A 57,671-nucleotide genomic window follows, 5' to 3' on the forward strand; every position below is an offset into this window, starting at 1 on the left:
GATGGGCCCAGATGAGGCCCTGCGAGGGGTGTGAGATCCAAAATGGCCGGAAAAACAATCTGTATCTTCGACCATTTTCGTCGAGAGTATCAATTACCTCAGAATTTTGGGGTTATTCAGACTCTCCTTAGTTCCAGACAGCCTCGTGAATAGATTGGAAGGCATGAGGCAGCCCTGTGTCGCCTTGCTGGCTTCACTGCTCCTGTTGTTTTAGAAAACAGTACTAGGAAAGGTGGAGTCGGCCTTTGCCAGGAAAGGGAATCAATGAATAGCTGTTTATCACTAATCGACCTTTGCGGAAGGTGGGATTCTTGTCTATAGAACAATAGATACTCAGGAGGAGTATGGTCGATAGTGTCAGGTTGTAAACCGTGAAGTTGCTTTCTAGCCGTGACTTCGTTCAACAAGGCTCTAAGCGCCATACGTCGTATATCCTATCTAACTTCCTATACCCACCCTTCAGTGAGGATGGAATCATGAGCACTGAAAAAAACAATGTTGCGCTACTCGACGAAGCCTACCGCTACTGGAACGACAACCGCGAAAAAGCCTTTGAGAAATGGATGGAGCTGATGGACGACAATGTCCACTTTAGATCTATGGCTGAAGGTGCTCCCGGTATGGAATTCACCAAAGCCTGTACTTCCAAAAGGGAATTACTCGACTATTTCGAGGTTCTGGCCAACGAATGGGAAATGCTTTACTACAAAGTAGATGAATTCGTTGCCCAGGACGACCGCATCGTCGCGATTGGCAACACCGGTTGGGTCAATCGCAGAACGAGGAAGCGGGTGGACACCCCCAAAGTCGATGTTATCCGGATGAAGAATTCGAAGATTGTGGAGTTTTTTGAGATTTATGACACGGCTAAGGTGCTTGGGGCGGCTCGGGAGTGAAGTTTATATGGTTGTTGACGGCGGAGTTGAACTTTTTCAACTTCACCGCTCTTGATAAGAAAGGAGTATAGGTATCCCCCGTATATAGGGGGATATTCGCAATTGCCCGTTTTTAGGCTAAAAGTCAGTTATGTATCATGATCCACTTTATATCCTGAGAAGATGCTTCTGTGTTACAGCTATCTTCTACCGCAAAGGAGACTCTTTTTTGGTTACTATGGGCTGTTAGTGCAACACTTAGAATCCCCTTGCCGGCTTCTGTGTTTAGAGAGGTGCACAGTCTATCAAGAGTGTTACAGCTAGCTTTGTTTGGAATTGCTTCATTTAGATAAACACATGCCAAATTTAAATAGTTCTGTGCTAATACCGTTTTTACAGTAACGTTCTCTATCTGAGTGGAGTTTGCCAATGGTGAGGAGAGCAGGCTATATGCCAATAAAATCTTAATGTATTTATTCATGAATTTTCACATGTGATTGTCAATAAATGTTCTATTGTAGTGATACATATCTATAAAGAGAGTGGAAGTCAGACGTTATAAAGGGAAAATCCTTCTCAAATTAGCCGCAGATTGTATCGGTTAACTAAGGCATCGAATCCATTAGCTTTCAATTATCATCGAGCAATTAAGATTCGAACCAAGCCAGTCATTTTAAGGGCTGCATAAAGTCTAATACAACCAGATTGAACTTTTTAATGATTCAAGTTTTGTCGTTGCATTAATCAATTGCTGGATTACTTACATAGCTCCCTTTTTTCGCCATAGAATGATTCCCTATTGTTCTTTGCTTTAGTTTCCTCGACGAGGATATATCCGAGAGGGGCGAGCTAATCTTTCGGATAAGGTCACTTGCCCAAAAAATCAACCTCAGTTCCTATGAGTTGTTTCGGGCAGTTCAAGTGGTCTGTGTCATGTAACAGTATTTTCAACCGGCGACCCATTCAAAAGAGACCCCCTAAAAAACTCCCCACCTTCAAATGGTTCAAAAATTTCGATTGTTTAAATCGAAAAAATTGAACCAATTCTCAGTCCGGTTCTCTAAAAGATTCTCATGTTTACTAACAAAAATACTAAGCGGCATGAGAAAACTATTAAGGTAATTGTAGGGAGTTATGCACGTGAAAATACGTGAAATCATAGTAGGCACAGGCATTGCCGTGACCTCTCAAATGGCGTTCGCTGAAATACCGGTAGGTTTGTTTAATCTTGCCGGAAAAGACAGTGGGCTCTGTTTTCAGAAAACCGAGGCAATGGGGGTGGTTCAACAGGCTTGTTCTGCCGAGTCGCTGTTGTGGAATTCGCAACAGAACCCTGATGGAAGTTACCGCCTGGTGACGAATGTCGGGGAGCAGGAATATTGCCTTAATGTTCCTGGTGCGAGTGGGGCAGACGTCAAGCTGGGCGACTGTTCGGTCACAAAGCCGTTGAATATAGCGCCATTGAGGGATGGTTATAGGATAACTGAAGTCGGGACCGGGCTCTGCCTGAATATCGCGGGCAACAGACTCACAGCAGGGGCGAAGCTGATTCAGTTCGGCTGTACAACAGGCGATAACGAGAAGCTCGACTTCAAACCGGCTGCCAAAACGTTGGTCGGGGAATGGAGTGATACCTTCGAGCTTGGCCTGGTGGCTATAGCATCAGCGATTCTGCCTAACGGGCAGTTGTTGTTCTGGTCTGGCTCTACGCCGATCAGTTTCCATGGCGACGACATTACCTACACTGGAACCTTCAACCCCAAAGGAGAAGACGATGGACTTTCTCATTATGTGGTGAAAGATACTTATGAGATGTTTTGTCCAGCTACGGTGATGGACCGGGATGGTTCCCTATTGATAATGGGGGGCGGAGGAGACCAGTCCAAACGAGACTATGTGGTTTCCTATGATGCAGAAGCTAACGAGTGGGTTAGGGAAAGCAATCTTGTGATACCGCGTTGGTATAACAGCGCTGTTATCCTGGGGGATGGTTCTGTATTTACTGTTGGTGGGGATGGAGATGGTGATCCCAAGCACTCCAACATGGAACAGATTGGTGAAATCTGGAATCCTATTACCCGGGAATTCAAACTCCTGACCGGAACAATGGATATCGGCGCACAAAACTCTCAATATTTTCAGAATATTGGGAACTCGGATTATGGCATAGCTCGTGCGCAATACTACCGCAAACTCGCTATCATGCACGACGGCAGTATTCTGGAATACGCGCCATATAAGAACTTCGTGCGCCACACTGTAGAAGGAGAGGGCAGCTCTACGTTGACTAACACCGGCCGCCAAGATGGACCGAAATACATTCAGGGAGCAACGAATGTCCAGTACAGTGCCGATAAGGTGTTGCTAATGGGCGGGAACGCTGCATTTGGTGTCGAAGACTATAGTGATGAAAAGGGCGAAATTGACACATTCCCCTCGCTTTACTCTGTCTATGAAATCGACCTGAAAACCGGTGTGTCTGTTCGCAAGGAGAACATGCATCATGGGAGGTATTATGCCAACTCGGTAGTGATGCCGGACGGTAATGTCTTCACTGTGGGCGGTTCCCGGGACAGTCACCTGTTCGATACCAGCGAAGCGGTATATACGCCGGAAATATACGACCCGGTGAAAGATGAATGGATGGACGTTGTGCAGCAGCAGGAACCAAGGAACTACCACTCAACTGCAGTCCTGCTTCCAGACGGAAGAATCTGGGTCGCTGGTGGTGGTGCCTGTGGCGATTGTGATTTCAACTACACCACAGCGGAAATTTACAGTCCACCATACCTGTTTAAAGGCGAACGCCCGGAAGTGTCCCTCGTCAACTCGGGGCCTGCTGGATATAACGGAAAAATTGGGTATAACAAAATTTTCGATATCCGCTCTGAACAGGCCATCAGCTCTGTATCACTAATCCGTTTGTCTGCGGTCACCCACTCTTCCAATACCGATCAACGACGTATCGAATTGGATATGAATGACTTGGGCAATGACTACTACCGACTGACCACACCATTAAACTCAAACATTGCGCCTCCGGGATACTATATGCTGTTCGCCCTTAACGAGAATGGCGTGCCCTCAGAAGCGAAAATGGTGAAGCTGGAAAATTGATTTGATGAGTTCCTGACGGAGCGAATCGTCAATATTGAATTCATTGAGAGATGAACCAAAAGGCCAGGGTTACTGGCCTTTAACATATTTTAAAGAGGGAACTATTTATGAAAGCATGGAAACCTGTTGATGAGCTTATCAACGAACTGAAGACAATTTCTGATATAGAATTAGGTGGTCCAGCATCGCCTGAAACGATCATGCAGGTAGAAAGGAAATTAGGCGGTAAATTACCAGTAGAGGTTGTGACTTTCCTCGGTAAATACGGCCAGGTTTTTCTAAACGATGAATCTATTTCAGGAATCTATGACAACGATGCAGAAGAAGAAAGTAACGGAACAATCGTTGGTGATACGGAAGAATGCAGAAAGTTTTTTGGGCTTCCAATAGGCTTCGCCGTTGTTGAATATCATTCGGGAGATTATTGTCTGTGCGTGTCTCTCACGGAAGAAGCTCAAGTCTCCAGTCCTGTTCTTGACTACAACGTCTTTCAACGTAAGTTTGAAGAACATCCTTTGTACGATAGCTTTCTGAAATATTTAATTTCTTATCTAACTCAAGCAGTAGAGATCAATATTGACTAAATTAGGGATGTTCTAACTAGCTAATGTGGAATGCATTATTCTTGCTATGAATTTTTGATTTTATCGTCCGTTGCCAGGCCGACTCAGGCCTCATGTAATACAGGGGGCATTAGGCGAGTGATGCTTTTCCATGCTAGCCGACCTTTCATAGCTTGCCTGTTAACCCTCGCATTAATAACATAGCCCAGATTGGGGTCTGGGCTATGTTGACCGTTTTTTAGCAAAGAAATTACTTCTGGTGAGGCGTTGTAAGTGAACAGTTTGAATTCACAAGATAAAGCAAATGAATGGATGCTACTTCAGAACCAGTTTGACAGTTACGAGAAATACTCGTTGATCATCAAGTTGGCGAATGTGGCAATACTGAGTGGCGCTTATCTGACTCAGCATATTAGTGTGTTTGTTATTGCTCTCCTGTTGGTAATGTGGCTTCAGGATGCGATATGGAAAACCTTCCAGTCCCGTATCGAAACCCGTCTGTTGCAGCTGGAAGCCGGGTTGCAAAACGAGAGTGACGCAAAGGCATACCAGTTTAACAGTGAATATCTAAAAACACGGCCCGGAACTGTTGGGCTCGTGATGGAGTATTTACGACAGGCAGCCAGGCCGACAATTGCGTTTCCACATGTTGTGCTTGTTCTGATGTCAGTTATTCAGTTAATCTGAAGTGATAAAAATAATGCGACTATATAATCGCACTGCACTGCCAAAACCGTTAAATTTAGAGGCACATAAATATTTATGTTGGTTGTAAAGTATTATGATCTATGGCTTTAATGCATGATGTTAATTGGCAAAGAGTGGAAGCGGGATACATATTTCCGACAATGAAATTAAGGCTGCTTTTACATAGGGATATACTAAATTTTACCTACAGGTATGCTTACATATAATACCTGCAGTCTAAGTTCTCGACATGCTATCAGTACTCAGGAATGTCACAGGTACATTACGTTTGGTTGTCAAATTGTTGGTCAATTGAAAATGTTTTGGCTATAACAAACTGAGGGAATCTAAGTTAGAAGGAGGAAAGGAATATGAAACTGACAAACTGGAATGTTGAATGGATGAATCACTGGTTTTCTCCAGACTCTCAGAATCCTGCATGGAGAAAAAGTGCCGAGATTAGGGGGGTAAGTGATATTAATGCGCTTGCTACCCGAGTGGCCAATGTGATCGAATCGATTGATCCAGATGTGCTGTGTATCCAAGAAGGCCCCTCTCGATATTCAGAAGCTGAGTTATTTATTAATGATTACTTGAATGGGGCATATGAAATATTCGGTCCCTCCGGTTCTGGTCAGCAAAAAATGTATGTTCTAGTCAAAAGAGGCGGAACTGTTCAGGCCGTAAATCGTGCCACTCAAAATCCCTTCGTTCCATTTGATGAGCCATGGGCTGTAGATATCAATGGTGATCAGCATTTGGATGAATATGAATTTACCCGAGAGCCTTTGGTAGTGGACGTGACGCTCACAGATGGGCGGGAAATTCGGGTTATTAACGTGCACTTGAAGTCAAAGTATGTACATAACGGTGAACGGCTATGGTCTGATTCAGCTCAGCGTCAGGAGTTTATAAGCAAGGCCTTATTGGCTCGTCGTCGTATTTCTGCTGAAGCAATGAGAGTTCGTGAATATCTAAATGTGTTATTAGAGCAAGATCAAAATCGCTCTATCGTAGTATGTGGCGACTTCAATGATGGTCCAGGTTCAGACTACTTTGAGCGCCATTTTTTAACGCACAACTTGGTTGCGATGCTCGCAGGAAATCCATTTAGGCCTCAATACATGATGAGACATGGTTTTATAGACAGAGTTCAAGCTGGCGATAATTACACGGTAATATTTGATGACTTCGTTGATCTAGTTGTAGATCGAAAAATTCTGCTCGATCATATCCTTGTATCGCCTGGGTTATTTTCTAGCCTGACAGATGGTGGTATTGAGCATGTGGCATTTAATGCCCAGGTCGATAACACGGCAGTCGACCGACAAAAATATCCGAGTGATCATCGTCCTCAATCCATTGAAATAGCATAGGTTCCTGAGAACTATATTATAGTTAGCTGAAATGAGTCTCAGACGAGGTACGGTAATAATTGAAAAAGAAGGGATTTCTGTACATTTTGGCTAATAGTACCTTTTCAGAAGGTGTCTATAAGATTGGTAAAACTACTCGGAGGCCAGAAATTAGAGCCTGGGAGCTTTATGAGAAATCGTCGGGGATACCAGAGCCATTTGATATTGTCCATCAGCGCTTAGTCAAAGATTGCCATGAAGCTGAAAGGTTAATTCATGAACGTCTAAAGGAATATCGAATAAACGAATACCGAGAATTTTTTAAGCTTTCACTTGTTGAAGCTAAGGCTAAAGTAAACCAGGTCGTGTATTTTATAAATGAGAATTTAGAGTACAACGAAAAAATAGCTAGTAATGAAAAGGTTACGATTATATGTCGTCAGTGTCGTAAGAAAAATAAATTGCCAAAGTATGCATTACAACTTTCCCTCAAGTGCGGTAACTGTAAACGCAAGCTTGTAGTTTAGGGGAGTATATAATGAATAATTTAACTTTGGTGGCGTTATGACCTAAAAATCTGTTGATGAAGGAAAATATACATTCTTACGTTGATGTAAAATATACTGAGCTAGTGAATAAATATTGCAAAAAGCTAACTTTGTAGAGTTCATTGGTATAGCTTGGTAGTTGGTATTAAGCCAAGGGGTAGCCCTATATGACGGTCACATTATGAGATAAGGCCTGTCCTGAGCACTTAAAGGACTAATGAGGTACAAATCTGTCTGCCATAAAATCAATCCGCAGCAATACTAAATCACCCTTCCTCCGATATTTCGATTACACTGCACTTATGTTTTGTCACCTTCGGAGTTTCCATGAGTCAGCCTGATAATCGTTCCTGGTTAAATGAATTGCCCCCCGCCTTTGAAGCCTATCGCAGCGGCCGTAAATTGGATGAAGTGGAATGTATTGTTCCTGATCTAAACGGTATGTCCCGCGGTAAGGCGATGCCGATGAACAAGTTTTCGCCTAGTAACCCGGTCTTTCTGCCGATTTCCATTTTTTATCAGACCATTACCGGTCAGGATGTTGAGATGGATATCAAGAACCAGTGGGCTGAGAGCGATATGGTTCTGGTGCCGGATATGTCAACGGCGATGGCGGTACCATGGGCGAAACAGGCCACTTTGCAGATTATTCATGATCTTTATGACCGCGATGGCAAGCCGATCTCCTGTGCGCCGCGGAATGTGCTGAAACATGTTATTGGCTTGTATCAGGAACAGGGTTGGAAACCCGTGGTTGCACCTGAGCTTGAGTTCTATCTGACTCAGCCGAATGTTGATCCCAATGAACCGATAGAACCTCCGGTTGGTCGTACAGGGCGTTCTGGTACTGCACTGCAGTCATACTCTATGTCGGCTATTGATGAATATGGTCCGGTGATCGATACCATATACGACTACGCCGAAGCTGCCGGTCTGCACATAGACTCTGTGATTCAGGAAGACGGGGCTGGTCAGGTAGAGTTCAACCTGACCCATGGTGATCCATTGCTATTGGCGGATCAGGTCTTTTACTTCAAGCGCATTATCAAGGAAGCGGCGCTCAATAACGGCATGTTTGCCACCTTTATGGCCAAACCCATGCGTGATCAGCCGGGGAGTGCAATGCATGTCCACCAGAGTGTGGTGGATCTCAATACCGGCAAGAATATCTTCTCTGATGAGCAGGGGAACGCCAGCGAACTGTTCCGTTACTTTATCGGCGGTACCCAGAAGCATCTGATTGAAGTCATGCCTTTCATTGCCCCGAATGTAAACTCATATCGACGCTTTGAGTCGGATACAAATTCCAGTGCCCCCACCAATATTTCCTGGGGCTACGATAACCGCGCCACAGGCTTAAGGGTTCCCAACTCCGAAGCGCAGGACCGTCGATTGGAAAATCGTGTTATCGGTGTTGATACCAACCCTTACCTGTCGATTGCTGCCAGTCTGGTCTGCGGATATCTGGGAATGATCAATAAAATCGAACCGGGCCCAGCCATAGAAGGAGAGCCGGACGAGAACCAGGATGATGCCCATTCATATATCCCGGCGACGTTCAATGAAGCCTTGCGTCTCTTTGGCAAAGCGAAAGAGATCCATAAGGCACTGGGTGAGGACTTCTGCCAGCTATACGCTGAGGTGAAAAAAGAGGAACTGCGACAGTTTCACCGGGAAATTTCGCCGTGGGAGCGTGAGCATTTGTTGTTGAATGTGTAAAACTCACGACTGAAAGTTTAAAGAATCGGTTCAAGCCTTGTGTGGGCGCTTTCAACCCTGCATGGGAGTGACTGGTAAGGCTTGAACCCTTGGAATTTATCTCTCTAAATGGATGAGTCGGCAGATTGGCTAACAGACTCCAAGATCGTAGCGGCCCGGAATCCATATTCAGTTTCAGGGAATTTGTAGGTGATGTATTTTAATACTGAATAGGCTGTTTGGACGTCCCCTAGTTTTTGAAAGCTTAGTGCTTTCAAGAAGAGAAGCTGAGATTTTTCTTCATCGTTGTAATCGTACATATGCATTGATCGTTCAACGATTTCTATGGTGTCTTCGTAGTCCCCATCGGAATAGTTATTACTGGCACGAATCATCGCGCCATCCTTCACCATCGATGAACATCCACTCAGACCCAAAAGAAGTGTCAGAAAAATAACTCCATAAATACGACGCATTCTATACCCTCTAATTAGCGTGAACAGGCCCTTATGTTCTCGTGAACTATTGCAATAAAAAATGGAGGCTGGAGTATAAGTGACAAGGATGCAAATTTCTTGCTTCTTCTATTTCCAGTCGATGCCAACAGTGCTGTAGGAGAAAAAGCAAGAAATATGGATATATACAACCTTATCTCCAAGTTCATGTCCTGTTTCAGTGAGGACATTGAAACCATGGGAGGCTCAATTGAGCAGGCGGAAGCGTCTTTATATCGCTATCGTGGACAAACTCACTACCTTGATACGGCGATAGCTATATCCCTATATCTCATTGAAAATGGACGAGACCAGGAAAGAGCATACGCCTGTTTAACCGATGCTATGTTCCATAAAGCCTATTGTGGTGGTATGGACTATAAAAAGATTCCCTTGATAAAGTCGTACCACTTTGTCTGTGAAGGATTGAGCCGCTTCCCTGATAGTCCGGACTTGGCTGCCATCAAATCCATGTTTCTCCTGAATATTGGTTCTTCAATGGAAGTTACCTCGTCTCAAGATCCCTCCTCTAACTGGAGAGAGCTCTTTGCTTTGGGAGTGTGCTACGCCCTTGAGCTGGAGCATGAGAAAGCGGAGAGCATATTATTGAGAGCCTTTTTCTATGCTCCGGAGTTAAAGAAGCCATTTATTATTAATCACATAGGAGTTGTGCTTGATTGTCTTGGGCAAGGCGAGCGTTCTGCTCAATATTACAAACATGCGATCGCTTTAGATCCTGATTTCGCCTGGCCTTTCTATAATCTGGGGTTACATGCTGAAGACGTAGGAGACGTTAGCTTGGCCAAGGAATACTCACAAGAGGCGCTAAGCAGGATGGACTTTGAGTATGCTAACGATTTGTATGATAGAACCAATGAATAGTGTACGAGATAACTTCTAAATAGAAAGAAAAAGGGCTTCGACAAGCTCGGCCCTATTGGTTAAGAGTTGGGAAAATGGCTTTGTTCCATATTGAACACTCTATATGACTCCCTGGCCAATTAAAGGTATAGGGGCATTCCCGTGCTAATATAGACACTGTTTATTGTGGTCGCCTGGTATGCCGGGAGGGTGTGAAGCATGAGTACAAATAACGTTATGAAACCCCATGGGATACAGGCGGCTTTTGCCCGGTATACGTCGGCTTTTCAGTCGCGCTTTTCCCGTTTGTCACTGCAGAACCGGATGATGGTATTCCTGGTGGTTCTGGTGTTGTTTCAATCAGTTGTGCTGAGTGGTTTTACCCTGCAGTTTGTTGCGAGAAACCTGGAAGAGCAAATGGGGCGGCGGGCGTTGCAGATGGCTCACACGGTATCGCAGATACCACAGGTGATTGAAGGATTGCAGAAACAGGATCTGTCCCTCGTTCAGCCGCTGGTGGAAAACATTCGGGAGAAGACCGATGCTGCCTTTATTGTGGTTGGGGATACCGAGGGGATTCGATATTCCCACCCTCTTGAAGATCGGTTGGGTAAACGGATGGTCGGCGGGGACAACGCCCCCGCGCTTGTCGAAGGTCAATCCTATGTGTCCAAGGCGGTAGGAAGCATGGGGCCATCCATGAGGGGCAAAGCGCCGGTGTTTGATGAGCAGGGGAATATCATCGGTCTGGTGTCAGTCGGGTATATGCTCAATCAGGTGGAGCAAACGGTTGGTCGCTATCAATCTGCCGTGGAAGTGGTCTCCCTTTTGACCATCGGGCTGGGGATTTGGGTGGCTATCGGTATCACCCGTTATGTAAAAAGCGCGATTCTGGGATTGGAGCCAGAAGAAATCGCACGCCTGTTACAGGAACGTGATGCCACCCTGGAATCTGTAAGGGAAGGAATCATCGCTATCAATGCCGATGGGGAGATCATGACAATCAACAAGGCTGCGATTGATACCATGGACCTGCCGCGCAGCCAGATCTGTAAAGGCCGGCCGATCAAGGATGTGCTGCCCCATGGCGAAATCGCCAATGTCCTGCAGACCGGGCTGCCACAGTATGACCAGGAAATTGTGAGGAACAACCGGGTGTTTATCGTCAACCGTATCCCGATCATTATCGGTGAACGAATTGCCGGGGTAGTGTCCAGCTTCCGGGCCAAAGACGAGATCGATAAACTCACCAACCAGATTCAGCACCTGGAAGAATACTCTGATCTGCTGCGTTGTCAGGCGCATGAATACTCCAACAAACTGAGTACTATTGCCGGATTGATCCAGATTGGTGCTCCGGACCGGGCAATTGAACTTATCAATCAGGAAACCAGTACCCATCAAAACCTGATTCAGTTCCTGGTTGAAGCGGTACCAGATCCAGTGCTTTCCGGTTGTCTGCTGGGCAAATTCAATCGCGCCAGAGAGTTGGGCTTAACTCTGGAAATTGACCGGGAAAGCCATATGGTGGATGTTCCTGAATCCATGTCTCGGGATGAACTTGTATCCGTTTTGGGGAATCTTCTGGATAACGCATTTGAAGCCACATTAAGACGCCCGGATACCCCACGTGAAGTGCGCTTGAGCATGACCGACTTAGGGAATGACCTGATCTTTGAAATTGAAGACAATGGATCCGGTATCAGCCCTGAGATTCGCGATGAGATATTCGTTAAAGGTGTCAGCCAGAAAAACATTGAAGGCCACGGCATAGGCCTCTATCTTGTTAAAACCATTTTGGACAATCTGAATGGCGATATTGTGGTCGAAGATGGTGAAATCGGGGCGCGGGTGACTGCCTACATCCCCAAGAATAAGGCCGGCCAGACCGAGCCTGCTTAAGAATTAGAAGTAGATATGTACAGGCTGAGCCTGCTTTCTGAACTATTGATACTACAGCCTGGGCCCGCTTTCTGAAGTATAGATAGTACAGCCTGAGCCCGCTTTCTGAAGTATAGATAGTACAGCCTGAGCCTGTATCAGACGTAGAGCCTGTAAAAAAGTATATCGATAAACAGCAATAGTTAATGAACCAAGACTCTGACATGACAAAACTGACGGTAGTAATCGCGGAGGACGACCCACAAAACGCTGAAATTCAGCGCCGTTTCCTGGAACGGTTGCCGGAATTTGAGGTGGTGGGTATCGCTCATCAATTGGATGAGGCCAAGGATCTGGTGGAGGTGATGAAGCCAGACTTGCTATTGCTTGATGTGCATTTTCCCGGCGGGAATGGATTGGAATTTCTGCGAGGACTCAGAGCTGACAATCAGGCAACTGATGTGATTCTGATTACAGCCTCCAAGGAGGCCTCTGCTGTGCAGGAAGCCCTGAGAGGAGGGGTCTTCGACTATATATTGAAGCCGTTGGTATTTGAACGTCTGAAAGAAGCATTGGACCGCTACAGTGATCATCACCGTAAAATTTTGGGACTCAGCAATGTTCAACAAGAGGATGTAGACCACCTGTTGCCGCGTAGTGGCGGGGTTAGCAAACCCCAGCGGTTGCCAAAAGGCATTGACCAGCTGACTTTGAAAAAAGTACGCGAAGTATTCGAACAATCACCTAAAGCTTCGTTCAGCGCTGAGCATGTGGGGGCGGAAGTCGGCGCGAGTAGGACGACGGCCCGACGATACCTGGAATACCTGGTTTCGACGAATGAATTGCAGGCGGATGTGGTATATGGCACCGTAGGTCGTCCAGAGCGAATGTATAGTCTTGTCAGCTAGGCTGTATAAATAAATCAGATCACCCCGGTGGCGATTACCACCCGGTTACGGCCACCACTTTTGGCTTTATACAGTGCTCCGTCTGCTTCAGTGTAAAGCTCGTTAAAGGTCGCGTTACAGCCGTGAGTCGCCATGCCAATAGAGGCGGACAGCTGGATATAGCTCCCTTCGAACTGAAGCGGATGCTGGAAAATTTCCTGGCGGGTTCTGTCAGCGATCTTTGAAGCGGTTTCCTGATCGGTATTGCTGAGAAAAATGGCGAATTCCTCCCCACCAATACGGCCGAGAATATCGTACTGACGAAGGCTGTTCCGGATAAGCTGTGCCACATATTGTAATGCGGCATCTCCCGCCTGGTGCCCATAGGTATCGTTGATAGCCTTGAAATGATCAAGATCCAACAGGGCCATTGTCATGGAGGTTCCTGTCCGTCGGCAGCGGCTGAGTTCGGAATCCACCGAGCTGACAAAGCTGCGCCGGTTGGCCACTTTGGTGAGCTCATCCGTCAGTGCGAGTCGATTCAGCTCTACTATCGAATTTTGTAGAGAGTGCTCCAGAGTTTTCTGTTTGGTGATATCTTTTGCCTGAACCAGCATTTCACCCAGTTCGTTGCACTGCTCTGAAAACAGGAACCAGCGCCCATCTATCATATCCACTTCAAATATGCGGAATGCTCGTGAACGCCTTAATTGATGGGCACTCTCGATAAAGTCTTCAATCGCCTTCTGGTCCAGGCGGACACCTTGCTGTAGGGAGTGGGCATGGCGTAAGAGGTCGGCAAAGCGTTTGCCGATAGCATCCTCCTGGCCGTAGCAGAACAATTCGGCAAACGGAGAGTTGCAATATGTGAGAACATCTTCGTGATTGAATACGGCATAGCCGTCCTGGCTTCGTTCAATAAAATCCCGCAATTGCTTTGGATTTGGTGAAGATAGCCTTGCCATATCACTGAGCCTGCTTCAGGGCCATGATGTCTTTAATACTAGGCTAATTAAGCCACAGGTCAAAACACTGAATAGATACTGAGGGTTTGTAAGCTGGGCTCAGTGCGATGAGCGCTAATTAGGTCATGAAGCGAGAATCCGTACCGGAATAAGTGGTCAGTTCAGAAGTTACTTTCGTATTAGGCTCAACACCCCCTAAGTCTGTTGAAAAGAATAATACCTGGAATGGGAAGGAGATCGAGCATGACCAAATCCATCATTATGGCAGTAAGCATCCTGTTTGCAGGAACCGTCTGGGCTGCCGGGAAGACGGTGGTATACAGCGTGAATGGGCAGGACTACGAAGGCTATTATGCGTATGCCGGACCTCAAGCGCCTCTGATCCTGCTTATGCATGATTGGGACGGCCTGACTGACTATGAAATGCAGCGTGCTGATATGCTGGCAAAACTGGGTTACAGCGTGTTTGCCGCGGACCTGTTTGGAGCCGGAGTGCGTCCGACAAAGGTTGAGGACCGGAGGCAGCATACCGGAGAGTTATACAAAGATAGAGCCAAAATGCGGGCATTAATGGAAGGTGCTCTGAGTGCAGCCAGGGGGCAGGGAGGGAACATCAACAATGCAGTGGCCATGGGCTATTGCTTTGGTGGCGCTGCTGTATTGGAGCTTGCTCGTTCGGGGCGGCCCATGAAAGGCTTCGCCACATTTCATGGGGGCCTGACAACGCCGGAGGGACAGGATTACAGCAAAACCTCTGCACCGGTGCTGATCATGCACGGCTCAGCGGATACAGCCATCACTATGGAAGACTTTGCTGCTTTGGCCATGGATCTGGAAAAAGCCGGAATAAAGCATGAGATGATTACCTATAGCGGAGCGCCTCATGCATTTACCGTGTATGGTTCAGATCGGTATCGAGCAGATGCCGATTTGAAATCCTGGAACCGTTTTACGGCGTTTCTAGTTGAAGTCACAAGATAATGCTCCATATTAAGCATTATCATAGGACGAGAAGCGCCAGTGATGGATGATTAACAAGCTACTGAAAAAGGAGTGAAATTATGGGCTTTGCACCTTCAACCATGCAGGTCACCAGTCCATCTTTTGAGAACCATGGAACCATTCCAAGCAAATTTACCGGGGAAGGCGAAGACGTTTCTCCTGAAATTCGCTGGAGTGGGGCTCCTGAGGGGACAAAGGGTTATGCCGTGATCTGCCATGACCCTGATGCACCGTTGGTGTCGGCCAATGGTACTTATGGTTTTGTTCATTGGGTGCTGTATAACATACCCGGTGATGTCAGCGCCCTTGAGGAGGCGGTGCAAAAATATACCCAGGGATCGAATAACTTTGGCAAGCATGGCTATGGTGGACCGATGCCGCCGAACGGTCATGGCACCCATCTATATTATTTCTGGGTTCTGGCACTGGACTCCGCGACGGTGCTCCCCGAAGGTTTAACCATGTGGCAATTGCTGAAAGAAGTGGAGCCCCATGTGTTGGGCATGAGCCGGTTGATTGGTTCGTATAAACGGGACTGATCAAAATTTATCGTCGGCGTTATAGATCAGGGAGTGTCCTGCACTCCCTGAGACTTTGAGAGCCTTCCTGAACCAATTTCCCTGTCTCAAACTGTCACAAACCGGTACCAATGCGGGTATCTCCCAGACTGTTTTTTTCCTAAACTCTTGCCACAGTCATCGTGGAGTTTTGTGCTTGAATGAAAACTACCTATGCCAGTTGTGATCAGGTATACCACCTGTTGTTAGTCGAGGATGATGAAGAGCTGTCCTCGTTGATACAGGATTACCTGCATAAAAATGGATTTGAGGTGACCTGCGTACGGGACGGCCGGGAGGCCGTCGGGGAAATCAGCCGGCTAAATCCGGATCTCGTGATACTGGACGTTATGCTCCCCGGGCTTTCTGGCATGGATGTATGCCGTCAGGCACGTACTTTTTATTCCGGTCTGATCCTGATGCTAACGGCGCTGGACGAAGATATGGACCAGATGCTTGGGCTGGAGCTGGGGGCTGATGACTATATTATTAAACCGGTGCAGCCGCGCTTGTTGCTGACCCGTATTCGTGCTCAGTTGCGTCGGGTCCAGTTGACCATGGAGACCACGGGACAGGTCCATACACCAACGGTTGGTGCCGGGCAAACCAGCAGTAAAACCGGGGTTATCAGCGTACCTCCGCTAACGATCGATTTACGTAATCGTTCAGTTCTTCTTGATGGATATCCTGTTGACCTGACCACCGCCGAGTTTGACCTGCTGCATCTGCTGGCCCAGTCACCTGGCGAAGTGGTGGATCGCGATACTATTCTCCAGACCTTGAGAGGGTTTGATTATGATGGATTGGACCGCTCTATCGATCGCCGGGTATCACGTTTGAGACAGAAACTGTTGACGGATTCCGAGGCGGCTGAATTGATCAAAACCGTCCGTGGCAAGGGCTATCAGTTGTGCGTGGGCTAGTCAATGATGTGTGGTCTAGTGTTGTCCGGAGACGGTGACTTTTCATGTTAAGAGCGTTTTTTCGCCTTCTTCTGTTTATTCTTGTGCCAATTGTTCTGGCAATCTACATGGAGTCTTACAACCCGGTTTACTGGGCTCAGAAACGGACTGCCACTTACTTCTTCACTTCCTTGATCAGGGGACATTTTTCCTGATAGAAGATCGCCTGGAGGAGATACCTGAATCCCTATGGATGGAGAAGACAGACGAATGGGGCCGGCATTTTGGCTACGAGTTGAAAATCGATACATTGGAGGAGGCGTCAGAGCGGTTCGGCCAGACAGAAAAGTTGCGTGGCGGCGAGTTTGTTTTTGCCAATGATGATGACAGCGGTTTTTTGATTCGTCGATTCAAAGACAGCGATTACGCCATCGTTCTTGCCCTGGAGGAAACCGATAGAGAGGAGACCTCCAGAGCGGCCAGTGGGACGCTGTTTCTACTGAAAGACTACTTTGCAAGGTTCCCTGAAGCGGAGTGGCCGGTGCAACTATCCAAGTTGCAGGCAGCATTTGATTTCCCGTTAGAGCTGACGACCCGGGAAGAACTGGCTACCAGTGAAGAGCATTCATTGGATCAGGAAAGACTGTCCGAAATCGATCGACTGGGATATACCTGGGTGGATATGGATAACGATTCGTCGATATTTTATGTGGCAATGGGGAACCCGCGAACGGTTCTGATTGCCGGCCCAACGTTTCCGACCTCGAATATACTGTTTATCCTGATTACCACGCTGGTGGTGACAATGTTGTTGGTCATTTCCCTGGCGTTGCTGTCATGGTTGTTTCCGTTGTGGCGGGATCTGAAAAAGCTGGATCTGACGGCACAGGAGTTTGGTACCGGTCATTTGGAAAGACGAGTTGATATTCGGAAGAGTTCAATTGTTTCCCGTCTGGCACTTTCCTTTAACAGCATGGCAAACAGCATTCAGAAGCTCATTCGTTCCCACCAGCAGTTAACCAATGCGGTGGCTCATGATCTGCGCACCCCCCTGGCACGTTTGCGCTTTGCTGTTGAAATGCTGGAGTCGGAAGAATGTACCGATGAGGAGCGGGTCCGTTATCGTAAAAGCGTCAACAACAGTATCGGTGTCCTGGAGGATCTCATTGATCACCTGTTGGTGTACTCCCGTTATAGCAGGCAGGCTGACATTAATCACTTCAGTCATACTGATCTGAGTGCCCTGATCAGGGAGGAAGTGGAAATGCGGGAAGAGGAGAATGGTGGGTTGAGATGTGAGTTCGTATGTGACGAATCCATGAAGCAACGCACTGTTTGGGCCGATCCACGGGCGGTGACCCGGGCACTGGATAACATGCTCAGTAATGCCTGTCGTTATGCCAGAGCCCGTATTCAGGTGTCGCTCCATCAGCGGGCTGGAAACTGTTACCTGAGGGTAGAGGATGATGGCCATGGCATTCCGGAGGCAGATCGCGAGCGGATATTGCAACCTTTTGCCCAACTGAACAATCCCGAAAGGGGCAGTAGCTCCGGGCACGGATTGGGATTGGCAATCGTCAGCCAGATCGCCCAATGGCATGGTGGTCGCCTCCGCATATTTGATTCCAGTCTGGGAGGAGCCGGGTTCGAGGTATCATGGCCGCTCAGCCCCTGAAAGCTGTCTTTTTCTGGTTTCGGAATACCTGGGAAACACAGTCTCCTGACCCCGGAGTACTTGAGAAACGTTTTTTACTGATATTGGAATACGTTTTCTGATATTGAATAAATTTCCAGGTATCGGAATAGGTTGCCCGATATTGGAAAAAGCCTCCTGAAATTGAACCGTGTTTCCTGCTATTGAAATAGGCTTTATGGCAGTAGAAAAAGTGTCACATTGCCGGTCGTTTTGTCCCCTTTCCGTCACAGATCGTTCCATTCCAGCCACATACTTTGCCTGTCTCTCGATCTAGCATTCTCGTGACAAGTGTTCATTTTGAAACTGCATGGAGTACAGAGGATGACAAGCAAAGCGTATGTGAGATTGGCCGGGTCCGTATTGGCAGCGTCTTTCCTGACGGCATCATTCGCCCACGGGGCTGACTACAGTGTGGGAGGACGATTGGGGACTCAGGGGATCGGTGCCAGTCTGACCCAAAAACAGGACTGGAGCCTGACCGACGGTGATCAATTGCAGCTCCGCTTTCTGGTGGTGGGATTGGATGTGAACGACATTGATGATTTGGAACTCAACGGAAGAGACTACAAGGGAGACATCAGTAGTTATTCTCTGCAGGGCGGAGTTGACTGGTATCCGTTCTCCGGGCGCTATACAGATAACTTCTTTTTCTCTACGGGATTAACCTATTTCGATAATGACATAAACGGCACGAGTAAAGACTATCTGAGTGCCAATATTGGTGGAACGTCGGTGACATCGGCCGATAGGGTGAAACTGAATGCTGACATTGAGCAGTCGTCTTTAGCGCCTTATCTGAGTATGGGGTGGGGGAACCGGATTCGGGAAGAGGGTGGATTGTCTTTCCAGGCTGAGCTTGGGTTTATGGCGCCCTTCAGCGATGCTGATGTAAAGCTGACTGCGACTGATCCGGGCAGCCGGTTATCGGCACAAAATCTGGAGCGCGAGAGACAGAGAATCGAAGACGACCTGGGTGATATCTACGGATTTTTATCAGTGGCGGTGACTTATCAGTTCTAGGGCTATTCGTTTCCAGGTGCTATTTGTTTCTAGGTTCTATCAGCTCCAGGTGCTATCAGTTCTAAATGCTACTGGTTCTAAGTGCTACCAGTTCTGATTCAAAGTAGCTTTAGCTTCTGGCAGTTCTGGTTTTTGTACGGAGATAAAAAAAAGGGCGTGACCTCAGGTCATGCCCTCAAAACCAACGCGGGGGTAACCGCATGGGACTTGGTATAAACGATAAGCTTATTCCTGCATGGAAGCGCCGTATCCAAGCGTTTTCTGGCGATATCTTTTCCACATGCCGCTGGCAATAGGTGCTACAAGAACAAAGGCGGTAATACTGAATATGGTCAGCGTGATCGGGCGTTCCCAGACAAAGCTGTAACTACCGTCGCTGATCAGCAAGGCCCTTCTCAGGTTATCCTCCAGCATGCCTCCGAGGATAAAGCCCAACAGCAATGGAGCCAGTGGGAAATCCAGCAGGCGGAAGATAATCGCCAGCACGGTAATGATTACCATGATCTGAATATCCGCACTATTGAATGACACCAGATAAACGCCGGTGATAGAGAATAGTAGGATCATGGGAACCAGAATCTGGCGGGGTACTGCAAGCAGCCGTGAAATATAGGGAATCAACGGCAAGTTCAGAATCAGCAGTACGATATTGCCCACGTACATGGAAATGATTACAGACCAGAATACTTCAGGGTTGTCCAGAAACAGCCTGGGACCTGGTTGAATGCCATAAGATATCAAGGCTCCCAGCATAATGGCGGTAGTCCCTGATCCGGGAATGCCCAGAGTCAGAAGAGGGACAAAAGAGCCGGAAGAAGCAGCGTTGTTGGCCGCTTCCGGAGCGGCAAGACCTTTCAGACTACCCATGCCGAACTTGAGTTTCTCTTTGGCTTTGGCCAGATTTCTTTCGAATCCATAGGCGAGAAATGCAGCGATTGTGGCACCTGCACCGGGAAGAACCCCCACAAAGAAGCCGAGCACGGAAGATCGGGCGATAACCGGGGCGACCTCCTTCACTTCTTCTTTAGTGAGCTTCATGCTGCCCAGATTGCTCATGGCATCCTCATCAGCTTCAGCGTTTTCATCCGGCTTCAGGATGGACATCAACGCCTCGGCTAAAGCGAAGGTCGCCATCGCCAGTAACAGGAAGCTGATACCGTCGACCAGATCCATACGACCGAAAGTAAAACGGTCGACACCGGAAGAGCGATCGGTACCGATGGTGGAAATCATTAAGCCGAGAACGGTCATCAGCAAGGCTTTCAGTATGTTGCCCTTACCTGAGAACGCAGCAACCGCGCTAAGGCCCAGGACCATCAGGGCAAAGTAGTCTGCCGACTGGAAACTCAGGGAAACCGACGCTAGTGCCGGTGCGGCGACCAGCAGGAATATGGCGGACACTGTTCCCCCGGTAAATGAAGCATAGGCGGCCAGGGCCAGGGCTTTACCTGCGTGTCCCTGCTGGGCCAAAGGGTAGCCGTCGAAGGCGGTGACCACGGTGCCGGAGCATCCGGGGGCATTGATCAATATGGAAGACGTGGAGCCGCCAAATATTGCGCCATAGTACACACCGGCCATCAGGATGATTCCGGAGGCCGGGTCGAGGCCATAAGTAATGGGGATCATCAGCGCAATGGCCGAAATCGGGCCGAGGCCCGGCAGCATTCCGATGAACGTCCCTACGAAACAGCCGATAAATACCATAAACAGGTTGATCGGCATGGTGGCAGTGGAGAGACCGGTAAGAATACCATCTAACATGATTTAACCTCCCAACAGGCTGAACAGCCTGCCCGGTGCCAGATAGATGTCCAGTAACTGGGTCAGACAGAACCAGGACACCCCGACAAATGGAATGGATACGCCGAACAGGATCTTGGGACGTCTTTCTCCCATGATCCGAAAACCGGCGATCAGGAATAATGCCGTACTGACAACGAATCCTATCCAGTCCAGGATCAGGCCATAGATCACCATGACGACCAGCAGGGCAAGGACAGGCTTCCAAGCCAACTGCTGCAGATTCAGTGGCTTTAACGTTGCTGCGGAACGCCAGGACGCCAGCACAAAGAAAAAGGATAGAACGGAGCCCAGTGCGCTCAGGACATAGGGCATGGAACGGGCATTGATCGGTTCGAACTCTTCTCCCGGCAGCAACGCGATGTCGGTGGCGTAGTAGCCGTAAGCTAGAGAGAAGACTAAAAACACAAGCCCGGCAATCTGATCTCTGGAGATGGTCATAGCTACCTCGGAGAGGATGTGTTCAGACAGGATGGTTGAGGTAATGAAGGCAGAGTCGGAGATGTCCGCGCTCTGCCTTGATCCTTATTGATTTATTGCAGGAATCCGAGTTCACGCATCAGCGTGCCCAGTTCTTCTTCCTGTTGTTCGAGGAAAGTGTAGAAATCCTCTGGAGCTTTGTAGTCGTTTACCCAGCCGTTACGTGCACGTACAGTTTCCCACTCATTGGTATCCTGAACTTTGGCCAGTACAGCGGCGTATTCGTTGACTTTATCTTTGGCAAGGCCGGGGGCGCCAAAGTAACCGCGCCAGTTGGCGAATACGGTACCGTTACCCAGTTCTTTCAGGGTAGGCACGTCTGGTGCCGCTTTCACCCGGCTAGGGGCTGTCGTCACCAGGATACGGACCTGGCCGGCACGGGCCATTTCCAGAGCTTCACCGAGGCCGGTGGAAAGCAGTTCTGTTTCGCCTCCCAGAAGAGCTGCCATGGCTTTACCGCCGGCATCGTAAGGGATGTAACGAATTTGGCGAGGGTCAATTCCTTCGGCCTTGGCTGCAGCGGCGGGAACCAAGTGGTCCAGGCTGCCTTTAGAAGAGCCGCCGGCAATCTTAACGGAGCGTGGATTCTTTTTCAGATCCGCAACCACGTCAGTCCAGGATTTGTATTTGGAATCATTGGTAACGATCAGAGCCTGATAGTCGGCGATGATGCCGGCAATCGGAGTAAGATCACGGAAAGACTGAGGGAATACTTTCGTCAGGGAACGGACAACAATCGGAGTGGAATTGACCATGATGGTGCCATCCTGTTGATCCGCCGTCTCGATCAGGTGTGCGATTGCTTTACCGCCGCCACCGCCGGACATATTTTCATAGGAAACCGTCTTTACCAGACCGGATTTGGTCAGGGCTTCTCCTGTGCCACGTGCAGTACCGTCCCAACCACCGCCAGCTCCGCCGGGAATCAGGATATGGAGTTCGTCAACTGCGAAAGCATTTACAGAAGAGGTGAGTGAAGCAACGCCGAGAACCAGGGCACCGGCAACAGACAGGGAATTACGAGAGAAGAATTTCAAATTCATTTTCAGTCTCCGCTTTTTTGTTTTTGTACTTATGTACGTGTATGGGATCTGACGAATAACGCCGTAGTGTCGACACTACGCCCAACAATTCGGAAACTGAATAATCTGTAACTAAAAGGTTTTAATGGCATTTAGCCTATTCTGTTCATACTGTTCACGAAAGCTCTCCTGTATAACTGGAGTCTACTGGTCGGAGGATTTTGGGGTATTGCCGATGCTAGCGCCTGTCGGAGCACGATGTGTTAGTGTGAATGAAGTCTATTTTGCTCTTTCTCATAACTTTTTGATTTCTCAAGTTCTTCCTGAAAGAACTGCTCCAAAGTCGACCATTTTCCTACAACACTGCCATTCTTAAGTCTGGCAGAGATATTTCCGGCTGAATCAAAAAAATACCCAACGTTTTCAGTAAAACTATAGGGCCTAACGGCAAAATACGTGTAATCATCAGACAGTCCGTATTGCCTTTTCAATCGTTCATTCGAATAACATATGTCCCTTGCCTGAAACTTCGAATGATCGATGAGGTTGGCTTGTCCTATTCTGCTCGCAATACCAAACAACTCCATACTGTAGATATGCGCGCCATTCATAGACAAAAGAAGATCGATGTAGTTTTCTGGTATAGCACATGTAACTTTATCAACTTCTGGAGATTTAATTTCCTTAAAAAAGGTAAATAGAAAATTCTTTTCACCAACCCATGGACGGGGATAAATCCTTATATAATCAGATTCACACTGTACTCCTTTATCGACAAAATCCACCATATGAAGAAACAGCGCCTCAGACACATTTCTAATTTGGTTAATCCATTCTCTAACTTCTGGCTCTAAATCCTCGAAGTTACCATGCTTCATAAAATCTGCTCGCTTCATATTCAAATTTCATCATACATATTTGCACATGCATCAATAGCATCATCAGACCAGAGTTCTTGTCGTTTGTTATTTGGGGTTGTGGCTCTTGCATAAAATATGTTGCAAGAAGGATGAATCCTTCTTTGATGTTTCAGTTGTTTCTACGAAAAGCGGAAAGTTAAATCCGCAAAATACCGCGAAATGTCAACTCACAGGTGTGGCTCCGAGTAAAGGTAAGCGCTTTAGCTGGTGGTATTGCAGTGAAAGACCAATGCAGTGTTTCAGCTCTTGAGTGGGAACAACCTGTCCCAAGTTGAACACAATGGCCCGATGACCGTCATATTCAAACAGGTCGCCATAAAGCTCGCGAAAGGTTTCTACCAGTCGGGTTTGGCAGTGGAAATAGACGGCATAGCGTTCGGGAGTGGCAGCTTTCCAGTCTATTCTCACTGTGCTGCCACCAGGGCAAAAATAGCTTGGCTCTCCCCATTTGAGGGTTTCAGTTACCTGATCTATCCCCAGTTCTCTGGCGGTTTCAAGAATCAGGGACCTTATCGATAGCAAAATACTGCGGACGTGGTCGGGGTAGTCCGCAAACTTTTTACGAACTTCCCTATCCTGAGGCGTTATGCCTGTCGAGGTCTCCTGATTCTTCATCACAACACCTGCGTTGTTATTGAGACAGGCTTTCGAAAGCCTGGGCAATATCCCCAAGGATGTCGTCAATGTGCTCAATACCCACACAGATGCGCAGCATTTCAGGACTGACACCTGCGGTTTTCTGCTCTTCTTCGTTCAACTGGCGGTGAGTGGTAGAGGCAGGGTGACAGGCCAGGGTTTTGGCGTCGCCGATATTGACCAGCCGCTTGATCATCTTGAGGGCATCGTAGAATTTGACACCTGCTTCGTATCCACCCTTGATACCAAACGTCAGCAGGGAGGATGGCCGTCCCTGGAAGTATTTTTGGGCAAGCTCGTAGTAACGGTCACCTTCCAACCCCGCAAACTTGACCCATTCAACCTGTGGGTGTTGTTGCAGATAGGAGGCAACAGCCAAAGCATTGTCACAATGGCGCTCCATTCTTAGAGGTAGGGTTTCAATTCCCTGTAACAGCATAAAGGCGCTCATGGGGGACAGAGAAGAACCGGTGTTGCGTAGGGGGACCGTACGTGCTCTTGCGATAAAGGCGGCTTCGCCACAATCCCGGGTGTAAACCACGCCATGGTAAGCCGGCTCAGGTTCGTTCAGTACGGGGAAACGGTCTTTGTGATCCGCCCAGGGAAACTTGCCTGAATCTACAATAATGCCGCCAAGAGTGGTGCCGTGCCCGCCCATATATTTGGTCAGGGAATGCACGACAATGTCGGCACCGTACTGAATCGGATTCAGCAGGGCCGGAGTTGCTACTGTGTTGTCCACAATGACAGGAACACCGTGACGATGGGCCATAGTGGCAATGGGTTCTATATCAACAATATTGCCGGCCGGATTACCGATGGATTCACAGAAGACGGCCTTGGTTTTGCTGTCGATCAGTTTTTCCAATGCCTCCGGGCTGTCCGATTCGGCAAAACGGACCTGGATTCCCTGCTTCGGCAGCATATGGGCAAACAGTGTATAGGTTCCGCCATATAACTGCGGAGTGGTAACAATATTGTCGCCGGCTTCGGCGATGGTCAGAATGGCATAGTTGATTGCTGCACTACCCGCAGACACCGCCAGGGCAGCTATACCGCCTTCGAGGGCAGCCACGCGTTTTTCAAGAACATCCCAGGTGGGGTTCATGATACGGGTGTAGATATTGCCGGGAACCGCCAGGTTGAACAGGTCTGCACCGTGCTGGGCATTGTCGAATTCGTAGGCTACGGTCTGGTAAATGGGAACGGCACAGGATTTGGTTGTGGGATCTGTTTCGTACCCTTCGTGAATACAGATAGTTTCTTTTTTCATTATGGTTCCTTGACGTTGTTGTTATGAATTAAGCAGTGCTCCGGTCGCCATTAATGACAGGATTCGTATACAATCGCCTGCTTGATTCAGCGTTATGGTGTCGTGCTCGTGCAATATAGAGTCGTGCTTGTGCAATGCATCAGCGATTGTGCTTGGTTACCGGGTGACTCGCAAGTCGTCAACGCTCGTTCAGTGAGAGAGCAGGGGAGAGGCAATGGATCCGATAATTTCCGTCAAGAATCTCAATAAAGTCTATTCCTCCGGGTTTCAGGCTTTAAAAGACGTCAGCGTTGATATTCATCGGGGTGAGATATTTGCCCTGCTGGGCCCGAATGGTGCCGGGAAGACAACGTTGATCAGCACGATATGCGGAATTACCAGCCCAACGTCCGGTCAGATTCAGGCCGATGGTGTGGATATCATCAGGGATTATCGAGTTGCCCGTAAGCTGATTGGTCTGGTTCCACAGGAGCTCACCACGGATGCGTTTGAAAGTGTCTGGGCAACGACCAACTTCAGCCGGGGATTGTTTGGTAAGGCCCCGGATCCGGCCTATATCGAGAAAATCCTGAAGTCCCTGTCACTGTGGGACAAGAAAGATAACCGCATCATGGAACTATCCGGGGGGATGAAGCGTCGTGTGTTGATAGCCAAGGCGCTGTCTCACGAGCCAAAAATCCTGTTCCTGGATGAACCCACGGCCGGAGTGGACGTTGAGCTGCGCCGGGAGATGTGGGAGCTGGTTCGCAAGCTTCGGGATGATGGGGTCACGATCATACTGACCACTCATTACATTGAGGAAGCCGAGGAAATGGCTGACCGTATTGGAGTGATCAGTAAGGGCCGGATTATTCTGGTGGAAGAAAAAGCGACGCTCATGGATCAGTTGGGGAAAAAGCAGCTAACACTTCATCTGCAACAGCCCATGAGGAGTATTCCTACCGAGTTATCCGGGTACGCCCTGGAGCTTCTGGGCGACGGACAGACCCTTGTTTACACCTTTGATGTGCATGCCAGTGAAACCGGTATCGGTGAAATTTTGCGCAAACTGAACGAGTTGGGCGTCGATTTTAAAGACTTGAAGTCCACCCAGAGTTCTCTTGAGGAAATTTTTGTGGGTCTGGTACGTTCTGCAGCGCAACAGAAAGAGGAAGTCACCGTATGAACGTATATGCGATACGGGCCATCTACAAATTTGAAATGGCCAGAACCTGGCGCACCCTGATGCAGAGTATTGCCTCGCCGGTCATTTCGACGTCGCTCTACTTTGTGGTGTTTGGCTCAGCCATAGGTTCCAAAATGATTTCTATCGATGGGATCAGCTATGGGGCATTCATCATTCCCGGCCTGATCATGCTGTCGCTGTTGACAGAAAGTATCTCCAACGCCTCCTTTGGAATATATATGCCGAAATTTACCGGGAGCATATATGAGATCCTGTCTGCGCCGGTATCCCCCATTGAGGTGGTTTTGGGATATGTGGGGGCGGCGGCCACCAAGTCGGTGATTCTGGGATTATTGATCCTGGCTACGGCCAGGCTATTTGTGGATTTTGAGGTGTTACACCCGCTGTGGATGTTCTCATTTCTGGTACTTACTGCCGTGACATTTAGTTTGTTTGGATTCATTATTGGTGTCTGGGCAGACGGATTTGAGAAACTCCAGATTATACCTATGATGGTGGTAACGCCCCTGACGTTTCTTGGTGGCAGTTTTTATTCCATTAACATGTTGCCGCCGGTCTGGCAGACCATTACTTTATTTAATCCGGTTGTATATCTGATCAGCGGCTTTCGCTGGAGTTTCTACGGTGTGGCGGATGTCCATGTGGGTGTCAGTGTCGGAATGACGTTTGTGTTCATGCTGCTCTGCCTGACGATTATCTGGTGGATTTTCAAAACCGGCTACAGGCTGAAAGACTGATCCGCTAATACGGGGGAGTGCCACCCCAATACCAGGGCTGCCCGGACTGGCATCAGAGTTACCGGGTCCTTTGGGTTAAATTTACTCCCAGCCTTGTATTCTGGCCCCATACAGCTATCTTTTTGAGAGTAAGCAACAGGGATAACGGTGTTGCATATGACGGAAACCAAACACTCGGGCGACTGGGACAATTGTGAGTCTGGAGATAGTCGCGCTGAGCACACTATTCTGATTGTTGATGATTCTCCGCTAAACCTGGATGTCGCGATGGCCTGTCTTGAAGGAAAGGGCTATCGGGTGGTTGCCGTGGAAAACGGTGTGGAAGCACTGGAGATTGTCGAAACCTTACACCCCTCCCTGATACTGCTTGATATCATGATGCCTGAAATGAGCGGTTTCGAGACCTGCCGCAGGCTGAAGAAGATCGATACTGTCAGGGATATACCTGTGGTCTTTATGACCGCATTGACTGACGTTAAGAGCAAAAAAGAAGGGTTTGAAGCCGGTGGTGTTGATTACGTCACCAAACCATTTCAGACCGAAGAACTGGCCGCCCGGGTTCATACCCACATTTCTCTCCAGACTGCCTATCGGGATCTCAAGGATAGCGAACAGCGCTATCGTCGTCTGATGGAAACCACGCCTGACGCCATTCTTGTGCAGGACGACAGTGGGATCGTTTACCTCAATACCGCGACAGTCAAACTGTTCGGTGTGCAGGAAAACCAGCAGTTGCTTGGTGCATCCCTGCTTGATTTTGTCGCGCGGGACAATCAGGAGATTGTTGAGCAGCAGCTCCGGCATGTCTGCCAGGATGATCAAAGCCAGGCTGTTCCACTGATTGTGGAGCTGTTTCGTGCCGATGACAGCGAAATGGACGTGGAGCTTCGCTGCATCCCCATCTCCTATCATGGCGCGACTTCCCGCATGTTTGTACTCCGGGATGTGACGGAAAAACGCCGGCAGGAAGCCATTATTGAATTCCAGGCTACCCATGATCCATTGACCGGGCTTCCTAACAGGAGCTTGTTTTATGGACGGGTAACCCAGGCGATCAATCATGCCCAGCGCAGTGGTGAAAAACTGGCGATCATGTTTATCGACCTGGATAAGTTCAAGCTGATTAACGACACTCTGGGACATAATGCCGGTGATGAATTACTGCGCATCATGTCCGCCCGCCTGAAGGAGTGCACCCGCGACTGCGATACGCTGGCGCGTATTGGTGGGGATGAATTTGTGTTGCTGGTGGATCAGGCCGGCAGTGAGGCAGCATTGACCCATCTGGCCAGCCGCCTTATCGAAGCGGTCTCCGTGCCTGTCAGCCTGCTGGGCTACACCCATGCAATCAGCTGTAGCGTTGGCATCAGTACCTATCCCGATGACGGTGATACGGTGGAGCTACTGTTGAAACGGGCTGATATTGCCATGTATCGGGCCAAAGACGCGGGCAGGAATGCATTCCAGTTCTTTACCTATCAAATGCAGGATCGGTTGAACGAGCGTCTGAAACTGGAAATATGCATCAAGCAGGCTTTGGAGAAGAAAGAGTTTTATCTTCATTACCAGCCACAGGTGGACTTACGTACCGGAAAGATCATGGGACTTGAAGCGTTGATCCGTTGGGAGTCCGCCGAGCTTGGGTTTGTTGAGCCTTCAGAGTTTATTCCGGCAGCGGAAGACAGTCGCCAGATCATCAAAATTGGTGAATGGGTGCTGCGGACCGTGTGCAGCGACCTGAAAAGCTGGAAGGAGCAGGGCATCTCTCTCGTGCCGGTGGCCATTAATATTTCAGCTCTACAATTTACCGGACAGAATTTCGTGAGGCTGATCAAAGATGTGATCAGCCAATATGATGTTGATGCCAAGTATCTGGAGCTTGAATTGACGGAAACCCTGTCTATGTCCGATCCGGAAGCCTCTGTGGCACTAATGCGCAGGCTCCGGGGTATCGGGGTTTCCATGGCCATCGATGATTTCGGGACCGGCTACTCAAATCTTTCCTATCTCAAGCGATTCCCGGTTAACAAATTAAAAATTGACCGGGCATTTGTCTCAGGTCTAACCAACAGTCCGGACGATCACTCCATTGTCATGGCGATTATCCGGATGGCTCAGGGATTGGGGCTAAAGACAATCGCTGAAGGTGTTGAGACAGCCGGGCAGTTATCTCTATTGGCAGAACAGTGTTGTGATGCCATTCAGGGGTATTATTTCAGCCGACCGATTTCGCTCAAGGATATAACCGCCATGCTGAAGGCCGGCGGTCGTCTCGATCTGACTGAGGTGGGACGCAGCCCTGAGAAGAATACTCTGCTGGTGATTGATGATGAGCCTAATGTCCTTGTCAGCATTAAAAGGACTCTGCGAGGAGAGCCGTATGAGATCCTGACGGCTGAAAAAACGACAGAGGCCTATGAAATACTGGCTCGCCATGAGGTTGGTGTAGTTTTGTCAGATCTGAAAATGCCCAATGAAAGTGGAGTGGAGTTTTTCAGTAAGATTAAGATGATGTATCCCCAGACGGTCAGGATTCTGTTGACGGGATACGGAACCATCGACAGTCTGGAAAATGCGATCAATCAGGGCGAAATATACCGCTACATGGCCAAGCCATGGGATTCCAATCAACTGACGGAAGTCATCTCGTCCGCCTTTACCCAGTATGAGAAGAATTCCCGGACCGATTGGACACAGGAACAGGTTTCTGAATATCCGATCTCAGTAGCCCAGGAGTAGACTTCGTCTGCTCCTGGTTGTAAACACTGTGGGGTATTGTCAGTTGCTTGCCACCAACGTGATTGTTGACGACTTGGATCTTCTTAGCCATCAACGCTTTGTGCTTTTACCCTGGGCATCCAGCAGGTCAGTTTTTGATGCAATTGCTGCGCATTAAAGGGCTTGGCCAGAAAATCATCCATACCGACATCAATGCAATGCTGGCGGTCATTTGCCATTGCATTTGCCGTCAAGGCAATGATGGGAAGCCGGTTGCTGCCCGGGCGTGCTCGTTCCTTGGTGCGTATGGCTATGGTGGTTTCATAGCCGTCCATTACCGGCATCTGGCAATCCATGAGGATTACGTCGAAGGTCTGCCGGTTTAGCTTGCTGAGTGCTTCTTTACCGTTTGTGGCTACCTCGGCGCTAATTTCCAGCGTTTTCAGTAATTCCAGAACATATTCCTGATTGGTGCTATTGTCTTCCACCAGAAGAACCCGTCCCGACAGTGGAGGGTGGATGCCTCCTTTAATCCGGTGATCCTTCGAGGCTAACCGCGGGCTTGGCGGTCGGGCTTTGCGGGCTGCCGGGTCTCTAGCCAACCATACTGTAAACCAGAAGGTAGAGCCGGCATTCATCTGACTTTCCACACCGATTTCGCCGCCCATCAGTTCCACCAGACTTTTCGATATGCTCAGGCCGAGTCCGGTACCGCCATAGGTTCTGGTTGTGGAACCATCCGCCTGGGAGAACGATTCAAAGATTTTCTCCTGTTTCTCCGGAGCGATACCGATGCCGGAGTCTTTGACGGATATTTCCAGCCTGACACCGTGGTCGTTCTGTTCAAGAATATCCACCTCGACCAGAATCGTGCCTTCCTTGGTGAACTTGATGGCATTGCCGACCAGGTTGGTCAGAATCTGGCGCAGCCGGTCGCTGTCACCGATCAATGTTTTGGGTAGATCGGGAGAAGCCCGGCAATTCAGCATGACATTCTTGGCCTGGGCTCTTGGGGAGAATATGTCGAGCAGATAGGAAAGTAGCTCATCAAAACTGAAAGGATGATTATCCAGCTCCAGCTTCCCGGCCTCAATTTTTGAGAAATCCAGAATGTCGTTAATGATGGTCAGCAGGGCTTCCCCTGAATTAACGATGGTGTCCAGATATTTGTGCTGCTTTTCTGACAGGCTGGTATCCGCCAGGATACTGGCCATCCCCAGAACACCATTTAACGGGGTGCGTATTTCATGGCTCATTCTGGCCAGGAATTCACTCTTGGCTTCGTTTGCCTGTTGGGCAAGTTCTTTTTCCTGCCTTGCTTCCTTAATGTGTTTCTTGATTTCCTTTTCCATAAACACAAAGGATTCCGCAAGACGACCAACCTCGTCACTGGATCTGTCGGCCAATGCCTGTACCGCATGGCTGGGCTGGTCATCCTGAATAAAGTCATGGGAGGGCAATTGCTTCGCGTATTCGGTCAGGAAGTCCAGTGGCCGTGAAATTCTCGAGACCCATAGGAATGCGATGAGGATGCTGCCGAGGAAAAACAGGGCGATAATCAGACTCTGGCTTTTCACCAGATTTTGCCCTGGCGCCGCAATTTCATGAACCGGCACCACGACGGTTTGGTACCAGTCAAAGGGTTTGAAATAGCTGACGTATGCGACCACCTGTCGATCATCCGTCGGCCGGGTCTGAATGGCAAACGGATCTTTATAACGATAGATGGCCTGCGATGGTGGATCTTTGATCGATACCTGATCTATCAGCGTTTTCAACAGTTGCTGTTGTTCCTGGTTCAGGCTGGAGGTGATCGAATTGCCTTTATCCAGCGTTGGCGGCGGTACCAGAATTTTTCCGTTGCCGTCGAATAGGAATGCATATCCCGTATTGGCGACGCTGATATCGGGGAAGGTTTTCCGGAGGCTGTCGATAATGGACTTCATCTCCTTGAGGCTTTGAGCCTCTACATACTCGAAGTCCACCATGGCAACAAGGGTCAACTCCCAATCTGCCAAGGGGAGAAAGTAGCCGATGTGGCGGCTCTCCCTGTCGCTGCCGGGTTTACGCCAGTTGAAGATCGCCTTGTCGCCATAGGAATCCAGGTTGTCGTCGCGCATGGCTTGATAGATAACCCGTCCCTTAAAATCCGTCAGTGAGGTAATCGTGGTTGACTCCACGTCAGGGTTGGGGTGGGCCACGATGCGGCCGTCTCGGTCAAAGACAAAGACCTCAACTTCTCCGAACTGGACTTTCCTCAACCAGTCGAGGGAGATGCCCAGGGCTTCCTGCCTGCTCAAGCGACCTGATTTGTACTGGTTAACATAGGCGTCAAAGGCGGATTTGGTGTATTGGGAGATGTTATGCAGGTCAGTCTGAAGACGGGAGAGGATATCTATCTTTTCTCCGGTGAGTCGGTCATAGCCGGCCCTGATGTTAAGCTCTACCAGTTTCAGTACGTTCTGTGCTGATGACTCTTCTGCCTGAAGCATTGCCCGCCCGACGTCCCGATGAGTGAAGTACAGGATGGACAGTGCGGCAATGGACATGATTAAGAGAATCAGTGAGATAATTCTCGATCTTAGCGAGTGAAATCTGAAACGACTGAAAAATTGGCTGGTGGAGCTGGCTGTTTTCAATGGGGCACCTCAATGGCCTTATATATTTCATCAGCTGCTGCCAACCACTCCGCATGCAAGTAAAGTCCGATTTTTTCTGCCGTTTTAAGATTGATTGAAATATTGGGCTCCTCTTCGTACAGCTGATTCAGATCCCTGGGCTTGGCTCCGTTAAAAACCTGGCCCAAATTTGATGCGAGAAACAAGCCGAGTGGCTTGTAATCCGGTTTGGACATGCTCATCAAAATGCCATATTTCACCTGCTCAGAACCCAGTTGCGAGAAGGTGGGGATATTGTGCTTGTTGGCAATTTCGACAATGTTGGTAATGCTTTGCTTATTCACGCCGCCCTGTTCTGTAATATAGAGCGCGTCAGAGTTACGTGCCAGATAGTCAATGCAGGTGAGTACACTTTCGATCGCTTTCTGATTGTCAGGAATGTCGCTCATTGTATGACAGCGAACGATTTCGAATTTGTCTTCTTCTGCAACTTTTTCAATGGTTTCCAGTGCGGTATAGGCTCTACCGGCTTCTGAATCTTCGTAAGCCACCCCCAAACGCTTGAAGCCGATGGCATCATGGAATACACGAATCTGGCGTTCGTAACGATGTGGGGAAACCCTGGCAAAGACATGATTATAACCGGAATCCTCAGCGCTTTTGATGATGCCGGAGCGAATCGGATCTGTGGTGGAAATAACGAACGTTGGTGTCTTGTGTGAGTCGTTAGCCAGATCCTGACCTGCCCAGGTGCCCATGGCAAAGATCAGGTCGATGTCTTTTTGGTAGTTCAGTCGGTGGATGATCGCTGCACTGAGTACTTCCCGGTTTTCCTGAACCCAATCTGCGGAATAAAAAGCATCTGACGGAAAAGTGAGAAATTTGCTCTTGGCATTCTTTCCTACCCAATCCCACAGAGACTTGCTATCCAATTCAGCAGGTATGGGAGTTTTTTCAATCCAACCCAGTTCCATCAATCCGCTTAATAAAGCAAACAGTGAACTCTGGTAGTTAACATAGTCTCCACCTTCGTAGTAAGCGATACGCCACTTTTTTACCACTTCCTTAACATTAGGAGGAGGTGTGCTGGCATAGGCCGACTCGGCATAAGCGGATGTGCACCCCATCCACACCATGCCTGAAATGCTCATGAAAGCAAAGATTGTCCTGACAATCGCCCTGGTGCTCATCGCGTCTCCGTTTGCGTATAGTGAATATATGAACCCTTAAAGCAGCACCATAATTTTCAAGCTTATCATTTTGGTGTATCAATCTCTTTGAAAAGCTCGTCGGTAGCACCAAGCAACAGCAAAGAAGGATTGAACTCAATGATTTCGGCTGTTTTCAGATTCAGCGCCATTCTTGGAGGCTCTTCGAACAGCTGAGGCAACTCATTGGGCTTGGCTCCATTAAATATCTTGGCCATGGTTTGCGCGTGAAACTCGCCAAAGTAACGGAAATTAGCCTGCGACAGGCTGGCCAGTATGCCGTAGCGTACTTCCTGTGATCCGGACTGGGAAAAGGTTGGTATCTTGTATTTATGTGCCGTTCTGACAATTACCGGAAGGCTCTTATTGGTGACGCCGCCCTGCTCAGTGACGTATATGGCATCCACTTTGGGAGCCAGCTGCTGGTAGCAATTGATTGCACTGTGTTCCGCCAGGCTGATATTGCTGATGTCACTTTGCGTATGACAGGGAACGATCGAGAAACCGAGTTTTTTGCCCAGCTCCTGAATGGTGTCAATGGCGGCATAGCTGCGGCCGGCCTGCGTGTCCTCGTAGGCCACACCCAGGCGTTTGAAATCGGTGATGTCATGAAACACCCTGATCTGCCGGGCATATTTGCCTGGGTCGATGGTGGCGTTGACATGGCTAAACCCGGAATCCTCAATACTCTTGATGATACCGGCCGAGACCGGGTCCGTGGAGGACAGCACCAGGGTAGGGGTGTGGTGGCGGTCATTGGCCAGATCAAGACCTGCCCGTGTACCCATGGCGATCATAAGATCTATGTCCTGTTTGGAATTCAGGCGATCGATGATGGTGTTTTTCATTTTCTCGCTGAGCTTGTCGTCCCAGTGAGCACTGTAGTGTGCATCTTTGACGAACTCGATGTAGTCACTGTCCAGCGACTCCGAAAACCATTTCCAGAGATCGGCCGTCTGTTCTCCCTCCTGCGGAGGGATGATCTTGGATTCAATCCATCCCAGTGACATCAGAGATCTGACCGTTGCGGTGAGAACCTGTTGATAATTGATGTATTCTCCGCCCTCATAGTAGCCGATACGCCAGCGCTTACCGTCATTGGTGACCGGGTCAGTGCTAAACCTCTGGCTGCTCGGATCCTCTGCCGACACGGATAGGCTGGTCCAAAGGGTCATCAGAATGACCGCAACAAGAGCAGGTAAATTTGGCTTGATTCTCATACTCCATTCTCCTGTGCACACTTGATGGCGTTGGATTGATGGTTACGCCAGTGTATTGAGGTTCCCCCGTCCATTACTTCTACTGCACATAGTGTTCAATAATCTGATGAAGGTTTGAGATTCACGGGATGTTTCTGCCCCATAGTCCAATACATTGCAAACGCTCACCTTGTTTGCCTGAAACACTATATTTCTCAGTCGGTTGCGCAAGTCCTTGCTATTTTAAGGAGCAGCCCGAGTTTAGAATGTTGTGTTTCAATAGCATAGCCATAATTTGGTTTATTTCCAGATATCAAAATCATTACCTGTAATAGACCAAATTACTGATTATGTTGGCTGAAATACGGCCAAAGATTCTGACTTCAACTCGTGGATTCCATTTTATACACCATGGTAGATTCTCTTGCCGCGAGGATCTGAAACAGAATCACGGTGATCAGGTAAATGGCACCCAGAGTGGCGACACCGATGCGCATATCTGTCAGTGACGCCACAGTGGAAAACACAATAGGTCCCAGCATTTGCCCGATTCGACTGGAGGCTCTGAAAATTCCCAATGCTTTGCCTTCACCGTATTGTTTGCTGACATCCAATTGCAGTACGTAGGCACTCTGCGAAGGCAGTACAAAACAACCGGAGAGGCCTAACAGAACAACCGCCACTGTTGCAGCATATATGCCTTCGAGGCCGGCAAATGAAAGGAATGCCAGGCTGGCCAGAATACCCCCGATCATGATCGGGAATTTCTTACTGGTTGCGCGGTCGGCAAGGCGGCCGATAGCCGGACCGAGCAGGGTGAGGCAGATACCATACAACATCAGGGTTTGTCCGATCTGGGATTCAGCCACTCCAATCCGACTCAGGTAAACCGGAGTGAAGTAGTGCAGAAATCCGATCACACCGATGGCCGCCGGGAAACTGCTGAGCAGTGCAACGGCGATAAAACGTGGATCCCGCAGGAACTGCCATACCGAAATGGAGGACGTTGCAGGAGTCGCGGTTGTTTGCGGAGCCGCTTGAGTATCGGTCTTAACTGCTGGTTGGTCAGATTGATCCTTGCGCAGATACACAATGGCGTAGGTGGCGACGGTGATGACCAGTAAAGCTCCGGTAACAAATACCACCGCGTAACCATAGCGCTCGGCGATCATGGCACCAGTTGCTGCACCACAGATACTGCCGGAATAGAGACCGGCAAAAAGATGAGCCAAACCTTCTGTCTTGGTTTTGGCATTGGTATGGCGAATTACAAATCCCTGGGCTGCCAGTAAGGTTAATCCGTAACCTGAGCCAAGTAGTGCCCGTGACAGGATGAATTGCCAGGCATCCGGAGCCAGCCATGAATACACCCCGCCGGCCGCCGTTAACACCAAGCCGCAGGCGAACGGCTGTTTCCAGCCCTTACGATCCAGCCAGGCGCCGGAGACAAATATAGCAATGCCCACGCAAAGAAACTCAACAGAGATCGGCAAACCCAGCACGAACTCTCTCGATAATCCGGGAATGGCGACGTACAGACGCTCCATATGCAGAGGCAGAATCGACATGGCCAGATCTATTGCAAACAAAAACAGGAAAATAGCCGGGCGCATGGATTTGTAGGTCGGGCCGGATCTGGCTGTTTCGGCGGAATTTGGCGTCGATGTGGCCGGCGACATGCTGCCGTTGAACAGGAGGATTGACAGTTCTATGCTGATTAGGAACGCGATCAGCATGACGGTAATATTATCCGTTAGGAGTGAAATCAAAAGATTTCCCAGATCCTGCGTGGCCAACGTGTTGCCCAGTAGCAGGGTCAGATCTGACTCGATGTCCTGCCATATTGTGGCAAACAGTACCGCATGAGCCGCACCAATGGTCAGGGCTCCACAGATGATGGGGATCATACGGGAGCGCTTTGTCGGTGAGGTGTTTTCAGGCGGGGAGAATTTCACCAACACCGCCAAAAAGATCGAGCTGACAGACAGTACCAGCAGGCCGACAAGGGCTGACTGGAGCAGGGAATTGGTCACGGCCTCCTGCCTGTGAATACGGCCGGACTCCGTGACCTGGCGATCCATGGAAATCAGGATCGTTTCGGAGTCTTCCTGCAGAGGAATCACAACATTGTAGTGATCCTTTTCAGTGGAGTAGCGCCAGTTGCCGGCCGGCATCGGAGCCGAGAAGGTTCCCGCCGTCACCGGGAGGGATTTTAACTGGTAATCACTGGGCAGCATGGTGCCGGGCATGTCCCCCGAGGTGCTGTTCTGGATAGCTCCGGAGGCATTTGCCAGGGAGACTTTGATGTCTCCCTCGGTGCCTGACTGGCGGGTTGCGTTATCAGGCACAAGCAGCGCAGACTGTTTGCTTAGCTGGTCACTCAGTTCAGTCCGGATTTCATTGAGATAGGCATTATGCAATCCTGAATCCGCATCTGATGAATTCGCATGAGGATGGCCGGTGGCCACTCCGGTAGAGGAGATCGTCGTGGACAGAAAGTATTGTTCGTGCAGGCGCTCAAATACCATATAGGAAAGGAATGCACTAAGAGACAAAATCACTGTCAGAAGCAGAGCGGTTTTAATGAAATACTGCAAAGGCTTAAGTGCCTTCATTCGATAATCCTCCCTCATCCGGATTTGACCGGTATCCATAAAGCGGGGTTGGTCCTGGTCGTTAACAGTTGTACGTTAACAGTAGATAGCTGACAGGGATCAGCTCAGTGTGGTCTTCAGAATTTCCACTACCAGATTCTGGTAATTCAGCCCTGCTGCTTCTGCTGCCATAGGGGTGAGGCTCTCCCGATTCATTCCTGGAGCTGAGTTCACCTCAAGGACCCAAGGTTGTCCGGCATCATCCAGAATGATGTCAACCCTTCCCCAGCCCCTGCAGTCCAGCGCATCAAACGCTTTAAGGGCGAGATTCTTCACGGTCTGTTCCAATGCATCAGAGAGCCCGCAAGGAAGCAGGAATTGATTGTCATCTTCAAGATACTTGGCCTGATAATCATAGTACTCTCTTCCAGGTTTCACCCCAACGACCGGTAAGGCGTTGCCATCCAGAATAGCGACGGTGTATTCGCTGCCTGGAATCCACTTCTCGGCGAACACCAGACTGTCATATTCTGCGGCTTCCCGATAGGCGGCCTCCAGCTGTTCCGCTGTCGTGACCCGACACATGCCGATACTGGAGCCTTCATGAGCCGGCTTCACCATGGCAGGCCCTCCAAACCAGGACATGACGGCTGCCCAATCTGTTTCCTTGCTTAAGAGTTGATAGGGGGCGCTGGCGACATTCACAGAATCCCATACCTGTTTCGCCTTTAATTTGTTCATGGCCAGTGCAGAAGCAAGTATGCCGCTCCCGGTGTAGGGTTTGCCCAGCAGCTCCAAGGTGCCTTGGATGGAACCGTCTTCTCCGCCTCTGCCATGCAGGGCAATAAAGGCACGGTCATACTGTTCGGTGATCAAAGGGGACAGACTTTCACGGGGATCTACCATGAAGCAGTCGATGCCGGCGTCTTTGAGGGCGCCGAGGACGTTTCTGCCGCTATCCAGTGAAATGTCCCGCTCAGCGGAAGATCCGCCGGAGAGGACCATGACACGGCCAAAGCTTTGGTGATCGAAGGCTTCATCAGGTTTGCTTGAGTATTGTTCCATAATCTTTTCCCATGTATGTAGAGATGTGCCCAATGAGCCATTTCCCATTGGACAGGGGTTACCTCGGGTAGCGCCCTTCCTGAATAAAATGTCGACCTGTGTCGTTACACGTTTTGCAGGAATCTTTTCCAGCTTAGGCTGGTGGTGGGAGGGCCCAATGAAAGTGTTTGCATGACACTTTCATTAAAATTACTTTCCTGAGAGTAGTCATCGTCGTGCTGATGATTAATTCGGAAAGGAGGTGTGCTGTATCTTCCTTCGAACAGATAATAGGGATTGGTGGTCAGCTTCCAGCCGGTGGCAGTGTGTTGAATCCGGATGCCGGCTTCTGCTTCCTGTTGGCAGCGCATCGGAATGAGATCGATGCTGGAGAAGTCCAGATCGAACAGCTCCTGCGCCACAAGGGCAACGGCCAGTGCGCCGGTACAACAGGCGTGGGTCTCGCGGTTGATGCCACGTTCAAAACAGCGGTTTTCGACCATACCCAGATGATTGATCCGTGCAAAGTTCACGCTGATTCCTTCGGGGAACAGGTTCTGACACCTTTTATTGATGTAGTAACCTATTCTATGAACAAGAGAACCGCCCATTCCTTTGCGGGAATCCTGAGGCTTTTCTCCATTGACGGTAGAACCGAAGATCAGGTCTGACAGTCCGGAAATGGAAAAATCCAGATCAGGGAAAATCACCATGTGAGGCTCTCCGGTAAATACCAGATACCCTCTCAGGGTCAGCCGCCCTTCCGGAATGTATTCCTGAAAGTCCGTTGCCCGGAAGTTGATCGTCAGCTCGTTGATGACATCAATGGCACTGCTCAATGCTGAAAGGTTGTTGGTCGATATCAGCTTTGCCGGCATTTTGCGCGGGTTCCCCAGGTTAACCCAGCTTCCGTCCATACCGTCACTCCCTATAGTCACTGCGTTTGGTTGTGACATGGGAATTTCGGTCATGATCGTCGTTGAGGTGATCTGGTAGGTCCGTCGCAGGTAGTCCGCCACACAAATAAGGCCATTGCCGCAGCATGCAGCTTCATCACCATTCGGTTCAAACATCCTGAAGACAAAGTCCGCCGGAGGAATCACCGGGAGCTTTTTCCAGTACTGCCTGGCTTTCATGATGGAGGTCATGGTCTTAAAGGTGGGGGTCTGAATGACCAGCAGATTATCGCAACCGATACCAAATGAGGTGCTGGTTGCTTTGCCGGCAAACTCTGACCAACCCTCCTCGGCAAGAGGAGAGGATTGAGTGGCATCAACGATTACAAAGTTGTTGCCACAAGAGGTGTATTTTACAAAAGGAATCGTCCCTGACGCCGCATCTATAACTCCTTCATAGTCGTCACATGACATACAAGACTCCTTTTAGTGTGATTGCGTACATCCCGCCATTGAACATAGCACGGGAAGGGGGGACTTCCAGAAAGTTTCAGTGTTAAAACGCAATAATTGGTAAGTAAAAATTATCTACGGTAATCCTTATTTATGTGACTTCTTGTCATAAAAATGCAAATCCCGATACTGTCTAACTTTATGATGGTAAATGATTTTTATGGTTTTATGATGGCCAGATTCGCAAAAAGTGAATGAGTTGGAATTTTTTAATGACGAATGCCTGTTTTTTGCAGGGGGAGAAGCATTTGGATCAAGGATGAAGGGCAACGAAGCCAGCTGGAAACTGAGCTGGTGACAAAAAATTCTGGCATGACAGAGGTTGGCCGTTAAAAAAATATTAAATTTCCTGACAGTGTCTGTAACAGAATGGCGGGTGGAGTAGAGTTAAAGAAAAGTTGGGGAGGGGCCATGGCCGCATATGCTGCCGGTTACCTTTTATTTCAAAACCTCTGAGGAAAAGATGGAAAGGCTCCGCATATCGGAGCCTTTGTATCGCAAAGGATTATTGATCCAGATCCCACGCATCCCGCCAGTAAGCACCTACTCCTGGTTCATAGTGGTTGGCGTTCGGGGAATATATCGTGCACCACCCGCTATAGGGGAATGGTTTGCAGCGATAAACTTTTCCGTCTCTGGCAAGTACCCGGGTCCCTTCTTTATATAAGCTCAGGCTATCAGGGTACTCGTAGTCATAGTCTCCATCCGGAGGCGTTGTGTCGTCTCCGTCCTTCAGCAGGAAGCCCTGGGTTTTCTGCAGTACTTTGCCGTCCTCGCTCTCACCTTTGATAACCAGTGAGTGAGCACCTGCTTCGGCCTTCTCAATATCGATCAGGAAGTTATACGTTGTGTTGTCAACGCTCGCTTCGGCAAACCCGGCAGCTGAACCATCAGGTGCATATATGTAAGCACTGACTTTCATGTTGGTGTTGGTCGACACGGTAAAGTCTACCGCAGCCATTCCGGATTCAATGGTATATTCACCTTTGACGCCTGTGAGTTCCAACTGTGGTTCCGTTGTATCGCCTTTGACGATCTCCACCTCGACCCGCCCGATGTCGCTGTCCGCTTTGGAGAAAATGTCGTTCTGGCCATAGGCGGGGACAATGTCTCCCTGTTTGTTTAACTTCCCTGCGCGTATCGCATCAGACTCTTTGTTAATGGCGGAGGCGAGCAGGAACGGCCACTGATCCTTCCGGCCTTCATCGGCAGAATTGATTGCCAATACTGTCTGTAACCCCGAGTTTTCGCCTGTGGCGTCGAACACACGGGTTTTAACCTGGTCGCCGGGCAGCAGATCGATGGAAGGGTTAATGTCGCCGATATCCTGCCATGGGGATGGGTCGGTAGGATTATCCCCACCAAAATCTACATCAACCACCTGGTAGAAACTGTTGACCGTGTCGCCCACATCCCATACTCCCAGAATAACCTGGTAACCATTGCGGGAGGGGACATCGCAGTTGTGGGTTAAGTCAGTGGGCGGGCGCTGGTTGTTGCCCTGGTAACTACAAAAAGGCTGTGATTCAAATGAGCTCCGGGTCAGTGGTGCATTCGGGTTCCAGCCTTCTTTGGTGATGTAATAACGCCAGTCTCTGGTGGCATGATTGGCGGTGAAATGCCACTGGAAGGTATTGGAACCTGCCTGCATGGGGAGCTTGTTCCAGCGGTTGACGGACTGTTCGTCCAGTTCTGAAAAGTGAGATACTCCGGCGCTCGCGATTTTGCCGTCTGAAGGGCCGGTTTCAGGATAGCGATCCGGACCTTCAACACTCTGTGGTTCCCATTGAACGGCGCCACAGTTCACGTTGTCTCCAAGCTTACATTGGTAGGAGCGGGAGGCCGGGCTGGAAATGTAACCATGTGCGAGTACATCCTGAGCAATGAACGGCAATGTGATCAGGCACCCGAGTACGAGTTTTTTGGTATTTAATTTGTTCACGGTGAATCCTCTCTCTGTATATTGGTAGAGTCCTTTACTCAAGGAGGAAGAGGTATCATATAACGCTGTTAAAATAAGTAATATCGGCAATTTATCTGATGTTTGTAAGACCTGGAGATAAAAGGGCTAATGAAATTGTTCTATGCAATTGGCATGCTTTTGGTATGCCAAATAAAACAATATGTATTTTAATGGTATCTTTTTGGCTGTGGCTGAATTCGGCCAAAAGAGATTAAATGGCTGGCTGAAATGGGTCTTCACGGATTGAGGTGGTGTTGCCGGAATCATCCATGGTCGTCTGAGGGCGGCAGATTTCCGGTGTTAAGCAAAGCGTCGCTGAAAGCTTCTGCCCCGGGACCCAGGGGCTGGCCGAAACTGAATTCTATATAATTTCCGTTCGGGTCCTGTACGCCACAGTAGTAGCCTACAGGGAAGGGATTTTCTCGCGGGGGCCAGATCAGGCAGCCGGCGGATTCTGCTTGTTGGGCAATTCTGTCCACAGCCTCCCGACTTTCCAGAGCAAAACCGAAATGCCGGTAGTCGGTATCTGACAGATGAAGGTCATCTCCTCCATTCATCAGCACAAAGATAAAGTCCTTTTCACGCCCAGGCTCGGCCATCCAGACAATCGATGTTGCTCCATGGTCCCGGCGATGAAATGCCTTCATTCCACAGTAATTACTATAAAACTGGATACAGGCATCGAGGTTCCGGACATGAAGGGCGATGTGGGTCATTCTGGGGCAATGCATGAACGATCTCCTGAGTAAATGGGGAGATGTTGTCACATGAAAGCAGAGCCATGGGCGAGTGAAGCCTGAGATCATGTGAGGCTGAGCTTCATCGTACCTCTTAACGACGCTGCCCCGCAATTTATCCGGAATTATGGTCTAGAATTAAAGGGTCTTCCGCTTTAAATCCGGATCGATAACGCAGATGGTTGTTCCGATGCGCAACCTCCTTTCCAGGATTCTTGTGCCTGTTCTATGTTTGAATCTGGCTGCAGTTGACGGGCTGGCAGCCGACAGCAAGATCAGGGTACCTGTTGTCACTCTTGCCACTCTCGACTGGGAACCCTATGTCGGGCAGGATATGGATAGCTATGGGTATGTGTATGAATTAGTGACCCAGGCTTTCGCACGGGGAGGTTACAAAGCCAGAACTCAGTTCTATCCCTGGGCCAGGGCATTGGATACGACCCAGCGAGGGAAGGTCGATGCCCTGTTTCCTGAGTATTATTCTGCTTCCCGATTAGGGGATTTTGCCTATTCCGACCCTTTCTTAGGCGGCCCGGTTGGCTTTTATATGCGTAGGGACAGTGGAATTGAGTTTTCCATTGATCCGCGTCTGGATCAGCAGTCGGCTCTGATGGGACTGAGTCAGTATAAATTTGGCGTGGTCAGGGGATATCTGAATACTGATGCTTTTGATAATGCCGACTTCCTGTACAAGGAAGAAGTCACCGATGATCTCACCAACCTGCAGCGTCTGTATCACAACCGCGTGCAGTTGATCTTTATCGACAAATTTGTCGCGGAATATCTGATTAACAACCACTTACCCCAGTACAAAAAAGTGTTGGCCTTTCTGGATCCCCCACTGGAGATCAAATATCTGTATGTCGCTTTCTCCAAAAAGGTGCCTGACTATGAGCAGAAGCTAAACGCCTTCAACCGTGGACTCAAGGACATTCAAAGAGACGGGACTATGGAAGACATATATTCCCGTCATGGATTCAAGGAAGTGCTTTGGTATCAAGGCGAAATCTCACGAGTGAGGTAGGCTGTCACCATTGTTCGTCTGGTCAATCTGACTGGGTGATAGGCAGTTCCTCGGGATGGAAATGATCCACTTGAATAGCATCGTCCACTGCCGCTGCGGCTTCAGCAATTTTTTTGGATTCGGATTCTGTGAGTATTTTCAGCTCACGGGCTTGTTGCAACAATTCCTCCAATGGCAGATTTTCGTCCAGTCGATTGTCCTTGAGCGCCTGTTTGAGAGTTTTCTCTGCCGACTCTGCTGCAGTCTTGAGCAGGAAGGCATTTTCCACCCGTCCTATGGGATCATCGGGCTGGGTGCTTCGATAAACGCCGTCTACCAGTCTGTCCCTGGCTACAGAAGGTCTTAGCAGTAGTTCGGCGATAGCGTCTTCTGTGAGGTCATCTGCTGGTTCCATGTGACGTCCGAGTGGAAAAATCACGGTCCTCATGAATATTGCCAGCAGCGGTGAAGGGTAATTTTTTAACGTTTCATGCAGTGCCTGCTGGATATTGTAGAGACAGTGTTTAACAGACCAGTCGAGCAGAGGCACGTCTTCCCGGGGGCATTGATCATCGTGGAAACGTTTTATAACCGTCGACGCGAGATACAGATAGCTCAGGCAGTCTCCCAGTCTTGCAGAGGTTTTTTCCCGGCGCTTGAGATCTCCACCCAGGGCCATCAGTGTGACATCGCTCAACAAGGCAAATGCCGCGGCAAAGCGTGTCAGATGCTGGAAATAGCGCTTGGTGCTGGGATGGTGTTCCGGAACTTCCGCAATCAAACTGCCGGTTAGACCAAGCATCAGGCTTTTTCCGGTAAGCTGAACATTGCGATGGATATGCTTGAAGAAGACGTGATCGAAGGCCTGGAGTCCCTTTTCCCGATCTTCCATTTGAACCGCTTCCATCTCTGAGAGCAGATAGGGGTGGGAGCGAATGGAGCCCTGTCCAAAGATCATCAGGCTACGGGTAAGAATGTTGGCTCCTTCGACGGTAATGCTGATAGGAATCGCCTGGTAGACCCGGGCAATGTAGTTTCGAGGACCCTTGATGACTCCTCGGCCCGCATGAATGTCCATTGCATGGCCGACAACTTTGCGCATTTTTTCCGTGTTGTGATATTTCAGGATCGCGGAAGGGACTGAGGGTTTTTCCCCCTGGTCCAGTAGACCGGCGGTCAGACAGCGAGCGCTGTCCATGATATAGGTGAGGCCACCGATGGGTGCCAGGGCTTCCTTGACCCCCTCAAAAAAGCCTATGGGTAAGCCGAACTGCTCTCTGATTCGGGCATAGGCCCCGGATGTCAGACTGGATAATTTTCCTGCGCCGGTGGCCAGTGCCGGTAGGGAAATGGCGCGTCCCACGGCCAGGCAGTTCATCAGCATCATCCAGCCTTTGCCGATAAAGTCTTCGCCACCAATGAGATAATCCAGCGGTACAAAAACATCCTTGCCCCAGGTTGGCCCGTTCATGAACACGGTATTCAATGGCAAGTGGCGGGCGCCGGTCTGCACCCCGGGAGTATTAGTCGGGATAAGTGCACAGGTCACCCCGCGATCGACAACGTCACTTAACAGCTTGTCCGGGTCATAGACTTTGAATGCCAGGCCGAGAATCGTGGCAACGGGGGCGAGGGTGATATAGCGTTTGTTCCAGTTCAGACGCAAGCCGATCACTTCTTTTCCTTCCCATTCCCCCTTACATACGATGCCTGTATCGGGTATAGCCCCGGCATCTGATCCGGCTTGGGGACCGGTGAGCGCAAAACAGGGTATTTCCTGTCCTTTGGCCAGCCGCGGAAGATAGTAGTCCCGTTGCTTCTGGGTTCCATAATGCATGAGCAGTTCTGCCGGGCCCAGTGAATTGGGCACCATGACCGTGACCGCTGCGGTGATGCTTCGGGTCGCGATTTTCATGACCGCGGTGGAATGGGCGAGGGCGGAAAGCTCCAGGCCTCCGTATTTTTTCGGCACGATCATGCCGAAGAATCCGTTGTCCTTGATGAACTGCCAAATTTCCGGGGGCAGATCGTAACGCTCATGGGTGATTTCCCAATCGTTCAGCCTGGTGCAAAGGTCGTTGACCGGACCATTGATAAAGGCCTTTTCCGATTCGGATAGTTCCGGCTTGGGAAGATTGAGCAGATGGTGCCAATTGGGCAGACCGCTGAATAATTCTCCATCCCAACTGACCGTGCCGGCTGCGATGGCTTCTTTTTCGGTATCGGATAGTCCCGGCAGGACTTTCCTGACCCAATCGAATATTCGGGTGGTCAGGTATTGTTTTCTGATGTCGGGAAGGTTCAGTAAGGTGATTGCGGCAATATAGGCCGCCCAGAGAACCAATAGCCCCATGAGGCTGGGATCTATCAGACTGTAAAGCAGGATGCCGATCGTCAGCAGTAGACTCCAGGCAATGGCTTCTCCCCCCAGATACGCAAGAATCAGAGCTGCCAGTATAAACAGCAGAAATAACGCCATGTCATCCTCCTTGGATGTCTCGAGAAGTTCGTGCTGATCTTTTCTTGGTATTCTCTCGGTACAGGCTTAATCCGACGTTGCCATATCATAGGGCTGAATGCCGATATTTCCATTACCCTAACATCGTGAATGAGAAGAATAAACGGCTTCTTCACCGGCGGTCGTTCTGTTCCTGAACGCAATACGATGGGGAGAAGCCAGTGGGTGAATCTGTATGGCTGTTAATGTCAGGCGGGAGTGAGAATTCCAGGCAGAAGTAAGATGTGTAAAAACGCCAGTTAAGGAAAACGGACAGACACAGGCTGGAGATAAAACTCGGTAGAGAGAAATTGACCAGAGAGAAAGGCTGGTAGAAAGTAAGCTGAGAAAGATAAAAGGGCAGGATCTAGGGTTGATCCTGCCCCTGGTGAGGAACTTATCTGCGCGGAGTGGCAATGATGCGGAAGTCTTTCGGCACCAGGAATACTCCGGGAATGGTGCCCGGATCTGACTTTTCACCCGGGGCCAGGGAAAACTCAAAATGATGCATCAGATGTGCGCATAACAGGAATATCTGCATGCGTCCCAAATGCTCACCCAGGCATCTGCGTGGTCCGAGTCCGAATGGAAAGAATTTATTCTGCAGATCCTTACGCAATGCTCCTTCACTATCAAGGAAGCGTTCCGGCATGAATTCGTCCGGAGCATCCCACACTGAAGGGTCACGGGTGATGCTGTAGTAGTTTACAATCACCGGAGTATTTTTCTTCACGAAGTAATGGTTAATGCTGGTGTCTTTGTTGGTGGCATAGTAAACCGCTGCCATTGGGCTGATCGCCGAATGTCTCAGCACTTCGTTCACAAAAGCCTGCATGTAAGGCATCTTGCTACGGTCCGACATCTTCGGATCTGCGTCAGGGCCGACAACCCGCTCCAACTCTTCGTGCGCTTTCTTTTGCACTTCCGGATGGTTAGCCAAATAGAGTATTGCCCAGCGCTGGGCAAATGTTGGAACGCCTGTTCCAGCGCCTGAAAACTGGGTGAGTGAGCCGTTAACGATATCCTGGTCATGTAACTGGAATGTGTCACGTTCCTCTTTGGTCAGCTTCATTCCGGCTTCCAGCAACCGGTCACACATATCCCGAATATTGTCAGGATCAAAAGACTGACGATGCTCTTCCACGTTTTCGGCAATATAGGCGCTCAGTCCGATAATCCCTTCCTTGAAATTGTCCAGCGAGCGTTTTCTGGTGAGATAAAACAGTGGTCGGCATGGCCCGGGCAGCAGCCCCAGTCTTACTGCATTCATGAAACCGCTGGGAAGAAGGGTCAGGCCATATTCATTGAAACCGTCCTTGTCTTCCTGACTGCAGCGGCGCCCAAAAATAATTTTCTGGATAAAACTGAGGTTGGCCAGCGAGAGGCTTCGGTTGGGATCAAAGGGTTGGCCATGTTGATCCCGCATATATTGGGCCAGTTCCACCGCTTCCTCTCGTAGCGAGCTTTCAACTTCAGCCCAACGACCGGCGAAGTGATCGTGCATGGCGCCGACAAAAACTTCACGGTGTCGTTTCCAGTAGTCCCCGCTTTTCAATTCAAGGAAATGACGCTGAGGTGCTTCCTGAAGGATGTCAAAATCAGCCCGGTCGCTGAAAGTGTCACCCTGATCCACCAGGGCTTTCTTGACTGTCTGCAGGCCGTTCAGGACCAGCAGGTCTTTCCCGGCGATGCCCAACTGGAATACGTCTCCATATTTGTCTGCAAGGCTGCTGAGCTTGAGATGCATTCTGTTGTTCAATAGTGGCTCCAGATTCTCCCAGGAAATTCTAGGTGGTCCCGGTAGGTGTTTTTGTACAGCGGAGGATTCACTAATTGATGAGACGAGTGCTGATTTGGTCTTGCTAAAAATATTCTTCGCTACTGATGATTCCATATCCGCGACTGATGACTTCACAGATGTATCTTCGGCAACGGCTTCTTTTCCTGTTGGGGTGTACATATCTCCTGCGCTCCCTGTTTATATGCCTGTCTGTGTACCGGACGAGGTCATTATTCTGTCGTCCGGATGATGAAAAAATGTCTGCATGGCCCCGTGGTTTGTTGAGGCATCTTTGTCTTCAGGCTATTCCCTCCTGCGGCAGCCTCTGATATGTCCGGGTACGCAGCATCATCAGATTGATTCCTGAGAAGAGAACTACTGAGACCAGACCAAGAGTGATAATGTATGGCTGCATGGGGACCAGCAGCAGAGTTGATATCAAGTCGATCAGAATCAAAACCAGTAAGCTGTTGGAGATCACCTCTCGTTTGAGGAAGCTGCAGACGATAGCCCCTACTGGTGCTCCTACCACTACCACCGGGATTGCGGCATACCAATACTCAACAACACTGGCGGCCGTATCATTGAAAACGAAGTTGTGCAGGTAGGCCCCAATCATTGCGTTGAAGGCCATAATGACAACGGAGGTGGGGGTCGCCACTTTTTCGCAGATTCGAAAATACAGCACCATCACTGAGAAGATTACAATGTCGATGCCGCTGCCCTGCAAGCCACTGATGACACCGCCTGCCAGGCTGGCCGCAAAGATGACTTTCACCTCCCGATAGCCCCAGGCAGGCATTGTGTCATGCCGGTTTTCGCGGCGGATGTTCAGCATTAGCAGCGTCAGCCCGAAACTGGTCAGGATCATACTGAACAGAATCTTAACGGCTGTGGAGGGTATCAGTGGGGCCAGATAGGCTGCGCCCAGATATATCCCAATTGCGCCTGCGATGGTGCTGACCAGAACAATCCTCCATTCTACTGTGATTCTGCGAACGACAATGAAGAACGTAGCTGTGCCCATGCCGACACTTTGAATCATCAGGGAAAACACGTTGGCGTCAAAAGAGGATACCTGCAGCACTTTGGTAAATACCGGGAAAGCGACGGCGCCGCCTCCCAGGCTGGTGCTTCCGGCAACAAAAGAGCCGAACAGCATGGTCAGGGCGACTTCCCAGTGATGTACGACGTAACCCAATGCCTGTAGTGGTCCCAGGCAGATCATCCACACAATCCACACGCAAGCTGCCGTCAGTATCACCGGCCTGATAGTTGAAAGCTTCATAAAGTTTCCAGCCTGGAAAGTAAGCGGGCTCTATATCACCAGTTGTCAGGATGACCGCATGGTGCTCCTAATATGCCCCGACTGAGGCCTGTTGCTGTTTTCTGATCAATGAGCCATCAAGGAACCACTGTTTTGGGAATTTCTCGGTTATCTGCATGACGGGTTTCTTTTGAGAGAAAACCCTGTAGGTGCGGAACAGCAGCATATCTGTCTGATCAATTGAAAACAGGTCGGCAAGGTTTCCGGCGGGTTCCTCTCCCCATTCATCCAGGCTTTTGTAAGTTTCGACCCGGAACAGTTCCCATATCTTTCCGATAGGGGTGCCGGTATTCAGAAGTGTGTCGGCAAACTCTTTGTCCAGGTTATCCTGGGCAATCAGTGAGTCTGCGTAGAGATAGTTCAGTCCGCTGTGTTTTCCCTGCAGAGTGATCATCCGGCGCCATATGGGTTGTCCCTCTGTGAGCGCAAGCATGGGGAGATCCTCGGTGGAAGGAGAGATATCTTCAAAAATTTTGTGGGCGTACAAATCCTCCTGCAGCATTTCCTCTAACAGGTTTGTCATGGTGCCGTCAGAGTTGAGCAAAATCCTTTGCAGTATGCTCAGGTGTTCCTCCAGCTCAAACTGATCATTCTGAGAGCGTAGATTTTCTTTGGATATCTTGATCATGGTGACATTTCCATATGAGCACTAAAAGGGTCTGATAGAGAGCCGGCACAGACAGTCGTGCCGGCTTTTACTACCGTTAGGTGCAGGAAGCTGCTAAAGACCGGTTATTGTTAACAGCCAAATATCATTAACAACCAAAGTATCAGTTACCGGCAATGCTGAAAGCGCTCTGCGTCATTCTCCTGATTTTGAACTGGGGAAGCTTGTGCAGAATCTTGCAGGCGAGATCTCCGGCCTCCAAATAAGCGATCCTTTTCCAATCACTGATATTCGGGAAGTTCATCAGGAAATTTTCAGCTTCCTTGGGCATGCTGTGAGGACCGGTAAGCCTGTATTGAATGGCAAATTGCGGTCCGTGCAGCAGCTTGATGCGCAAACCGGGGTTTTGCCACAAGGCCGGGATCTTGGGCATACAGCCCACCAACTTCGCTATGGAATCCATGTAGTGGCAGTAGTTCACCAGAGAGGCCACCTGTGGAGTGATTCGATATTCATCACGCCAATGCTGAGCATCTTCACGGATGACTCGTCTTTGTTCGGATAGCGAGGGGAGTTCATGCTTGTTACTGCACAGCTGGGCAAGATACCGGGACTGCATTTCAGCAATGGCTGGAACACCGCCCTGTTGTGGCCGCGCGAATCCGACAAACGCCAATGACTGACCGATTTCGGGAATGAACATCTGTTTATACAAATCCCGCATGTCGGAGATCATCATATCCAGGAATGGGAATTCCAGCTTATAACCGGTGCAGAAAACAACGGCATCGATTTCTTCCCGCGTCCCATCCTTGAAGGTCACACCGGTTTCATCAAACATTTTGATGCCGCCAATATGTGGCGTTACCAATCCGTCAGCGATCGGTTTGAATACACGCTCATTCTTGGTGACGGCCTGGTGGAATGATGGTCCGGATTTTATCAGCCACTCACCGCGAATACGCAGGTCCGGGTTACGGCTGTTGATATAGCGGTGGAAGATTCCTTTGGTGATGCCGGCGTGAAAGCGGTGGGGGAGGCGGTTGACGATGCGGGAGGTGAGCCAGGAAGTGTCGATGGTAAAATACTCGTCCTCCTGGAAGGACATAAATCGGGGGGCGACTGCGTGGTATCGGCGGAGTGAGAGGATACACTTGCTGGCAACACTGGATATCTCCGAAGTGATATCGGCAGAGCTTTCTCCCATGCCAACACAGAGCACTCTCTTGCCTTCATAAACGTTCTTATCCCGATAATACTTTGAGTGAATAACGCTTCCGGAAAATTTATCCAGGCCTGGGATCTCGGGCATTTTGGGGTGCTGGAAGTGCCCGGAACATACCGCGACGACGTCAAATTCGGAGGTTTCGACCTGATCGCCGGTAGCGGTCTCAACTTCCCACATTTTGGTGTCGGGGTCCTGTTTGATAGAGCGGACTTCGGTGTTGTAGCGGATTTTGTCGTCCAGGCCGAATTTATTCAGATAGGACTGAAGATACTTGCGGTAATCTGCTTTTGACCAGAATTTAAGGCGCTCGTTGGTTGGCATGAAATCCGAGTAGGCCATAAAGTAGTTTGATATCGTCAGGTGCAGATCGTCATATATTTCATTATGGGAAAATACTCCCCCGGGGTTATCCAGTTTCTCAAAACATATGACGTTGTGACCCTCATCCGTTAATTGCTTAATAGCCGCAATACCAGACAGTCCAGCGCCTATAACAGCTATGCTTTTTTTCATTGTATATCTCCATTACAATTTCTTTATATGATGCGGATGCAATATCTGCGTATAAAATATATTGATGCCTGTTGGACGAAAAATGTTTTTATACATATGTATAACGAGAGCGATATATCAAGCCGCCTGTAAAATATGCTAGATCAGTTTTGCCTATGTTAAATTGTAAAATTGCGACAGATATTGATGGAATTATATGGCCAAGTTTTCTTGCTATTTTATCCAGTACAATACTGTATTGAATAAATGATTGAATGTTCAATAAGTCGACCTGTACCCGTAATTTCTCACTGCCATCCAACAGGAAGTAATCCTTTAATCTCCGGTTATGCCATTTCTGCAACAGCAGGAATATTGGCTCGATCCTCGATGATGCGGGAGACGTTTTCGTTTAAGCCAAATATGACCCGCCGGGTTTCCTCCCAGCCGATACAGGCATCCGTAATCGATACGCCGTATTGAAGATTGTCCTTGTTTGAGGACATAGGCTGTTTGCCTTCATTGATGTGACTTTCCAGCATGACTCCTACAATCGGGCTGCCTTCTCTGATTTGCAGACCGACGTTTTCGGCAACGATAGCCTGGCGTTTGAAGTTGCTTTCCGAGTTACCATGGCTGCAGTCAACGACAATACTCTGACTAAGCCCGGCTGCGCCCAGCATTTGCTCGGCTTCATTGACACAGCTCCGGGTGTAGTTGGGATGTCTGCCTCCGCGAAGGATGAGATGGACATTGGGGTTGCCCGTACTGTTGATCAGTGAGATGCAGCCGTCCGAGTTAATGCCCAGGAAGCGGTGTGCAGACGTGGCGGATTTCATGGCATTGACGGCAACATTGACGTTTCCGTCGGTACCGTTCTTGAATCCTACCGGCATTGACAGGCCACTCGCCATTTCACGGTGAACCTGGGACTCCGTGGTACGTGCGCCTACAGCCACCCAGCTTATCAGGTCGCTGAGGTACTGCGGGGTCATTGGGTCCAGTGCTTCGGTTGCTGCCGGTAGTTCCAGATCAGCCAGGAACAGGAGGAGCTCCCTTGCGTTGTGCAACCCTTGTTCAACTTCAAAGGAGTCGTCCAGGTAAGGATCGTTGATGAACCCCTTCCAGCCGACAGTTGTGCGTGGCTTTTCAAAGTACACCCGCATAACGATAAACAAGTTTTCCTTGTAGGCATCGTGCAGTTCCTTTAACCGATACGCATATTCTTTGGCTGCTTGCATATCATGGATTGAACAGGGGCCGGTTATTACTAATACTCTCGGGTCTTTTTGTTGAATAATGCGGGAAACTGTATTTCTTGATTTAATTATCATTTGAGTTATATCTCTTCCGGCAGGATATATCTCGCGGAGTTTTGCGGGACTGATAATCTGTTGTTCGCCGGAAACATGTACGTTATCGATCTTATCCAGTGAGACTAGCATCCTTTTAACCTCGTTTTGTTTCCATAACATTGTCTGGTAAAAGCCAAGAGCTTGACCTTCAACTTAAGAGTCATATTCAGATTAAACGCAAAGGGAAAATGTCAAATAGTACAATTGCGACAATTTTGAGGATAAAAACGAGCGATCGATCGGAAAGGTATTGTAAAACTGCAAGCTGTGAATTATGTCAAAAATTAAATATGGATGATGTTTAATGATGATATGTTGTTTTGTTGATAAAGGAAAAGACTGTTAAATAAATCGATGGAAGAGCTGACAGACAAGTTGATAGAAGGATTGTCGACGAATTCGAGAGAAAGTTAATGGGACAGGCCTGTGTCGACCCGGGACGAACCCGGTGCGACAAGCGAGGCGCTCAAGGAAAAATTAATCTGTATATATTCTGCGGTATCTGTTTGGGGTAACCCCATAGATATTTTTAAATTCGCGGTTGAAGTGGGCCTGATCGTAGTATCCGCAGCGATAAGTTATCTCCAGGCAGGAAAGTGTCTGGCTGTTGGTCAGCATTTTTCTGGCGACATCTGCACGTAACAGCTTTACCAGTTTCTTGGGGCTCATTCCCATTTGTTTTTTGAACAGTCGTTGCAACTGCCGGATATCCACACCAATTTCTTCCACCAGGGACTGCAGTTCAATGTCGTATTGGTTGGCTGAAATTGATTTTAGTGCGGCCAGGACAACGGAGATGTTGTGGTCGGGCTCTGACAGGTTGTAGGCCAGCCAGGTCTCTATCGCAATGATCCGTTGTTTGTCTGTAATGCAGGATTCCAGGAATTCAAAAAAACGTTTGGGTAGCATGTACCCTATGGCGTAGAGGTTGTGGAAGGTATTATGGAATTTACTGAGGTCGGCATCGAAAAACAGGGAGAAGGTTCCCGGTTTGAACCGGATTCCAATGAGGCTGACTTTTCCCTTGAGTTCTAGCTGTACTTTTTTTGAGTTGGCGCCATCAAAAAACACACCTTTGCCGAGTAGCTTCTTGTTTAACAGTATGTTGCCTTCCAGATTGATTATGACGCCTACCCCCCCATCAGGGTAGAAATCCACCACTTCACTTTGCTCATAGTTGCCTGTGAGCATCAGATAGTAGTTCACATAGGGCGACAACAGTTTCCCCGGATAGATTATTCGGCCCGGTTGAACATCCTTTTCACACTCTGTATTCATCACTTTTTCCAACGCAAATATGATTATTAAGCAGTTGGACCAACCTGTTTGCCACAGCTTTCCACAACAAGGCCAGCGTATGTTGGCCAAAGGATTCACGCGCATCCTTGGATAAGGCGCAGGTGTATACCGGAGCGAAAGTTCATCCAAACTAGTTGATGAAAAAACAAGAGGGGCTGTTATGACGATCTGACACTCATATGGTTCTCTCCTATGGAAGATTGACTAATGATTCCTTCAAACAGAAACACCTCCAGATAGTGCTTCTGTCAGTCAACTGTATCTTTCGAGCGCATTGGAACTGGCCTGTGTTGGCTTTATGAAAGCCAACAAGACTGGCAAACGCTAACGATGACTGTCAGTACGCGACGTGCGCAAGACCTGACTTTGTACCTCTATTTATTATTAATATGGTAACCAAAATTACATGTCAATATGGTGTATCTATTAAAAATGATATAGGTAATTCGACTTTTGGATTAGTTATCACAACCTATCGATCAATCGGGCTGGCGCAAATCACACCCGTACAGGGTGATGATTCCCCGGGTTGTCCTAATCCAGAAGCTGCTTGATACGTGCTTTGAGCATTTCAATTGCAACGCGGTTTTTTCCTCCTCGTGGAACAATGATATCGGCGAATTGTTTCGAAGGTTCTACAAACTCAAGAAACATGGGTCTGACGGTTTTTTTGTATTGTTGGACGATGGATTCCATGGTCCGTCCACGTTCTTCCATATCGCGTCGCAACCTGCGCAGCAAGCAGATATCAAGAGGGGTATCCACGTAAATACTGGTATCCAGGCGTTGTCGGATATTTTTATCGCTTAGCAACAGAATACCTTCAACTATGATGACCTTTCGCGCTTCCATGGAAATTGTCTCGCGGCTACGGTTGTGTTCCTTGAAGTCGTAAACCGGAACATCGATCTGGCGATCCTCTCTCAATTCATCCAGATGTTCGACGAGGAGATCATGATCAAAGGCATTGGGGTGATCATAGTTGGTGAGAATTCTCTCGGGCATCTCCATATGGGATTGGTCTTTGTAGTAAGAATCCTCCTTGATGATACCGATCTGCCAGGCTCCGACCTCTTCCTTCAGTTCTTCGTAGATAGTGGCGGACAAGAGACTTTTTCCTGAGGCAGAGGCGCCGGTAATTCCGATAAAAATGGAGGACATGTTGGGTTTCCAGATCGTCAAAAGAGCCTAGTTTAACGATTCAGCCTTTATCGATGAACTATTTGTTACAGGTCGGCACAGAAAGTTTCGGATGATGTGGAATTGACCAGGGATTTTTGAGCCTGCTGTATGATGGCATCGGTTAATTTCTGGCTCATCGAGCTTTTCAGATCCCAAATGTGCCAATAGAGTTCTATGTCCAGAGGGCAGTCCGGGATCAGTTCAACTACCGCGCCTGAAAGCTGAAGGTTTTTCGACTGTACATCTGGAACCATTCCCCAGGCATGCCCCCGGCAAATAAACTCAAGAAAGGATTCTGTCGAGGGAATTCGATGGGGAGGGTGAACGGGCTCTATCTGGTGATATTTCTGCAAATACAGCTTCTGCAGATCGTCTTTAAAGTTGTATTCCGCATAGGGCGCCTGTTGGATCGACTGCTTTGTAATGCCGTCAGGGAAGTATCGCTCAATATATGAAGGCGCTACGAGACAACGGTATACCATGGTTCCCAGATGAAAACAGTTACAACCGCTTATCGTGGATGAGCTGCTGCTGATACAGCCAATGACTTCGCCGTTATGCAGCAGCTCATGGGTACGATCCTGGTCGTCTACCCTGATATCCATTCGCCACTGGCTTTCCTCGAGCATTGGGGACAAGGCTTCCAGTAACCAGGTCGCCAGACTGTCGGCATTGGTGCCGATTGCCAGAGGGCGGGGAGTCGTTTCCTGCATATTAAATTGTGTGATCATTTCTGTTTGCAGATGATCAATCTGTCTGTAGTACTTCATCAAGCGTAAGCCATCATCCGTGAGCCTGGCAGGAGACTCCCTGATCACGAGAATTTTCCCCAGAGATTTCTCCAGCTGACGTATCCGTTGTGAGATGGCCGATTGCGTCAGAGACAGTCTCCGGGCGGCTTTCTCAAAGCTGCCCTCGTCAATGACCGATGCCAGAGCCTGAAGTTGTCTTATGTCCAGCGTCATTAGCGCCTCTAATGTCTCAGAAATATTATTAACTGTCCTAATTTTAGTGGCTGCCCTAATCTTTGCGCAAATCTTATGTGGACAAAACAAATCTTCTGTGGACAAAAAGAGAAAGGAAAATGGGGATTACATTATTCAAGGGGTTTATTACCGCCGGTAGCCTGATTGTTGCCATTGGGGCACAGAATGCCTATGTGTTAACTCAAGGACTGCGCGGACAGTATGCGTTGACGATTGCGGCTACTTGTATTGTGATTGATGTGTGTCTGATCTATGCAGGGATTGCCGGAGTCGGCGTTGTGGTTGCCGGGGAGCCGGTATTGCTGTTGGGAGCGGCTCTCGGTGGAGCTTTGTTTTTAACTGCTTATGGTGCACGGGCATTATACTCTGCGTTCAATGGACAGAGTATGAATACCGGGGGCAGGGTATTGCATTCGCGTTCGAACGCTATTTGGGTCACCGCCGCTATCTCCTTGCTGAATCCCCATGTGTATCTCGATACGGTATTACTCATCGGCAGTATCGGCGGGCAGTATCCCATGCCGGAGCGGATATGGTTCGGTGCCGGTGCCATGCTGGCTTCGACCACCTGGTTCTTGGTTCTGGTGATTGGTGCGCGCCGTCTTGCCCCTCTTTTTGCGAAGCCTGAGACCTGGCGTATGCTGGATGTTCTGGTGGGGATGTTGATGTGGTCCTTGGCCGCAACCTTGTGGTGGCAGGCTTTTGGGTACTATCCAGCCGTCTCCGGCGGGGCTTCCCTGGAATTCTTTAACGGCTAGCCGGTCAGGCCGGTTGCCGGTGCGGCCATACTGGTAAGTTTGATTTCTGAGGTCTAGACTTCTTATAGATTCGTCGGAATGCAACATCGCAATCTGCGAAAGGGGGAACGTCGTGGATGCGACGATATCCGTTGTTCGTAGTCTGGCAAATGAATTCGTCGAGCTGACCAATACTGCCTCTCTGTTTTGGTTGTGCTCTCTCTTGATACCGGCAGGCGGCCGGAGGGAGAGAGCGGGTCAAAAAAAACTCCTTCATATCTTCCCGATTTCGGCTTTCTTAACTCTTGGATCCGGACATGCCGGATATCTTCTCCTGCCGTGTCCACAGACAAGGCCGGATCAAAGCGTATCAGATTACTTCGTAACAGGCGGATATCCCTTATAGCCTGTCAAAGGTGAGCAACTATGTTGTTGGCCGTTATTCTTGTTGTCATTGTTATCGCGTCCGTGCTGTTTCATGTGTTCAGTCCATGGCATGCCACGGAAGCCGCATCCAATTGGGGAT

General features: G+C 49.1%; 46 protein-coding genes (1 of these 46 running past the window's edge). 21 read left to right on the forward strand and 25 right to left on the reverse strand.

Features of this window, described 5'->3' with window-relative positions; all coding sequences use genetic code 11:
• The first annotated feature begins 476 nt into the window (after positions 1 to 476).
• From BTA51_RS24125 to BTA51_RS24155, 7 genes are all read left to right on the forward strand, one after another.
• Complete coding sequence (locus tag BTA51_RS24125; RefSeq protein ID WP_094711645.1) at positions 477 to 896, forward strand: nuclear transport factor 2 family protein; 420 nt, start codon at positions 477 to 479, stop codon at positions 894 to 896.
• Positions 897 to 2,009: 1,113 nt separating this feature from the next.
• Positions 2,010 to 3,992 carry a galactose oxidase-like domain-containing protein gene (locus BTA51_RS24130; RefSeq protein ID WP_246841168.1) on the forward strand — a complete coding sequence of 661 codons (1,983 nt, stop codon included), beginning with the start codon at positions 2,010 to 2,012 and terminating at the stop codon, positions 3,990 to 3,992.
• A 107-nt stretch (positions 3,993 to 4,099) separates the two neighbouring features.
• Complete coding sequence (locus BTA51_RS24135; RefSeq protein ID WP_094711646.1) at positions 4,100 to 4,576, forward strand: SMI1/KNR4 family protein; 477 nt, start codon at positions 4,100 to 4,102, stop codon at positions 4,574 to 4,576.
• Positions 4,577 to 4,828: 252 nt separating this feature from the next.
• The gene (locus BTA51_RS24140; RefSeq protein WP_246841171.1) at positions 4,829 to 5,242 is read left to right on the forward strand and encodes a hypothetical protein; all 414 of its coding nucleotides are present in this window, start codon (positions 4,829 to 4,831) and stop codon (positions 5,240 to 5,242) included.
• Between the two features lie 371 nt (positions 5,243 to 5,613).
• Entirely contained in the window at positions 5,614 to 6,618 is a 1,005-nt protein-coding gene (locus tag BTA51_RS24145) for an endonuclease/exonuclease/phosphatase family protein (RefSeq protein WP_094711647.1), read from the forward strand.
• 59 nt (positions 6,619 to 6,677) lie between these two features.
• Positions 6,678 to 7,124 (forward strand): GIY-YIG nuclease family protein, encoded by a 447-nt coding sequence (locus tag BTA51_RS24150; protein ID WP_094711648.1) that lies wholly within the window; start codon positions 6,678 to 6,680, stop codon positions 7,122 to 7,124.
• Positions 7,125 to 7,472: 348 nt separating this feature from the next.
• Positions 7,473 to 8,864 (forward strand): glutamine synthetase family protein, encoded by a 1,392-nt coding sequence (locus tag BTA51_RS24155; protein ID WP_094711649.1) that lies wholly within the window; start codon positions 7,473 to 7,475, stop codon positions 8,862 to 8,864.
• Between the two features lie 104 nt (positions 8,865 to 8,968).
• Here BTA51_RS24155 and BTA51_RS24160 read toward each other — a convergent pair whose 3' ends face one another.
• The gene (locus BTA51_RS24160) at positions 8,969 to 9,319 is read right to left on the reverse strand and encodes a tol-pal system YbgF family protein (protein WP_141215669.1); all 351 of its coding nucleotides are present in this window, start codon (positions 9,317 to 9,319) and stop codon (positions 8,969 to 8,971) included.
• Positions 9,320 to 9,475: 156 nt separating this feature from the next.
• Between BTA51_RS24160 and BTA51_RS24165 the strand changes: the two genes are divergently transcribed.
• The 3 genes from BTA51_RS24165 to BTA51_RS24175 all read left to right on the forward strand — a co-directional run bounded on the left by BTA51_RS24165 (position 9,476) and on the right by BTA51_RS24175 (position 12,987).
• Positions 9,476 to 10,219, forward strand: a complete 744-nt coding sequence (locus BTA51_RS24165; RefSeq protein WP_141215670.1) for a tetratricopeptide repeat protein — start codon at positions 9,476 to 9,478, stop codon at positions 10,217 to 10,219.
• A gap of 198 nt (positions 10,220 to 10,417) precedes the next feature.
• Positions 10,418 to 12,100, forward strand: a complete 1,683-nt coding sequence (locus BTA51_RS24170; protein ID WP_094711652.1) for a sensor histidine kinase — start codon at positions 10,418 to 10,420, stop codon at positions 12,098 to 12,100.
• 203 nt (positions 12,101 to 12,303) lie between these two features.
• Positions 12,304 to 12,987 carry a response regulator gene (locus BTA51_RS24175; protein ID WP_094711748.1) on the forward strand — a complete coding sequence of 228 codons (684 nt, stop codon included), beginning with the start codon at positions 12,304 to 12,306 and terminating at the stop codon, positions 12,985 to 12,987.
• A gap of 14 nt (positions 12,988 to 13,001) precedes the next feature.
• On the opposite strand, the gene BTA51_RS24180 is transcribed toward BTA51_RS24175, so the two are convergent.
• Positions 13,002 to 13,931, reverse strand: coding sequence for a sensor domain-containing diguanylate cyclase (locus BTA51_RS24180; RefSeq protein WP_094711653.1), 930 nt, complete (start codon positions 13,929 to 13,931; stop codon positions 13,002 to 13,004).
• Positions 13,932 to 14,174: 243 nt separating this feature from the next.
• Between BTA51_RS24180 and BTA51_RS24185 the strand changes: the two genes are divergently transcribed.
• The 5 genes from BTA51_RS24185 (at position 14,175) to BTA51_RS24205 (ending at position 19,108) form a co-directional block, all read left to right on the forward strand.
• Complete coding sequence (locus BTA51_RS24185; protein ID WP_094711654.1) at positions 14,175 to 14,912, forward strand: dienelactone hydrolase family protein; 738 nt, start codon at positions 14,175 to 14,177, stop codon at positions 14,910 to 14,912.
• Positions 14,913 to 14,992: 80 nt separating this feature from the next.
• Complete coding sequence (locus BTA51_RS24190; RefSeq protein WP_094711655.1) at positions 14,993 to 15,472, forward strand: YbhB/YbcL family Raf kinase inhibitor-like protein; 480 nt, start codon at positions 14,993 to 14,995, stop codon at positions 15,470 to 15,472.
• A 179-nt stretch (positions 15,473 to 15,651) separates the two neighbouring features.
• Positions 15,652 to 16,413, forward strand: coding sequence for a response regulator transcription factor (locus BTA51_RS24195; RefSeq protein ID WP_094711656.1), 762 nt, complete (start codon positions 15,652 to 15,654; stop codon positions 16,411 to 16,413).
• A gap of 232 nt (positions 16,414 to 16,645) precedes the next feature.
• On the forward strand, positions 16,646 to 18,067 hold the full coding sequence (locus BTA51_RS24200) for an ATP-binding protein (RefSeq protein WP_246841172.1): 1,422 nt from the start codon (positions 16,646 to 16,648) through the stop codon (positions 18,065 to 18,067).
• 342 nt (positions 18,068 to 18,409) lie between these two features.
• On the forward strand, positions 18,410 to 19,108 hold the full coding sequence (locus tag BTA51_RS24205; protein ID WP_246841173.1) for a hypothetical protein: 699 nt from the start codon (positions 18,410 to 18,412) through the stop codon (positions 19,106 to 19,108).
• Between the two features lie 225 nt (positions 19,109 to 19,333).
• On the opposite strand, the gene BTA51_RS24210 is transcribed toward BTA51_RS24205, so the two are convergent.
• The 6 genes from BTA51_RS24210 to BTA51_RS24235 all read right to left on the reverse strand — a co-directional run bounded on the left by BTA51_RS24210 (position 19,334) and on the right by BTA51_RS24235 (position 25,239).
• Positions 19,334 to 20,869 (reverse strand): tripartite tricarboxylate transporter permease, encoded by a 1,536-nt coding sequence (locus tag BTA51_RS24210; protein WP_094711657.1) that lies wholly within the window; start codon positions 20,867 to 20,869, stop codon positions 19,334 to 19,336.
• A 3-nt stretch (positions 20,870 to 20,872) separates the two neighbouring features.
• A complete protein-coding gene (locus BTA51_RS24215) occupies positions 20,873 to 21,349 on the reverse strand; it encodes a tripartite tricarboxylate transporter TctB family protein (RefSeq protein ID WP_094711658.1) in 477 nt (158 codons plus the stop codon).
• A gap of 92 nt (positions 21,350 to 21,441) precedes the next feature.
• On the reverse strand, positions 21,442 to 22,431 hold the full coding sequence (locus tag BTA51_RS24220; protein ID WP_094711659.1) for a tripartite tricarboxylate transporter substrate binding protein: 990 nt from the start codon (positions 22,429 to 22,431) through the stop codon (positions 21,442 to 21,444).
• 242 nt (positions 22,432 to 22,673) lie between these two features.
• A complete protein-coding gene (locus tag BTA51_RS24225; protein ID WP_094711660.1) occupies positions 22,674 to 23,306 on the reverse strand; it encodes a hypothetical protein in 633 nt (210 codons plus the stop codon).
• Between the two features lie 186 nt (positions 23,307 to 23,492).
• Entirely contained in the window at positions 23,493 to 23,945 is a 453-nt protein-coding gene (locus BTA51_RS24230; protein WP_094711661.1) for a DUF1801 domain-containing protein, read from the reverse strand.
• A 16-nt stretch (positions 23,946 to 23,961) separates the two neighbouring features.
• Entirely contained in the window at positions 23,962 to 25,239 is a 1,278-nt protein-coding gene (locus tag BTA51_RS24235; RefSeq protein WP_094711662.1) for an O-acetylhomoserine aminocarboxypropyltransferase/cysteine synthase family protein, read from the reverse strand.
• Between the two features lie 214 nt (positions 25,240 to 25,453).
• Between BTA51_RS24235 and BTA51_RS24240 the strand changes: the two genes are divergently transcribed.
• The 3 genes from BTA51_RS24240 to BTA51_RS24250 all read left to right on the forward strand — a co-directional run bounded on the left by BTA51_RS24240 (position 25,454) and on the right by BTA51_RS24250 (position 29,901).
• Entirely contained in the window at positions 25,454 to 26,404 is a 951-nt protein-coding gene (locus BTA51_RS24240; protein ID WP_094711663.1) for an ABC transporter ATP-binding protein, read from the forward strand.
• Positions 26,401 to 27,162, forward strand: coding sequence for an ABC transporter permease (locus BTA51_RS24245; RefSeq protein WP_094711664.1), 762 nt, complete (start codon positions 26,401 to 26,403; stop codon positions 27,160 to 27,162). Before BTA51_RS24240 ends, BTA51_RS24245 begins: the two co-directional genes overlap by 4 nt.
• A 156-nt stretch (positions 27,163 to 27,318) precedes the next feature.
• Complete coding sequence (locus BTA51_RS24250; RefSeq protein ID WP_094711665.1) at positions 27,319 to 29,901, forward strand: EAL domain-containing protein; 2,583 nt, start codon at positions 27,319 to 27,321, stop codon at positions 29,899 to 29,901.
• Between the two features lie 83 nt (positions 29,902 to 29,984).
• Here the strand turns inward: BTA51_RS24250 and BTA51_RS24255 are convergent, their stop codons facing one another.
• The 8 genes from BTA51_RS24255 to BTA51_RS24290 form a co-directional block, all read right to left on the reverse strand.
• Positions 29,985 to 32,429 (reverse strand): cache domain-containing protein, encoded by a 2,445-nt coding sequence (locus BTA51_RS24255; RefSeq protein WP_246841174.1) that lies wholly within the window; start codon positions 32,427 to 32,429, stop codon positions 29,985 to 29,987.
• A gap of 86 nt (positions 32,430 to 32,515) precedes the next feature.
• Positions 32,516 to 33,688, reverse strand: coding sequence for an ABC transporter substrate-binding protein (locus BTA51_RS24260; RefSeq protein ID WP_094711666.1), 1,173 nt, complete (start codon positions 33,686 to 33,688; stop codon positions 32,516 to 32,518).
• 65 nt (positions 33,689 to 33,753) lie between these two features.
• Complete coding sequence (locus BTA51_RS24265) at positions 33,754 to 34,926, reverse strand: ABC transporter substrate-binding protein (protein WP_094711667.1); 1,173 nt, start codon at positions 34,924 to 34,926, stop codon at positions 33,754 to 33,756.
• A 362-nt stretch (positions 34,927 to 35,288) separates the two neighbouring features.
• The gene (locus tag BTA51_RS24270; RefSeq protein WP_246841175.1) at positions 35,289 to 37,520 is read right to left on the reverse strand and encodes an MFS transporter; all 2,232 of its coding nucleotides are present in this window, start codon (positions 37,518 to 37,520) and stop codon (positions 35,289 to 35,291) included.
• Positions 37,521 to 37,619: 99 nt separating this feature from the next.
• A complete protein-coding gene (locus tag BTA51_RS24275; RefSeq protein WP_094711752.1) occupies positions 37,620 to 38,564 on the reverse strand; it encodes a D-alanine--D-alanine ligase in 945 nt (314 codons plus the stop codon).
• 104 nt (positions 38,565 to 38,668) lie between these two features.
• Positions 38,669 to 39,913: a diaminopimelate epimerase gene (locus BTA51_RS24280; protein ID WP_094711668.1), complete on the reverse strand. Its 1,245-nt coding sequence runs from the start codon at positions 39,911 to 39,913 to the stop codon at positions 38,669 to 38,671.
• Positions 39,914 to 40,457: 544 nt separating this feature from the next.
• On the reverse strand, positions 40,458 to 41,894 hold the full coding sequence (gbpA, locus tag BTA51_RS24285; RefSeq protein ID WP_094711669.1) for an N-acetylglucosamine-binding protein GbpA: 1,437 nt from the start codon (positions 41,892 to 41,894) through the stop codon (positions 40,458 to 40,460).
• A gap of 284 nt (positions 41,895 to 42,178) precedes the next feature.
• Positions 42,179 to 42,646, reverse strand: coding sequence for a VOC family protein (locus tag BTA51_RS24290; protein WP_094711670.1), 468 nt, complete (start codon positions 42,644 to 42,646; stop codon positions 42,179 to 42,181).
• Between the two features lie 223 nt (positions 42,647 to 42,869).
• Here BTA51_RS24290 and BTA51_RS24295 point away from each other — a divergent pair, with 223 nt between their 5' ends.
• Complete coding sequence (locus BTA51_RS24295; RefSeq protein WP_246841176.1) at positions 42,870 to 43,676, forward strand: ABC transporter substrate-binding protein; 807 nt, start codon at positions 42,870 to 42,872, stop codon at positions 43,674 to 43,676.
• A 22-nt stretch (positions 43,677 to 43,698) separates the two neighbouring features.
• On the opposite strand, the gene BTA51_RS24300 is transcribed toward BTA51_RS24295, so the two are convergent.
• The 9 genes from BTA51_RS24300 to BTA51_RS24340 form a co-directional block, all read right to left on the reverse strand.
• Entirely contained in the window at positions 43,699 to 46,134 is a 2,436-nt protein-coding gene (locus BTA51_RS24300) for an acyl-CoA dehydrogenase (protein ID WP_094711671.1), read from the reverse strand.
• A gap of 415 nt (positions 46,135 to 46,549) precedes the next feature.
• On the reverse strand, positions 46,550 to 48,112 hold the full coding sequence (locus BTA51_RS24305; protein WP_094711672.1) for a cytochrome P450: 1,563 nt from the start codon (positions 48,110 to 48,112) through the stop codon (positions 46,550 to 46,552).
• Between the two features lie 118 nt (positions 48,113 to 48,230).
• Positions 48,231 to 49,220 (reverse strand): sulfite exporter TauE/SafE family protein, encoded by a 990-nt coding sequence (locus BTA51_RS24310; RefSeq protein WP_094711673.1) that lies wholly within the window; start codon positions 49,218 to 49,220, stop codon positions 48,231 to 48,233.
• Between the two features lie 67 nt (positions 49,221 to 49,287).
• On the reverse strand, positions 49,288 to 49,887 hold the full coding sequence (locus tag BTA51_RS24315; protein WP_094711674.1) for a chorismate pyruvate-lyase family protein: 600 nt from the start codon (positions 49,885 to 49,887) through the stop codon (positions 49,288 to 49,290).
• Between the two features lie 142 nt (positions 49,888 to 50,029).
• The gene (locus BTA51_RS24320; protein WP_094711675.1) at positions 50,030 to 51,607 is read right to left on the reverse strand and encodes an NAD(P)/FAD-dependent oxidoreductase; all 1,578 of its coding nucleotides are present in this window, start codon (positions 51,605 to 51,607) and stop codon (positions 50,030 to 50,032) included.
• A gap of 326 nt (positions 51,608 to 51,933) precedes the next feature.
• Positions 51,934 to 53,061, reverse strand: a complete 1,128-nt coding sequence (locus tag BTA51_RS24325; RefSeq protein WP_371333224.1) for a 3-deoxy-7-phosphoheptulonate synthase — start codon at positions 53,059 to 53,061, stop codon at positions 51,934 to 51,936.
• A 357-nt stretch (positions 53,062 to 53,418) separates the two neighbouring features.
• Positions 53,419 to 54,219 (reverse strand): helix-turn-helix domain-containing protein, encoded by an 801-nt coding sequence (locus BTA51_RS24330; protein ID WP_168188280.1) that lies wholly within the window; start codon positions 54,217 to 54,219, stop codon positions 53,419 to 53,421.
• 555 nt (positions 54,220 to 54,774) lie between these two features.
• Positions 54,775 to 55,401, reverse strand: coding sequence for a uridine kinase (gene udk, locus BTA51_RS24335; RefSeq protein ID WP_094711678.1), 627 nt, complete (start codon positions 55,399 to 55,401; stop codon positions 54,775 to 54,777).
• A gap of 65 nt (positions 55,402 to 55,466) precedes the next feature.
• Positions 55,467 to 56,387 (reverse strand): LysR family transcriptional regulator ArgP, encoded by a 921-nt coding sequence (locus tag BTA51_RS24340; protein WP_094711679.1) that lies wholly within the window; start codon positions 56,385 to 56,387, stop codon positions 55,467 to 55,469.
• 119 nt (positions 56,388 to 56,506) lie between these two features.
• Between BTA51_RS24340 and BTA51_RS24345 the strand changes: the two genes are divergently transcribed.
• Together BTA51_RS24345 and BTA51_RS24350 are read left to right on the forward strand one after the other, a co-directional pair.
• Positions 56,507 to 57,166: a LysE/ArgO family amino acid transporter gene (locus BTA51_RS24345; protein ID WP_094711680.1), complete on the forward strand. Its 660-nt coding sequence runs from the start codon at positions 56,507 to 56,509 to the stop codon at positions 57,164 to 57,166.
• A 405-nt stretch (positions 57,167 to 57,571) separates the two neighbouring features.
• Positions 57,572 to 57,671 carry the 5' portion of a cytochrome c oxidase subunit II gene (locus BTA51_RS24350; protein ID WP_094711681.1) on the forward strand. 1,382 nt of this gene lie beyond the right edge of the window, so 100 of the gene's 1,482 nt are visible here — the first part of the coding sequence; it begins with the start codon at positions 57,572 to 57,574; its stop codon lies off the right edge, out of view.

It is taken from the genome of Hahella sp. CCB-MM4, from assembly GCF_002260525.1.
Lineage (GTDB): Bacteria > Pseudomonadota > Gammaproteobacteria > Pseudomonadales > Oleiphilaceae > Hahella.

Excerpts from the sequence above, each read along its gene's own strand:
- BTA51_RS24125 (WP_094711645.1), top strand. The coding sequence starts at position 477 with ATGAGCACTGAAAAAAACAATGTTGCGCTACTCGACGAAGCCTACCGC.
- BTA51_RS24130 (WP_246841168.1), top strand. The coding sequence starts at position 2,010 with ATGCACGTGAAAATACGTGAAATCATAGTAGGCACAGGCATTGCCGTG.
- BTA51_RS24135 (WP_094711646.1), top strand. The coding sequence starts at position 4,100 with ATGAAAGCATGGAAACCTGTTGATGAGCTTATCAACGAACTGAAGACA.
- BTA51_RS24145 (WP_094711647.1), top strand. The coding sequence starts at position 5,614 with ATGAAACTGACAAACTGGAATGTTGAATGGATGAATCACTGGTTTTCT.
- BTA51_RS24155 (WP_094711649.1), top strand. The coding sequence starts at position 7,473 with ATGAGTCAGCCTGATAATCGTTCCTGGTTAAATGAATTGCCCCCCGCC.
- BTA51_RS24160 (WP_141215669.1), bottom strand. The coding sequence starts at position 9,319 with ATGCGTCGTATTTATGGAGTTATTTTTCTGACACTTCTTTTGGGTCTG.
- BTA51_RS24165 (WP_141215670.1), top strand. The coding sequence starts at position 9,476 with ATGGATATATACAACCTTATCTCCAAGTTCATGTCCTGTTTCAGTGAG.
- BTA51_RS24170 (WP_094711652.1), top strand. The coding sequence starts at position 10,418 with ATGAGTACAAATAACGTTATGAAACCCCATGGGATACAGGCGGCTTTT.
- BTA51_RS24175 (WP_094711748.1), top strand. The coding sequence starts at position 12,304 with ATGACAAAACTGACGGTAGTAATCGCGGAGGACGACCCACAAAACGCT.
- BTA51_RS24180 (WP_094711653.1), bottom strand. The coding sequence starts at position 13,931 with ATGGCAAGGCTATCTTCACCAAATCCAAAGCAATTGCGGGATTTTATT.
- BTA51_RS24185 (WP_094711654.1), top strand. The coding sequence starts at position 14,175 with ATGACCAAATCCATCATTATGGCAGTAAGCATCCTGTTTGCAGGAACC.
- BTA51_RS24190 (WP_094711655.1), top strand. The coding sequence starts at position 14,993 with ATGGGCTTTGCACCTTCAACCATGCAGGTCACCAGTCCATCTTTTGAG.
- BTA51_RS24195 (WP_094711656.1), top strand. The coding sequence starts at position 15,652 with ATGAAAACTACCTATGCCAGTTGTGATCAGGTATACCACCTGTTGTTA.
- BTA51_RS24200 (WP_246841172.1), top strand. The coding sequence starts at position 16,646 with ATGGAGAAGACAGACGAATGGGGCCGGCATTTTGGCTACGAGTTGAAA.
- BTA51_RS24205 (WP_246841173.1), top strand. The coding sequence starts at position 18,410 with ATGACAAGCAAAGCGTATGTGAGATTGGCCGGGTCCGTATTGGCAGCG.
- BTA51_RS24210 (WP_094711657.1), bottom strand. The coding sequence starts at position 20,869 with ATGTTAGATGGTATTCTTACCGGTCTCTCCACTGCCACCATGCCGATC.
- BTA51_RS24215 (WP_094711658.1), bottom strand. The coding sequence starts at position 21,349 with ATGACCATCTCCAGAGATCAGATTGCCGGGCTTGTGTTTTTAGTCTTC.
- BTA51_RS24220 (WP_094711659.1), bottom strand. The coding sequence starts at position 22,431 with ATGAATTTGAAATTCTTCTCTCGTAATTCCCTGTCTGTTGCCGGTGCC.
- BTA51_RS24225 (WP_094711660.1), bottom strand. The coding sequence starts at position 23,306 with ATGAAGCGAGCAGATTTTATGAAGCATGGTAACTTCGAGGATTTAGAG.
- BTA51_RS24230 (WP_094711661.1), bottom strand. The coding sequence starts at position 23,945 with ATGAAGAATCAGGAGACCTCGACAGGCATAACGCCTCAGGATAGGGAA.
- BTA51_RS24235 (WP_094711662.1), bottom strand. The coding sequence starts at position 25,239 with ATGAAAAAAGAAACTATCTGTATTCACGAAGGGTACGAAACAGATCCC.
- BTA51_RS24240 (WP_094711663.1), top strand. The coding sequence starts at position 25,454 with ATGGATCCGATAATTTCCGTCAAGAATCTCAATAAAGTCTATTCCTCC.
- BTA51_RS24245 (WP_094711664.1), top strand. The coding sequence starts at position 26,401 with ATGAACGTATATGCGATACGGGCCATCTACAAATTTGAAATGGCCAGA.
- BTA51_RS24250 (WP_094711665.1), top strand. The coding sequence starts at position 27,319 with ATGACGGAAACCAAACACTCGGGCGACTGGGACAATTGTGAGTCTGGA.
- BTA51_RS24255 (WP_246841174.1), bottom strand. The coding sequence starts at position 32,429 with ATGTCCATTGCCGCACTGTCCATCCTGTACTTCACTCATCGGGACGTC.
- BTA51_RS24260 (WP_094711666.1), bottom strand. The coding sequence starts at position 33,688 with ATGAGCACCAGGGCGATTGTCAGGACAATCTTTGCTTTCATGAGCATT.
- BTA51_RS24265 (WP_094711667.1), bottom strand. The coding sequence starts at position 34,926 with ATGAGAATCAAGCCAAATTTACCTGCTCTTGTTGCGGTCATTCTGATG.
- BTA51_RS24270 (WP_246841175.1), bottom strand. The coding sequence starts at position 37,520 with ATGAAGGCACTTAAGCCTTTGCAGTATTTCATTAAAACCGCTCTGCTT.
- BTA51_RS24275 (WP_094711752.1), bottom strand. The coding sequence starts at position 38,564 with ATGGAACAATACTCAAGCAAACCTGATGAAGCCTTCGATCACCAAAGC.
- BTA51_RS24280 (WP_094711668.1), bottom strand. The coding sequence starts at position 39,913 with ATGTCATGTGACGACTATGAAGGAGTTATAGATGCGGCGTCAGGGACG.
- BTA51_RS24290 (WP_094711670.1), bottom strand. The coding sequence starts at position 42,646 with ATGCATTGCCCCAGAATGACCCACATCGCCCTTCATGTCCGGAACCTC.
- BTA51_RS24300 (WP_094711671.1), bottom strand. The coding sequence starts at position 46,134 with ATGGCGTTATTTCTGCTGTTTATACTGGCAGCTCTGATTCTTGCGTAT.
- BTA51_RS24305 (WP_094711672.1), bottom strand. The coding sequence starts at position 48,112 with ATGTACACCCCAACAGGAAAAGAAGCCGTTGCCGAAGATACATCTGTG.
- BTA51_RS24310 (WP_094711673.1), bottom strand. The coding sequence starts at position 49,220 with ATGAAGCTTTCAACTATCAGGCCGGTGATACTGACGGCAGCTTGCGTG.
- BTA51_RS24315 (WP_094711674.1), bottom strand. The coding sequence starts at position 49,887 with ATGATCAAGATATCCAAAGAAAATCTACGCTCTCAGAATGATCAGTTT.
- BTA51_RS24320 (WP_094711675.1), bottom strand. The coding sequence starts at position 51,607 with ATGAAAAAAAGCATAGCTGTTATAGGCGCTGGACTGTCTGGTATTGCG.
- BTA51_RS24325 (WP_371333224.1), bottom strand. The coding sequence starts at position 53,061 with ATGTTATGGAAACAAAACGAGGTTAAAAGGATGCTAGTCTCACTGGAT.
- BTA51_RS24330 (WP_168188280.1), bottom strand. The coding sequence starts at position 54,219 with ATGAATACAGAGTGTGAAAAGGATGTTCAACCGGGCCGAATAATCTAT.
- udk (WP_094711678.1), bottom strand. The coding sequence starts at position 55,401 with ATGTCCTCCATTTTTATCGGAATTACCGGCGCCTCTGCCTCAGGAAAA.
- BTA51_RS24340 (WP_094711679.1), bottom strand. The coding sequence starts at position 56,387 with ATGACGCTGGACATAAGACAACTTCAGGCTCTGGCATCGGTCATTGAC.
- BTA51_RS24345 (WP_094711680.1), top strand. The coding sequence starts at position 56,507 with ATGGGGATTACATTATTCAAGGGGTTTATTACCGCCGGTAGCCTGATT.